Origin of the sequence: Streptomyces sp. NPDC092296, from assembly GCF_044755465.1 — a bacterium.
GTDB lineage: Bacteria > Actinomycetota > Actinomycetes > Streptomycetales > Streptomycetaceae > Peterkaempfera.
Window position 1 is genome coordinate 1 of record NZ_JBIVRB010000005.1, and the last position, 56,935, is coordinate 56,935.

Annotated in this window: 51 protein-coding genes; 31 read left to right on the plus strand and 20 right to left on the minus strand. The window is 72.9% G+C overall.

The features are described from left to right. The first annotated feature begins 9 nt into the window (after positions 1–9). On the plus strand, positions 10–1,806 hold the full coding sequence (locus ACIQGZ_RS14980; RefSeq protein WP_402602367.1) for a coagulation factor 5/8 type domain-containing protein: 1,797 nt from the start codon (positions 10–12) through the stop codon (positions 1,804–1,806). Between the two features lie 112 nt (positions 1,807–1,918). Here ACIQGZ_RS14980 and ACIQGZ_RS14985 read toward each other — a convergent pair whose 3' ends face one another. Further along, positions 1,919–2,185, minus strand: coding sequence for a hypothetical protein (locus ACIQGZ_RS14985; RefSeq protein WP_402602369.1), 267 nt, complete (start codon positions 2,183–2,185; stop codon positions 1,919–1,921). Positions 2,186–2,281: 96 nt separating this feature from the next. Between ACIQGZ_RS14985 and holA the strand changes: the two genes are divergently transcribed. Continuing rightward, positions 2,282–3,274, plus strand: coding sequence for a DNA polymerase III subunit delta (gene holA / locus ACIQGZ_RS14990; protein ID WP_402602002.1), 993 nt, complete (start codon positions 2,282–2,284; stop codon positions 3,272–3,274). Between the two features lie 81 nt (positions 3,275–3,355). On the opposite strand, the gene ACIQGZ_RS14995 is transcribed toward holA, so the two are convergent. Beyond that, complete coding sequence (locus tag ACIQGZ_RS14995; RefSeq protein ID WP_402602003.1) at positions 3,356–4,168, minus strand: hypothetical protein; 813 nt, start codon at positions 4,166–4,168, stop codon at positions 3,356–3,358. Positions 4,169–4,726: 558 nt separating this feature from the next. After that, entirely contained in the window at positions 4,727–4,996 is a 270-nt protein-coding gene (rpsT, locus tag ACIQGZ_RS15000) for a 30S ribosomal protein S20 (protein WP_402602004.1), read from the minus strand. A gap of 182 nt (positions 4,997–5,178) precedes the next feature. Here rpsT and ACIQGZ_RS15005 point away from each other — a divergent pair, with 182 nt between their 5' ends. Together ACIQGZ_RS15005 and lepA are read left to right on the plus strand one after the other, a co-directional pair. After that, a complete protein-coding gene (locus tag ACIQGZ_RS15005; RefSeq protein ID WP_402602005.1) occupies positions 5,179–5,589 on the plus strand; it encodes a hypothetical protein in 411 nt (136 codons plus the stop codon). 149 nt (positions 5,590–5,738) lie between these two features. Beyond that, the gene (gene lepA, locus ACIQGZ_RS15010; RefSeq protein ID WP_402602007.1) at positions 5,739–7,610 is read left to right on the plus strand and encodes a translation elongation factor 4; all 1,872 of its coding nucleotides are present in this window, start codon (positions 5,739–5,741) and stop codon (positions 7,608–7,610) included. A gap of 99 nt (positions 7,611–7,709) precedes the next feature. On the opposite strand, the gene ACIQGZ_RS15015 is transcribed toward lepA, so the two are convergent. Together ACIQGZ_RS15015 and ACIQGZ_RS15020 are read right to left on the minus strand one after the other, a co-directional pair. Beyond that, entirely contained in the window at positions 7,710–9,671 is a 1,962-nt protein-coding gene (locus ACIQGZ_RS15015) for an ABC transporter ATP-binding protein (protein ID WP_402602009.1), read from the minus strand. Then, entirely contained in the window at positions 9,668–11,401 is a 1,734-nt protein-coding gene (locus tag ACIQGZ_RS15020; RefSeq protein ID WP_402602011.1) for an ABC transporter ATP-binding protein, read from the minus strand. The genes ACIQGZ_RS15015 and ACIQGZ_RS15020 overlap by 4 nt, the downstream gene beginning before the upstream one ends. A 332-nt stretch (positions 11,402–11,733) precedes the next feature. Between ACIQGZ_RS15020 and ACIQGZ_RS15025 the strand changes: the two genes are divergently transcribed. Both ACIQGZ_RS15025 and hemW read left to right on the plus strand, forming a co-directional pair. Then, on the plus strand, positions 11,734–13,686 hold the full coding sequence (locus ACIQGZ_RS15025; RefSeq protein ID WP_402602013.1) for an AMP-dependent synthetase/ligase: 1,953 nt from the start codon (positions 11,734–11,736) through the stop codon (positions 13,684–13,686). 59 nt (positions 13,687–13,745) lie between these two features. Next, a complete protein-coding gene (hemW, locus tag ACIQGZ_RS15030) occupies positions 13,746–14,975 on the plus strand; it encodes a radical SAM family heme chaperone HemW (protein WP_402602014.1) in 1,230 nt (409 codons plus the stop codon). A gap of 10 nt (positions 14,976–14,985) precedes the next feature. Here hemW and ACIQGZ_RS15035 read toward each other — a convergent pair whose 3' ends face one another. Genes ACIQGZ_RS15035 through htpX form a run of 3 tightly spaced genes read right to left on the minus strand, consistent with a single transcriptional unit; the run spans position 14,986 to position 17,336 of the window. Further along, positions 14,986–15,819, minus strand: a complete 834-nt coding sequence (locus ACIQGZ_RS15035; protein WP_402602016.1) for a DUF3097 domain-containing protein — start codon at positions 15,817–15,819, stop codon at positions 14,986–14,988. A gap of 25 nt (positions 15,820–15,844) precedes the next feature. Next, positions 15,845–16,426, minus strand: coding sequence for a hypothetical protein (locus ACIQGZ_RS15040; protein ID WP_402602017.1), 582 nt, complete (start codon positions 16,424–16,426; stop codon positions 15,845–15,847). Between the two features lies 1 nt (position 16,427). Next, entirely contained in the window at positions 16,428–17,336 is a 909-nt protein-coding gene (htpX, locus tag ACIQGZ_RS15045) for a zinc metalloprotease HtpX (protein ID WP_402602018.1), read from the minus strand. Positions 17,337–17,642: 306 nt separating this feature from the next. Between htpX and hrcA the strand changes: the two genes are divergently transcribed. The 13 genes from hrcA (at position 17,643) to era (ending at position 31,573) form a co-directional block, all read left to right on the plus strand. Continuing rightward, positions 17,643–18,659, plus strand: a complete 1,017-nt coding sequence (hrcA, locus tag ACIQGZ_RS15050; RefSeq protein WP_402602019.1) for a heat-inducible transcriptional repressor HrcA — start codon at positions 17,643–17,645, stop codon at positions 18,657–18,659. 28 nt (positions 18,660–18,687) lie between these two features. Next, positions 18,688–19,830, plus strand: coding sequence for a molecular chaperone DnaJ (gene dnaJ / locus ACIQGZ_RS15055; protein WP_402602020.1), 1,143 nt, complete (start codon positions 18,688–18,690; stop codon positions 19,828–19,830). Between the two features lie 75 nt (positions 19,831–19,905). Further along, entirely contained in the window at positions 19,906–20,655 is a 750-nt protein-coding gene (locus ACIQGZ_RS15060) for a 16S rRNA (uracil(1498)-N(3))-methyltransferase (protein ID WP_402602021.1), read from the plus strand. A gap of 103 nt (positions 20,656–20,758) precedes the next feature. Beyond that, positions 20,759–24,031: a PDZ domain-containing protein gene (locus ACIQGZ_RS15065; RefSeq protein WP_402602023.1), complete on the plus strand. Its 3,273-nt coding sequence runs from the start codon at positions 20,759–20,761 to the stop codon at positions 24,029–24,031. 221 nt (positions 24,032–24,252) lie between these two features. Next, the gene (locus ACIQGZ_RS15070) at positions 24,253–24,618 is read left to right on the plus strand and encodes a histidine triad nucleotide-binding protein (protein ID WP_402602024.1); all 366 of its coding nucleotides are present in this window, start codon (positions 24,253–24,255) and stop codon (positions 24,616–24,618) included. 16 nt (positions 24,619–24,634) lie between these two features. Beyond that, on the plus strand, positions 24,635–25,555 hold the full coding sequence (locus tag ACIQGZ_RS15075) for a ribonuclease Z (protein ID WP_402602025.1): 921 nt from the start codon (positions 24,635–24,637) through the stop codon (positions 25,553–25,555). Positions 25,556–25,814: 259 nt separating this feature from the next. Further along, positions 25,815–26,972: a PhoH family protein gene (locus tag ACIQGZ_RS15080; protein WP_402602026.1), complete on the plus strand. Its 1,158-nt coding sequence runs from the start codon at positions 25,815–25,817 to the stop codon at positions 26,970–26,972. A 110-nt stretch (positions 26,973–27,082) separates the two neighbouring features. Next, a complete protein-coding gene (gene ybeY, locus ACIQGZ_RS15085) occupies positions 27,083–27,571 on the plus strand; it encodes an rRNA maturation RNase YbeY (RefSeq protein WP_402602027.1) in 489 nt (162 codons plus the stop codon). 24 nt (positions 27,572–27,595) lie between these two features. Continuing rightward, positions 27,596–28,942 (plus strand): hemolysin family protein, encoded by a 1,347-nt coding sequence (locus ACIQGZ_RS15090; protein WP_402602028.1) that lies wholly within the window; start codon positions 27,596–27,598, stop codon positions 28,940–28,942. A 728-nt stretch (positions 28,943–29,670) separates the two neighbouring features. After that, positions 29,671–30,036, plus strand: coding sequence for a cytidine deaminase (locus tag ACIQGZ_RS15095; RefSeq protein WP_402602371.1), 366 nt, complete (start codon positions 29,671–29,673; stop codon positions 30,034–30,036). Positions 30,037–30,077: 41 nt separating this feature from the next. Then, positions 30,078–30,299: a hypothetical protein gene (locus ACIQGZ_RS15100; protein ID WP_402602029.1), complete on the plus strand. Its 222-nt coding sequence runs from the start codon at positions 30,078–30,080 to the stop codon at positions 30,297–30,299. 77 nt (positions 30,300–30,376) lie between these two features. Beyond that, positions 30,377–30,544, plus strand: a complete 168-nt coding sequence (locus ACIQGZ_RS15105) for a hypothetical protein (RefSeq protein ID WP_402602030.1) — start codon at positions 30,377–30,379, stop codon at positions 30,542–30,544. Between the two features lie 87 nt (positions 30,545–30,631). Continuing rightward, the gene (gene era, locus ACIQGZ_RS15110; RefSeq protein ID WP_402602032.1) at positions 30,632–31,573 is read left to right on the plus strand and encodes a GTPase Era; all 942 of its coding nucleotides are present in this window, start codon (positions 30,632–30,634) and stop codon (positions 31,571–31,573) included. A gap of 15 nt (positions 31,574–31,588) precedes the next feature. Here era and ACIQGZ_RS15115 read toward each other — a convergent pair whose 3' ends face one another. Further along, on the minus strand, positions 31,589–31,855 hold the full coding sequence (locus ACIQGZ_RS15115; protein ID WP_402602034.1) for a protealysin inhibitor emfourin: 267 nt from the start codon (positions 31,853–31,855) through the stop codon (positions 31,589–31,591). Positions 31,856–31,954: 99 nt separating this feature from the next. Continuing rightward, positions 31,955–33,022, minus strand: a complete 1,068-nt coding sequence (locus tag ACIQGZ_RS15120; protein ID WP_402602035.1) for a M4 family metallopeptidase — start codon at positions 33,020–33,022, stop codon at positions 31,955–31,957. Positions 33,023–33,412: 390 nt separating this feature from the next. On the opposite strand from ACIQGZ_RS15120, the gene leuA reads away from it, so the two are divergent. The 4 genes from leuA (at position 33,413) to ACIQGZ_RS15140 (ending at position 38,000) form a co-directional block, all read left to right on the plus strand. After that, positions 33,413–35,188 (plus strand): 2-isopropylmalate synthase, encoded by a 1,776-nt coding sequence (gene leuA / locus ACIQGZ_RS15125; RefSeq protein ID WP_402602036.1) that lies wholly within the window; start codon positions 33,413–33,415, stop codon positions 35,186–35,188. Between the two features lie 232 nt (positions 35,189–35,420). Further along, a complete protein-coding gene (locus tag ACIQGZ_RS15130; RefSeq protein WP_402602038.1) occupies positions 35,421–36,116 on the plus strand; it encodes a TerB family tellurite resistance protein in 696 nt (231 codons plus the stop codon). A gap of 195 nt (positions 36,117–36,311) precedes the next feature. Then, positions 36,312–37,058, plus strand: a complete 747-nt coding sequence (recO, locus tag ACIQGZ_RS15135; protein ID WP_402602040.1) for a DNA repair protein RecO — start codon at positions 36,312–36,314, stop codon at positions 37,056–37,058. Positions 37,059–37,061: 3 nt separating this feature from the next. Continuing rightward, entirely contained in the window at positions 37,062–38,000 is a 939-nt protein-coding gene (locus ACIQGZ_RS15140) for an isoprenyl transferase (RefSeq protein WP_402602041.1), read from the plus strand. Positions 38,001–38,070: 70 nt separating this feature from the next. Here ACIQGZ_RS15140 and ACIQGZ_RS15145 read toward each other — a convergent pair whose 3' ends face one another. From ACIQGZ_RS15145 to ACIQGZ_RS15160, 4 genes are read right to left on the minus strand one after another with little or no spacing between them, the layout of a single operon-like run. Next, positions 38,071–38,481, minus strand: a complete 411-nt coding sequence (locus tag ACIQGZ_RS15145) for a Fur family transcriptional regulator (protein WP_402602043.1) — start codon at positions 38,479–38,481, stop codon at positions 38,071–38,073. Between the two features lie 35 nt (positions 38,482–38,516). Further along, on the minus strand, positions 38,517–39,464 hold the full coding sequence (locus tag ACIQGZ_RS15150) for a metal ABC transporter permease (RefSeq protein WP_402602044.1): 948 nt from the start codon (positions 39,462–39,464) through the stop codon (positions 38,517–38,519). Further along, complete coding sequence (locus tag ACIQGZ_RS15155) at positions 39,461–40,282, minus strand: metal ABC transporter ATP-binding protein (RefSeq protein WP_402602045.1); 822 nt, start codon at positions 40,280–40,282, stop codon at positions 39,461–39,463. The genes ACIQGZ_RS15150 and ACIQGZ_RS15155 overlap by 4 nt, the downstream gene beginning before the upstream one ends. Further along, positions 40,279–41,244 carry a metal ABC transporter substrate-binding protein gene (locus ACIQGZ_RS15160; protein WP_402602046.1) on the minus strand — a complete coding sequence of 322 codons (966 nt, stop codon included), beginning with the start codon at positions 41,242–41,244 and terminating at the stop codon, positions 40,279–40,281. Before ACIQGZ_RS15160 ends, ACIQGZ_RS15155 begins: the two co-directional genes overlap by 4 nt. A gap of 191 nt (positions 41,245–41,435) precedes the next feature. Here ACIQGZ_RS15160 and ACIQGZ_RS15165 point away from each other — a divergent pair, with 191 nt between their 5' ends. Beyond that, the gene (locus tag ACIQGZ_RS15165) at positions 41,436–42,818 is read left to right on the plus strand and encodes a glycine--tRNA ligase (protein WP_402602047.1); all 1,383 of its coding nucleotides are present in this window, start codon (positions 41,436–41,438) and stop codon (positions 42,816–42,818) included. Between the two features lie 55 nt (positions 42,819–42,873). On the opposite strand, the gene ACIQGZ_RS15170 is transcribed toward ACIQGZ_RS15165, so the two are convergent. From ACIQGZ_RS15170 to ACIQGZ_RS15180, 3 genes are read right to left on the minus strand one after another with little or no spacing between them, the layout of a single operon-like run. Continuing rightward, positions 42,874–43,455, minus strand: a complete 582-nt coding sequence (locus ACIQGZ_RS15170; protein WP_402602048.1) for an NADAR family protein — start codon at positions 43,453–43,455, stop codon at positions 42,874–42,876. A 48-nt stretch (positions 43,456–43,503) separates the two neighbouring features. After that, on the minus strand, positions 43,504–43,905 hold the full coding sequence (locus ACIQGZ_RS15175; protein WP_402602049.1) for a type II toxin-antitoxin system VapC family toxin: 402 nt from the start codon (positions 43,903–43,905) through the stop codon (positions 43,504–43,506). Next, a complete protein-coding gene (locus ACIQGZ_RS15180; RefSeq protein ID WP_402602050.1) occupies positions 43,902–44,195 on the minus strand; it encodes a type II toxin-antitoxin system Phd/YefM family antitoxin in 294 nt (97 codons plus the stop codon). Before ACIQGZ_RS15180 ends, ACIQGZ_RS15175 begins: the two co-directional genes overlap by 4 nt. Before the next feature lie 143 nt (positions 44,196–44,338). Between ACIQGZ_RS15180 and dusB the strand changes: the two genes are divergently transcribed. The 3 genes from dusB to ACIQGZ_RS15195 all read left to right on the plus strand — a co-directional run bounded on the left by dusB (position 44,339) and on the right by ACIQGZ_RS15195 (position 49,367). Then, on the plus strand, positions 44,339–45,514 hold the full coding sequence (gene dusB, locus ACIQGZ_RS15185) for a tRNA dihydrouridine synthase DusB (RefSeq protein ID WP_402602052.1): 1,176 nt from the start codon (positions 44,339–44,341) through the stop codon (positions 45,512–45,514). Between the two features lie 437 nt (positions 45,515–45,951). Next, complete coding sequence (gene ppdK / locus ACIQGZ_RS15190) at positions 45,952–48,666, plus strand: pyruvate, phosphate dikinase (RefSeq protein ID WP_402602054.1); 2,715 nt, start codon at positions 45,952–45,954, stop codon at positions 48,664–48,666. Between the two features lie 161 nt (positions 48,667–48,827). After that, on the plus strand, positions 48,828–49,367 hold the full coding sequence (locus ACIQGZ_RS15195) for a ribonuclease domain-containing protein (protein WP_402602056.1): 540 nt from the start codon (positions 48,828–48,830) through the stop codon (positions 49,365–49,367). A 31-nt stretch (positions 49,368–49,398) separates the two neighbouring features. Here the strand turns inward: ACIQGZ_RS15195 and ACIQGZ_RS15200 are convergent, their stop codons facing one another. Further along, complete coding sequence (locus ACIQGZ_RS15200; RefSeq protein ID WP_402602058.1) at positions 49,399–49,875, minus strand: nitroreductase family deazaflavin-dependent oxidoreductase; 477 nt, start codon at positions 49,873–49,875, stop codon at positions 49,399–49,401. Positions 49,876–50,008: 133 nt separating this feature from the next. Here ACIQGZ_RS15200 and ACIQGZ_RS15205 point away from each other — a divergent pair, with 133 nt between their 5' ends. Both ACIQGZ_RS15205 and ACIQGZ_RS15210 read left to right on the plus strand, forming a co-directional pair. Beyond that, positions 50,009–50,734, plus strand: a complete 726-nt coding sequence (locus ACIQGZ_RS15205) for a TetR/AcrR family transcriptional regulator (RefSeq protein WP_402602059.1) — start codon at positions 50,009–50,011, stop codon at positions 50,732–50,734. Positions 50,735–50,744: 10 nt separating this feature from the next. Next, on the plus strand, positions 50,745–51,446 hold the full coding sequence (locus ACIQGZ_RS15210; RefSeq protein WP_402602061.1) for an MOSC domain-containing protein: 702 nt from the start codon (positions 50,745–50,747) through the stop codon (positions 51,444–51,446). Between the two features lie 28 nt (positions 51,447–51,474). Here ACIQGZ_RS15210 and ACIQGZ_RS15215 read toward each other — a convergent pair whose 3' ends face one another. Continuing rightward, positions 51,475–52,167: a GNAT family N-acetyltransferase gene (locus ACIQGZ_RS15215; RefSeq protein WP_402602063.1), complete on the minus strand. Its 693-nt coding sequence runs from the start codon at positions 52,165–52,167 to the stop codon at positions 51,475–51,477. Between the two features lie 564 nt (positions 52,168–52,731). Here ACIQGZ_RS15215 and ACIQGZ_RS15220 point away from each other — a divergent pair. Next, a complete protein-coding gene (locus ACIQGZ_RS15220; protein ID WP_402602065.1) occupies positions 52,732–53,664 on the plus strand; it encodes a PAC2 family protein in 933 nt (310 codons plus the stop codon). Positions 53,665–53,812: 148 nt separating this feature from the next. Further along, complete coding sequence (locus ACIQGZ_RS15225) at positions 53,813–54,799, plus strand: SGNH/GDSL hydrolase family protein (RefSeq protein ID WP_402602067.1); 987 nt, start codon at positions 53,813–53,815, stop codon at positions 54,797–54,799. A 57-nt stretch (positions 54,800–54,856) separates the two neighbouring features. On the opposite strand, the gene ACIQGZ_RS15230 is transcribed toward ACIQGZ_RS15225, so the two are convergent. Continuing rightward, positions 54,857–56,623 (minus strand): ABC transporter ATP-binding protein, encoded by a 1,767-nt coding sequence (locus ACIQGZ_RS15230; protein WP_402602069.1) that lies wholly within the window; start codon positions 56,621–56,623, stop codon positions 54,857–54,859. Positions 56,624–56,935 lie beyond the last annotated feature (312 nt).

Genomic DNA, 56,935 nt, shown 5'->3' on the forward strand with positions numbered 1-56,935 from the left:
CTCTGGGAGATCACCGTCCGCACCGGCACCGGCACCAGCACCGGAGGCGGCACCGGCGGAACCGGCGGCACCACCGGCGGCGACAACGGCGGCGGGGTCACCGTGCCGACCACCGACCCGAAGAACCCCGACCTGGGCCCGAACGTCTACGTGGTCAGCCCGTCGACGTCCCAGGCCGACATGCAGAACCGCCTCAACACCATCTTCAACCAGCAGCACACCAACCAGTTCGGCGACCAGCGCTACGCGGTGCTGTTCAAGCCGGGCAGCTACAACGCCGACGTCAACCTCGGCTTCTACACCCAGGTCGCCGGCCTGGGCATGTCCCCGGACGACGTCAACATCAACGGGCACGTCCGGGTCGAGGCCGACTGGCTCCAGCAGGGCGACACCCCGGGCAACAACGGCAACGCCACCCAGAACTTCTGGCGCGAGGCCGAGAACCTCTCGGTGACCCTCCAGGGCAACCAGGTCGAGCGCTGGGCCGTGGCCCAGGCCGCCCCGTACCGGCGGATGCACCTCAAGGGCGCCGGCGCCCAGATCCAGCTGTGGAACGGCGGCGACGGCTGGGCCAGCGGCGGTCTGCTGGCCGACAGCAAGATCGACGGCCAGGTCGTCTCCGGTGCGCAGCAGCAGTGGTTCACCCGCAACAGCGAGATCGGCAGCTGGAACGGCGGCGTGTGGAACATGGTCTTCGTCGGCACCAAGGGTGCGCCGCCGGCCAGCTTCCCCAACCCGCCCGAGACGGTCGTCAACCAGACGCCCGTGGAGCGTGAGAAGCCCTTCCTGTACGTGGACGGCTCCGGCAGCTACAACGTCTTCGTGCCGGGCGTGCGGCAGAACTCCACCGGAACCGACTGGTCCAGCGGCTCCCCGGTCGGCACCTCGCTCTCGCTCAGCCAGTTCTACGTGGCCAAGCCGGGCGACTCCACCGCGCTGCTGAACGCCGCGCTGGCCCAGGGCAAGAACCTGCTGCTCACCCCGGGTGTGTACCACCTGAGCGACAGCCTGCGGATCACCCGCCCGGACACCGTGGTGCTGGGCCTCGGCCTCGCCACCCTGACGCCCGACACCGGTCTCGCCGCGATCAGCGCCGATGACGTCAACGGCGTCAACCTGGCCGGTCTGCTGATCGACGCCGGCCCGGTGAACTCGCCGGTGCTGGTCCAGATCGGCCAGCCGGGCTCCAACGCCGACCACTCCGCCGACCCCAGCGCCCTGCACGACGTGTTCTTCCGCATCGGCGGTGCGCACACCGGCAAGGCCACGGTCAGCCTCCAGATCAACAGCAACAACGTGATCGGTGACCACATGTGGCTGTGGCGCGCCGACCACGGCAACTCCGGTGTCGGCTGGGACGTCAACACCGCCGCCAACGGCCTGGTGGTCAACGGCAACAACGTCACCATGTACGGCCTCTTCGTCGAGCACTACCAGCAGTACAACACCCTCTGGAACGGCAACGGCGGGCGGACGTACTTCTACCAGAACGAGATGCCGTACGACGTGCCCAACCAGGCGGCCTGGAGCAGCGGCAACGGGAACCAGGGCTGGGCCTCCTACAAGGTCGCCGACTCGGTGACCAGCCACGAGGCGTGGGGTGTCGGCAGCTACTCCTTCTTCAACACCAACCCGTCCATCGTGGCGAGCCACGCCTTCGAGGTGCCCAACACCCCGGGGGTCAAGTTCCACAACCTGGTGACGGTCTCGCTCGGTGGCGTGGGCACCATCAGCCACGTGATCAACAACGCCGGGGCCGCCGCCAACCTGGCGAACCAGCAGTCGTACCTGGTCAGCTACCCGTGATGATCCGCACGGACCAGGGCTGAACAGCCGACGGGCGGGGGCCGCGCATCGCGGCCCCCGCTCGGTGCTTCCTCCGCCGGGTCACGCCCCCGTCGCGCTCCGTCGCGACCCTTCACGCCTCCTCGCGCCAGCCGTCGTGGCGGGCGGCGAGTGCGTCCAGGGCGGCCAGCAGCTCGGCGGTCCACCGGGCGGCGGGCTGGTCCAGCACCACCAGCCACTGGGCGTCCTCGGCGTCGTCCTCCCCGGCCAGCGCCTCGCGGACCAGCTCGGGTTCGCCGAGCGCGGGCCAGCGGCGGACGGCCTCGGCGGCGGCCTCCTCGGCGGTGTCCCGGTCGGGCAGCACCAGCAGCTGGCGGGCGGCCGGGGTGGGGTGCCGCATGTCGTCCTGCGTGTTCTCCTGCGCGTTCTCCTGCACCGGCCCATTGTCGCCGCCGGGCCGGCCGGGCTGTCGGTGGGGCGTGGGATGCTGGGGGCGATGGCCAGGAAGAGCTCACCCGACGACCTGCTCGCCCCGCTGACCCTCGCGGTCGGCCAGGAGGAGCTGCTGCTGGACCGTGCCGTCGCCCAGGTGGTGGCGGCCGCCCGTGCGGCCGACCCGGACACCGACGTACGCGACCTCGCCCCCGGCGCCCTCCAGCCCGGCGGCCTGGCGGAGATCACCTCGCCCTCGCTCTTCGCCGAGCGCAAGGTGGTGGTGGTCCGCGCCGCCCAGGATCTGGCCGCCGACACGGTCAAGGACGTCAAGGCGTACCTGGAGGCCCCGGCGGATGAGGTGATCATGGTCCTGGTGCACGCCGGCGGCCCCAAGGGCAAGGCGCTGCTGGACGCGGCGCGCAAGGCCGGCGCCCGCGAGGTGCCGTGCGCCAAGCTCGGCAAGGCGGGGGAGCGGCTGGCGTTCGTCAAGGCGGAGGTCCGGGCCACCGGCCGGTCGGCCACCGAGGAGGCGTGCCGGGCCCTGCTGGACGCGATCGGCAGCGACCTGCGTGAGCTGGCCGCCGCCGTCAGCCAGCTCGCCGCCGACACCGACGGCTCCATCGACGAGACCGTGGTCGCCCGATACTACAGCGGCCGGGCGGAGGCCACCGGCTTCGAGGTGGCCGACCTCGCGGTGACCGGCCGCACGGCGGAGGCACTGGAGCGGCTGCGCTGGGCACTGGCGGTGGGCCAGCCGCCGACCGGCATCACCTACGCCCTGGCGTCGGGGGTGCGCAGCATCGGCCGGCTGGCCACCGTCGGGCGCGGCATGCGCCCGGCCGACCTGGCCCGCGAACTGGGCATGCCGCCGTGGAAGGTGGACCGGGTGCGCCAGCAGATGCGCGGCTGGACGGGCGACGGGGTGGCCGCGGCCCTCACCGCCATCGCCCTGGCGGACGCCGAGGTCAAGGGCGGCTCCGACGACCCCGCGTACGCTCTGGAGCGCGCCGTGGTCTCGGTCTCCCGGGCGGCGCGCTCCGGGCGGGGTGGCTGACGGTCGATCAGGTGAAGCCGGTCGGCTGGCGGTCGGTCGGCTGGCGGCCAGTCGGCTGTTGGCTGGTCAGCTGGTGGCTGGTCAGCTGGTGGCGCCGCTGGCCAGCTTGGCCAGGGTGGCCTTGCTGTCGGCGATCAGCCGCTCCCTGATGTCGTCGCGGGTGGGCGGGGTGTCGGTGGACGAGGACGAGAAGCCCTGGCTCCACCCCAGCTGGTAGGTGACCCCGCCGTCCCGGACGTAGATGTACTGGCTGATGTAGCGGAAGCTGCTGTCGCTGTCGTCGTCCTTGTAGGAGAGGTACGCCTCGTCGCCGAGCCCCGGCACCTCGGTGATCTGGTAGTCCTGCTGCTGGTCGAAGTCGCGCTGGGCATCGAACTCCGGCGTCGCGTCCACCGCCTTGTGCAGCTGGACGTACATGGACAGCGAGGCACTGCCGACGTCCGAGCTGGACTTCTTCAGGTCCATGGTGCAGTACATATAGTCCAGCGCCGAGCTGCGTGCGGCCCGCTGGCTGGGCTTGCTGTCCGGCTCGGGGTAGAGCTGCTGGAGCCGGGTCAGGACGGCGGAGCTGCACAGCTTGTCGATGACCTGGTACTTGCCGACGCCCGGCCGGCCGTCGGAGTCGCCGGTCAGCAGCGGCAGGCCGAACACCCCGGCCGCCCAGAGCACCGACGATGCCGCCACCCCGATCAGCAGCCCGGTCAGCAGCCGCCTGCCCCCGCCACCCCCGCCCACGGCCGGGACGGGCGGCTGCGGCGGACCGTAGTAGGGCTGCTGGGTGGCGTAAGGATTGCTCTGCGGCGGCAGCGATCCGTAGTAGGGCGCGGTCGGCTGCTGCTGGGGTGGCGGTGGCTGCTGCTGCGGGAAAGCCGCCTGGGTCGGCTGGTACTCCACCGGCGGCGGTATCGGCGGCTGCCCTGCCTGGCCGGGCTGCGGCGGCGGCTGCCCCGGACCGGATGGTGGCGGCGGGATCGACATTGGCCCTCACTGTTCGTGGCGGTAGCGGTGCACGACGTGTTGCGGCTGCGGTCGATCGACCATAGCGGCCCCCGCTGACACCGGGGGAGTACCCGGCCGGATTGCCTGACTGTTAGTCACTTCCCGCTGTCGCCATGCCAGTGGCCGATCGTGAGGCGCGGCGCGTCGAGCACGGGTGCCAGGGCGTCCCGGGCCCGCCGGGCGCGTACACCGGTGCGGCCAGCTCGCCGGGGCCGTGTCGCCGGGGCCGGACAGACGCGTACTGCCCGCCAGGGCATCCCCCGGCGGGCAGTAGTCATTCGCTTTGGTGAAGCAGCACCGCACCCGCGTGGCGAACGCAGGCCGCGTGCGGTGCGAGTCGAGCTGCCGCGGTGGGACCGGGTAGAGGGCCGGTCCGGACCGGGCGGGGTGGTCGGAGGCGGGGGCGGTTGAGAGGGACCGCCGGCTCCGCGCCGACCGGCCTCGGCGCCTGGGTCAGGCGGCCTTGGCGGTGTTCACGCGCTGGGTCAGAGCCGACTTCTTGTTGGCGGCCTGGTTCTTGTGGATGACGCCCTTGCTGACAGCCTTGTCGAGCTTCTTGGACGCCTCGCGGGCCAGCAGGGTGGCCTTCTCGAAGTCGCCGGCCTCGGCGGCCTCGCGGGCCTTGCGGACAGCGGTCTTCAGCGAGGACTTGACGGCCTTGTTGCGCAGGCGCGCCTTCTCGTTGGTCTTGTTCCGCTTGATCTGGGACTTGATGTTCGCCACGAAGGAGCCTCAGTCTGGTTCGTCGGTCTGAAAGTGGGCACCCGCGACCGTGCGCAGGCGCAGCAGGCCACGTTACCAGGGCCGCCCGGGGCCACCCAAACCGGCTGGGCGGGTGATGTGATCCCCGCTTCATCGCGAGCCGACCGCCGCGCCGCCCGGCGGGCTGTGCCAGGGTGAGCGGCATGACCCTCAGCGCCGTCTCCCGCCTGCGCGGCGCCGCGTCCGGCCGCCGCTCCGCGTTGCTGCTCTCCGGCCTGCTGGCCGGCGCGGGTGTGCTGCACCTCGTCCGCCCCGAGCCGTTCGACGCCATCGTCCCCAGCGCCCTGCCGGGCGCTCCCCGGCTGTACACGCAGCTCAGCGGGGTGGCCGAGCTGGCCTGCGCCGCCGCCGTGGCGGTGCCGCGCACCCGGCGGCTGGGCGCGCTGGCCACGGCCGGGCTGTTCACCGCCGTCTTCCCGGCCAATGTGCAGATGGCGTACGACTGGCGGCGGGCGGCCCCGGCCAAGCGGGCCGTCGCCTATGCCCGGCTGCCGCTCCAGGCGCCGCTGATCGGCTGGGCGCTGGCGGTGCGGCGGGGCAGCCGGGCGGCGTGAGTGGTACGGGCTGAGCAGGTCCGCCCGTACTCGTGGGACTATGGGAGCGACGTATCGATCGGATGACACCGTCCGGCCCCGGGAAGCCCCCTCCGTACGGCGGGGAGTGCCGCCGGACCGCCGGACCGACTGAGAATCTGGACCCCTAGGTGCCCGCGACCCCCAACACCGTGCCGGAGCCCAGCCGCACCGACCCTGCGCTGATCCGGAACTTCTGCATCATCGCCCACATCGACCACGGCAAGTCGACGCTCGCCGACCGGATGCTGCAGCTCACCGGTGTGGTCGACCAGCGGCAGATGCGTGCCCAGTACCTCGACCGGATGGACATCGAGCGCGAGCGCGGTATCACCATCAAGTCGCAGGCCGTCCGGCTGCCCTGGGCGCCGACGACCGGCGACGGCGCGGGGCGTACCCATGTGCTCAACATGATCGACACGCCCGGCCACGTGGACTTCACCTACGAGGTCTCCCGGTCGCTGGCGGCCTGCGAGGGCACCATCCTGCTGGTGGACGCCGCGCAGGGCATCGAGGCGCAGACCCTCGCCAACCTCTACCTGGCGCTGGAGAACGACCTCACCATCATCCCGGTGCTGAACAAGATCGACCTGCCGGCCGCCCAGCCGGAGAAGTACGCCGCCGAGCTGGCGCACATCATCGGCTGCGACCCGGCGGACGTCCTCAAGGTCAGCGCCAAGACCGGGATGGGCGTCGAGGCGCTGTTGGACGAGGTCGTGGCCAAGGTCCCGGCGCCGGTCGGCCAGGCGGACGCACCCGCCCGCGCGATGATCTTCGACTCGGTGTACGACTCCTACCGCGGCGTGGTCACCTACGTCCGGGTGATCGACGGCAACCTCAGCAAGCGCGAGCGCATCGCGATGATGTCCACCGGCGCCACCCATGAGCTGCTGGAGATCGGCGTCATCTCGCCGGAGCCCAAGTCCGCCGACGGCCTGGGCGTCGGTGAGGTGGGTTATCTGATCACCGGGGTGAAGGACGTCCGGCAGTCCAAGGTCGGTGACACCATCACCTCGATGCACAAGGGTGCGACCGAGGCGCTGGGCGGCTACAAGGACCCCCGGCCGATGGTGTTCTCCGGGCTCTACCCGCTGGACGGCTCGGACTACCCGCTGCTGCGCGACGCGCTGGACAAGCTGCGGCTCAACGACGCGGCCCTGGTCTACGAGCCGGAGACGTCGGTGGCGCTGGGCTTCGGCTACCGCTGCGGCTTCCTGGGCCTGCTGCACCTGGAGATCATCCGGGAGCGGCTGGAGCGCGAGTTCAACCTCGACCTGATCGCCACCGCGCCCAACGTGGTCTACCGGGTGGTGATGGAGGACGGTACCGAGCACATCGTCACCAACCCCAGCGAGTTCCCCACCGGCAAGATCGCCGAGGTGCACGAGCCGGTGGTGCGCGGCACCATCCTGGCGCCCAATGACTTCGTCGGCGCGATCATGGAGCTGTGCCAGACCCGCCGGGGCAACCTCCAGGGCATGGACTACCTCTCCGAGGACCGGGTGGAGCTGCGCTACACCCTTCCGCTGGCGGAGATCGTCTTCGACTTCTTCGACCAGCTGAAGTCCAAGACCCGGGGCTACGCCTCGCTGGACTACGAGCCGATCGGTGAGCAGCAGGCCGAGCTGGTCAAGGTCGACATCCTGCTGCACGGCGACAAGGTGGACGCCTTCTCGGCCATCGTGCACAAGGACAAGGCGTACAACTACGGCGTGCAGATGGCCGGCAAGCTGCGCGAGCTGATCCCGCGTCAGCAGTTCGAGGTGCCGATCCAGGCCGCGATCGGCTCGCGGGTGATCGCCCGCGAGACGGTGCGCGCGATCCGCAAGGACGTCCTCTCCAAGTGCTACGGCGGCGACATCTCGCGCAAGCGGAAGCTGCTGGAGAAGCAGAAGGAGGGCAAGAAGCGGATGAAGATGGTCGGCCGGGTGGAGGTCCCCCAGGAGGCGTTCATCGCCGCGCTGTCCACCGACTCCGACGGCCCGTCCGAGAAGAAGAAGTAGCAGCGCCGAGCAGCGGAAGGGCGCCCCGGGAGATCCCGGGGCGCCCTTCCGCCGTTCGCGGCGCGGCGGCCGGCCGACCTCGGACCGGCCGCCCTTGGATCAGTCGACCTCGGCGACGGCGGCCGAGAACTGCGCCGCGTACAGCCGGGCGTAGGCGCCCCCGGCGGCCAGCAGCTCGGCGTGCGAGCCCTGCTCCACGATGGCGCCGGACTCCATCACCAGGATCACGTCCGCGTCCCGGATGGTGGAGAGCCGGTGCGCGATGACGAAGCTGGTCCGCCCGGAGCGCAGGGTGGCCATGGCGCGCTGGATCAGCACCTCGGTACGGGTGTCCACCGAGCTGGTCGCCTCGTCCAGCACCAGGATCACCGGCTCGGCCAGGAACGCTCGGGCTATGGTGATCAGCTGCTTCTCGCCGGCGCTGACGCCCGAGCCCTCCTCGTCGATCACGGTGTCATAGCCGTCGGGCAGGGTGCGCACAAAGCGGTCGACGTGCGCGGCCCGCGCCGCCTCGACGATCCGCTCCCGGGTGGCGTCCTCGGCGCCGTACGCGATGTTCTCCGCGATGGTGCCGCCGAACAGCCAGGTGTCCTGGAGCACCATGCCGATCCCGGACCGCAGCTCCTCGCGGGACATCGCGGCGATGTCCACCCCGTCCAGGGTGATCCGGCCGCCGGTCACCTCGTAGAAGCGCATCAGCAGGTTGACCAGGGTGGTCTTGCCCGCGCCGGTCGGGCCGACGATGGCCACCGTCTGGCCGGGCTCGACCCGCAGCGACAGGTCCTCGATCAGCGGCTTGTCCGGCGCGTAGCGGAAGGAGACGTCCTCGAAGGCGACCCGGCCGAGCAGCCGCTCGGGGCGGGCCGGGGTCTTGGGCTCCGGGGACTGCTCCTCGGCGTCCAGCAGCTCGAAGACCCGCTCGGCGGAGGCGACGCCGGACTGCACCAGGTTGGCCATGCTCGCCACCTGGGTGAGCGGCTGGCTGAACTGCCGCGAGTACTGGATGAACGCCTGCACCTCGCCGATCGACAGCGCGCCGGAGGCGACCCGCAGACCGCCGACCACCGCCACCAGCACATAGTTGAGGTTGCCGATGAACATCATGGCCGGCTGGATGATGCCGGAGATGAACTGCGCCCGGAAGCTGGACGCGAACAGCTCCTCGTTGTGCTGCCGGAAGGTTTCGGCGGACTCGTCCTGACGGCCGAAGACCTTCACCAGGGCGTGCCCGGTGTACATCTCCTCGATGTGCCCGTTGAGCTTGCCGGTGGTCCGCCACTGGGCGACGAACTGCGGCTGGGCGCGCTTGCCGACGGCCGTCGCGACGACCACCGAGAGCGGCACGGTGACCAGGGCGATCACCGCCAGCAGCGGGGAGATCCAGAGCATCATCGCCAGCACGCCGACGATGGCGAGCAGCGAGTTCACGATCTGCCCCAGCGTCTGCTGGAAGGTCTGCGCGATGTTGTCGATGTCATTGGTCGCCCGGCTCAGCACCTCGCCGCGCGGCTGCTGGTCGAAGTAGCCGAGCGGCAGCCGGGAGAGCTTGGCCTCCACCTGCTCGCGCAGCCGGAACACGGTGCGCTGGATGGCGCGCGTGGCCAGCCGGCCCTGGAGGATGCCGAAGAGCCCGGCCCCGACGTAGACCGCCAGCACGATGAGCAGCACATGGCCCACCGCGCCGAAGTCGATGCCCCGCCCGGGGGTGAAGTGCATCGAGGAGAGCATGTCGGCCTGGGTGCCGTGGCCCTGCTCCCGCAGGTGCGCCACCGCCTCGGCCTTGGTGCTGCCGGCCGGCAGCTGGCGGCCGATCACCCCGGCGAAGATCAGGTCGGTGGCGTGGCCCAGGATGCGCGGGCCGAGTACGGAGAGCGCGGTGCTGGCCACGCCGAGGGCCAGCACGGAGCCGATCAGTACCCGCTCCGGGCGCAGCGTGCCCAGCAGCCGCTTGCCGGAGCCCTTGAAGTCCATGGACTTCTCGACCGGCCCGCCGCCCATGAAGCGCGCCGGGCCGCCCATCGGGGCCGGCCCGCGGCGCGGGGCCGTCTTGGCGAGGCTCATGCGGCCTCCTCCTCGGTGAGCTGGGAGAGCACGATCTCCCGGTAGGTGGCGTTGCCGTCCATCAGCTCGGCATGGGTGCCGGTGCCGACGACCTGCCCCTCGTCCAGTACGACGATCCGGTCGGCGTCCCGGATGGTGCTGACCCGCTGCGCGACGATCACCACGGTGGCGTCGGCGGTCTCCCGGGTCAGTGCGGCCCGCAGCGCGGCGTCGGTGGCGTAGTCCAGCGCGGAGAAGGAGTCGTCGAAGAGGTAGATCTCCGGGCGCCGCACCAGCGTACGGGCGATGGCCAGCCGCTGCCGCTGCCCGCCGGAGAGGTTGCCGCCGCCCTGGGCGACCGGTGACTCCAGGCCCTCCGCCAGCCGCTCCACGAAGTCGCGGGCCTGCGCCACCTCCAGCGCGTGCCACAGCTCCTCGTCGGTGGCGTCCGGGTTGCCGTAGCGCAGGTTGCTGGCGACGGTGCCGGAGAACAGGTACGGCTTCTGCGGCACCAGGCCGACGGTGCGGGCCAGCAGCGCCGGCTCCAGCTCCCGTACGTCGACGCCGTCCACCAGGACCGTGCCGCCGGTGGCGTCGAACAGCCGGGGGATCAGGCCCAGCAGGGTGCTCTTGCCGCTGCCGGTGGAGCCGATCACGGCGGTGGTCTCGCCGGGTCGTGCGACCAGGTCGATGTCGCGCAGCACCGGCGCCTCGGCGCCCGGGTAGCGGAACTCGGCGCCGCGCAGCTCCAGCTGGCCGCTGCGGGCCAGGGTGAGCACCGGGGCGGTGGGCGGGACGACGCTGGAGTCGGTGCCCAGCACCTCCTGGATGCGCTCGGCGCAGACCTCGGCGCGCGGGATCATCATGAACATGAAGGTGGCCATCATCACCGACATCAGGATCTGCATCAGATAGCTGAGGAAGGCCGTCAGCGCCCCGACCTGCATCCCGCCGCTGTCGATCCGGTGGCCGCCGAACCAGAGCACGGCGACGCTGGAGACGTTCACCACCAGCATCACGGTGGGGAACATCAGCGCCATCAGCCGGCCGGTCCGCAGCGAGACGTCCATCAGTTCGCCGTTGGCCCCGGCGAAGCGCTGCTGCTCGTACGGGTCGCGGACGAAGGCCCGGATCACCCGCAGCCCGGTGATCTGCTCGCGCAGCACCCGGTTGACGTTGTCCAGCCGCCCCTGCATGGTGCGGAACAGCGGGCGCATCCGGCGGACGATCAGGCTCACCAGGATGCCCAGCACCGGCACGATCACCACCAGCAGCGCGGAGAGCGGCACGTCCTGGTTGAGGGCCATCAGGATGCCGCCGACGCACATGATCGGCGCCGAGACCATCAGCGTGAACGACATCAGCACCAGCATCTGCACCTGCTGGACGTCGTTGGTGGTGCGGGTGATCAGCGAGGGCGCCCCGAAGCGGCCGACCTCGCGGGCCGAGAAGCTCTGCACCCGGTCGAAGACGCCGGCCCGCACATCGCGGCCGACCGACATCGCGGTACGGGCGCCGAAGTAGACCGCGCCGATGGCGCAGATGATCTGTAGCACGGTGACGGCGATCATCAGGCCGCCGGTGGTCAGGATGTAGCCGGTGTCACCCTTCACCACGCCCTGGTCGATGATGTCGGCGTTCAGGGTCGGCAGGTAGAGCGCGGCCAGGGTCTGCACCAGTTGGAGCAGTACGAGCAGCACGATCGGCCGGGTGTACGGCCGCAGATAGGAACGCAGGAGTCTTATCAGCACGCGGGTTCTCTCGAATACGGGTTCGGATGGCGGAGCGGCGGACGGGCGGGGGTGTGGGCGGGCCGAGCCGGGGGGCGGGGTCCATCATCGGTCATCCGCAGTGCCGCGCGTATCGGATATCGGTCCTCGGTCTGCCGCCCGAGGGCGGCTGCGCCCGCCGGGGCCGGCGGGGCGGCCTCCGGACCGGGGCCGCGCGCACCGGCCCAGGGCGGCGGCTCGGCGATGCCCGGTCCCTCTTCCCGCAGCGGCGGGTTTCCGCCTACGCTGACCGTTGCTTGCGAGTTACCCGCCAGTTAACAACATCGTTGATCGGCGCTCCCCCGGAGGTAGCCGTGAATTCCGCGCAGTCACTGATCGAGAACCGCCCGGCCTCCGTGGCGCACCTCTTCTTCTCCCGGGTCGCGGCTACTCCGGAGCGCGAGGCGTACCGCTATCCCGGGCCGGTCGACGAGCTGTCCGCCGACAGCTCCCCCGGGGCCGAGCAGTGGCGCGGGATGACCTGGCGGCAGGCGGCCGAGCGGGTCAGCGCCATCGCCGCCGGGCTGATGTCGCTCGGTGTGCTGCCCGAGGAGCGGGTGGCGATCTCCGCCTCCACCCGGATCGAGTGGATTCTCGCGGACCTGGGCGTGATGTGCGCGGGCGCCGCCACCACCACCGTCTACCCCAGCACCAACGCCGACGAGACCGCCTTCATCCTCTCCGACTCCGGCAGCCGGGCGGTCTTCGCCGAGGACGCCGCCCAGCTGGCCAAGGTGCTCGCCGAGGTGGAGCATCTGCCGGAGCTGGGCCATGTGATCCTCTTCGACGCCCCGGCCGAACCGCCCGCCACCGGCGGCACCGGGGACGTCAGGGGCACCGGGGACGTCAGGGGCGCCGAGGACGTCGAGGGTGTCGAGGTGCTGTCGCTGGCCGAGCTGGAGCAGCGCGGCCGGCGCTACCTGGAGGAGCACCCGGACGCGGTCGACAAGACCGTCCAGGCCATCGACCGGGAGCAACTGGCCACCCTCATCTACACCTCCGGCACCACCGGCCGGCCCAAGGGCGTACGGCTGGCGCACGACTGCTGGGCGTACGAGGCCGCCGCGCAGGTCGCCTCCGGGCTGCTCAGCGAGGACGACGTGCAGTTCCTCTGGCTGCCGCTCTCGCATGTCTTCGGCAAGACCCTCACCTCCGGCGCCATGCAGCTCGGCGCGGTGATCGCGGTGGACGGCCGGGTGGACCGCATCATCCACAACCTGCCGCTGGTGCGCCCCACCTACATGGCGGCCGCGCCCCGGATCTTCGAGAAGGTCTACAACGGCATCGCCGCCAAGGCCCGAGCCGAGGGCAGCGCCAAGTACCGGATCTTCCAGTGGGCCGCCGGGGTGGCCCGCGAGTACGCCAAGGCGTGCGAGCGGAGCATGGCCCGGACCGGCACCCGCACCGCGCCGCGCGGCCTCACCCTCCAGCACGCCATCGCGGACAAGCTGGTCTACGCCAAGATCAGGGCGGCCTTCGGCGGCCGGATGCGGGCCTGTATCTCCGGCAGCGCCGCACTGGCCCCCGACATCGGCTACTTCTTCGCCGGCGCGGGCGTGCACATCCTGGAGGGCTACGGCCTCACCGAGACCAGCGCCGGGTCCACGGTCAACCCCGGCGAGGGCTTCCGGATCGGCACCGTCGGCCCGCCGCTGCCCGGCACCGAGATCCGCATCGCGGAGGACGGCGAGATCCTGGTGCGCGGCCCCGGCGTGATGCGCGGCTACCACAACCAGCCGGAGCTGACCGCCGAGGTGCTGGAGAGCGACGGCTGGTTCCACACCGGCGACATCGGTGAGCTGGACGGTGACGGCTTTGTGCGGATCACCGACCGCAAGAAGGACATGTTCAAGACCTCCGGCGGCAAGTACGTGGCGCCCAGCGAGGTCGAGGGCCGCTTCAAGGCGCTCTGCCCGTTCGTCGGCAACATCCTGGTGATCGGCAGCGGCCGCAACTACTGCACCGCGCTGATCACCCTGGACGAGACCGCGATCATGCCCTGGGCCAAGGGGCAGGGCCTCGCGGACCGGTCGTACGCCGAGGTGTGCGCCTCGCCGCAGGTCCGGGAGCTGATCGACGGCTTCGTCCGCAAGGTCAACGCCGACCTCCAGCGCTGGCAGACGGTCAAGCGCTTCGCGGTGCTGCCGCGCGACCTGGACGTGGAGCACGGCGAGCTGACCCCGAGCCTCAAGGTCAAGCGCCCGGTGGTGGAGCGGGAGTACGCCGACGTCATCGAGTCGATGTACGAGGGCGCCCGGGAGGCCTGACCGGCCCGGGGCCGCCCGGCTCGGGCGGGGCAGGGCGGCCGATGCCGGACAATGGAGCCATGCCCTCCACCCTCCCCGACGGCGAACCCGTGCCGTCCGACGGCGCCCTGCCCGACCACGCCCTCGCCGGGGTGGGCGAGCGGCCCTTCGGCTTCTACGTCCATGTGCCCTACTGCGCCACCCGCTGCGGCTACTGCGACTTCAACACCTACACCGCCACCGAGCTGCGCGCCGCGGGCACGGTCGCCTCGCAGGAGACGTACGCGGCCAACCTGGTCGCGGAGGTCCGGCTCGCCCGCAAGGTGCTCGGCGCCGCCGAGGTGCCCGTCTCCACCGTCTTCGTCGGCGGCGGCACCCCCACCCTGCTGCCCGCCGCCGACCTGGTGGCGATGGTCACCGCGATCTGCGAGGAGTTCGGGCTGGCCGAGGGCGCCGAGGTCAGCACCGAGGCCAACCCGGAGTCGGTCGGCCCGGCCTACCTGGCCGAACTGCGGGCGGGCGGCTTCAACCGGATCTCCTTCGGCATGCAGAGCGCCCGCCCCCATGTGCTGCGGCTGCTGGAGCGGCAGCACACCCCAGGCCGGCCCGAGGCATGCGTGGCCGAGGCCAGGGCGGCGGGCTTCGACCACGTCAACCTGGACCTGATCTACGGCACCCCCGGCGAGTCCGACGACGACTGGCGGGCCTCGCTGGACGCGGCCCTGTCGGCCGGGCCCGACCACATCTCCGCGTACTCGCTGATCGTCGAGGAGGGCACCCGGTTCGCCGCCCGGGTCCGCCGGGGCGAGATCCCGATGACCGACGACGACGTACACGCCGACCGCTACCTGATCGCCGAGGAGCGGCTCACCGCGGCCGGCTTCCACTGGTACGAGGTCTCCAACTGGGCCGCCTCCGAGGCCGGCCGCTGCCGCCACAACGAGCTGTACTGGACCGGCGCCGACTGGTGGGGCGCGGGCCCCGGCGCGCACAGCCACGTCGGCGGCGTGCGCTGGTGGAACGCCAAGCACCCCGCCGCGTACGCCCACGCGCTGGCCGAGGGCCGCTCACCCGGCCAGGGCCGCGAACTGCTCTCCACCGAGGACCGCCGCGTCGAGCGCATCCTGCTGGAACTGCGCCTGGCCGACGGCTGCCCGCTCGACCTGCTCGCCCCGGCCGGCCGCCGCGCCGCCGACCGGGCCCTCGCCGACGGCCTGCTGCGCCCCGAGCCGTACGCGGCGGGCCGCGCCGCCCTCACCCTGCCCGGTCGGCTGCTGGCCGACGCCCTGGTCCGCGACCTGGTCGACTGAGCGGCGCCGGTCAGCCCGGTTCGGTGACGAAGTCGATCAGCTGCTCGACCCGGCCGAGCAGCTCGGGCTCCAGATCCCGGTAGGAGTCGACCGAGGCCAGGATGCGGCGCCAGGCGGCGGGGGTGTCCACCGGCCAGCCGAGCCGGCGGCAGACGCCCTCCTTCCACTCCTCGCCGCGCGGCACCCGCGGCCAGCCGGGCACCCCGACGCTGGACGGCTTCACCGCCTGCCAGACGTCGATGTACGGATGGCCGACCACCAGGACGTCCCGGCCGGTGACCCGGGCCGCGATCCGCTGCTCCTTGGAACCGGGCACCAGGTGGTCCACCAGCACCCCGAGCCGCCGCCCCGGGCCGGGCGCGAAGGCGGCCACGATGGCGGGCAGGTCGTCCACGCCCGCCAGGTACTCCACCACCACGCCCTCGATCCGCAGGTCGTCGCCCCAGACCCGCTCCACCAGCTCGGCGTCGTGCCGGCCCTCCACATAGATCCGCGACTCCCGGGCCACCCGGGCCCGCGCACCGGGCACGGCGACCGACCCGGACGCGGTCAGGCCCGGCCGGCGGGCGGCCGCCGATGTCGGCGCGGCCGGCCGGACCAGGGTGACCACCCGGCCCTCCAGCAGGAAGCCGCGCGGCACCAGCGGGAAGACCCGGTGCTTGCCGAAGCGGTCCTCCAGGGTGACGGTGAACCCCTCGGCCGTCCGCTCGCAGCGCACCACCGCGCCGCAGAAGCCGGTCGCCGCCTCCTCCACCACCAGGTCCGGCTCCGCCGGGACCTCCGGGGCCGGCTGCTGCCGCTTCCACGGCGGGGTCAGATCGGGGCCGTACTCCCTGCTGCGCACAACGCAAGAGTGTAGGCGCGGCCGGTCACAGCCCGGGGGCGCCCCACACCGGGAACCAGCGGGTCAGGTCCTGCTCCACCCGCAGGTCGTCCCCGATCAGCGCCTTCATCTGAAGCTCCAGCGCGCTGTCTCGCTTCTCGCCGCCCCCGGCGGGGGCGAACGGATAGAAGGTGCCGCGCTTGTAGAGGTACACCAGCGCCAGCGAGCGCCCCTCGGCGTCCCGGAAGCCGACCAGCGAGCAGAGCAGCTGCGGGCCGAAGCCGTTGGCCTCCAGCTCGCTGTTGACCGCGTGCAGGTCGTTGACCAGGCCCGGCAGGTCGTCGGGGGAGTGCCGGGCCAGCAGCCAGGAGTAGCCGTACCCGTCCCGGCTGGCCTCCACCGGCGCGTCGCCCCGCTCGGTGTCCGCATCGAGCAGCGCCCGCACCTGCCGCTGCACCTCGGCGAAGGCGCCGCCCTCGACCGCGGCGAAGCAGACCGACCCCAGGCCGGTCGGCCGGAAGCCGCCCGCCGCCTCCAGGGTCACCGCCGCCGAGGGCAGCCCGAACAGCTGGTCGAGGTCCGGCCGGACCGGCTTGCGCCGGCCCAGCAGGACGTCCAGCAGGCCCACCTCAGCGGCCCAGCTCGGTGGAGATCCGGCCCAGCTGCGCCAGCCGCTGCTCCAGCGTCGGGTGGGTGGAGAGCAACTGGGAGGCGGTCTCCTTGGCGTTCAGCGCCGGGGCGAAGTAGAAGGCGTTGTACGGCTGCGACCGCCGCAGGTCCTCACTGGGGATGCGGGCGATCTGGCCGGTGACCTTGGTGAGCGCCGAGGCCAGCTCGGAGGGCCGACCGGTGAGCAGCGCCGCCGAGCGGTCGGCGGCCAGCTCGCGGTAGCGGGAGAGCAGCCGGGTCAGCAGGAAGCCGAGCGCCCACACCACCATGCTGGCCAGCGGGATCACGATCGCCGCGATGGCCATGTTGCTGTCCCGGCTGCCCCGGAAGCCGCCCCACAGGCCGATCCGGGCGATCGCCCCGGCCAGCACGGCGAGGAAGCCGGCGATGGTCATCACGGCCACATCGCGGTGCGCGACATGGGACAGCTCATGGGCGAGGACGCCCTCCAGCTCCTCCGGCTCCAGCCGCCGCAGCAGCCCGGTGGTCACGCAGACCACCGCCCGGTCCGGATTGCGCCCGGTGGCGAAGGCGTTGGGCATGTCGTTGACGGCGACCGCCACCCGGGGCTTGGGCATGTCGGCCAGGGCACAGAGCCGGTCGACGGTGCCGTGCAGCTGCGGGTACTGCTCGGGGCTGACCTGGCGGGCGCCCATGGCCCGCTCGGCGATCTTGTCGCTGAACCAGAACTGGGCGACGAACAGCCCGGCGGAAATCACCACCACGATGGGCCACGCCTTGCCCAGCAGGGCGATCAGCAGGCCGGTGAAGCCCACATAGACCAGCCCGATGAGGAACATCGTGGTCACCATCCGCCGGGTGAGCCCGCGATCGGGTGCGAAGCGGGTGCGGTGCCCGGACTCAGCCATGGCTCCTCCTCCACGTGTGCCGCCATGCGGCGGCCGGGCGGCTGCTCCTCCGCCCTCTGCCTTCGATGCTCCCACCCTCGCAGTCGAAGGGGCAGCACTCCCGGAGGTGATCCGCACCTTCGGCAGGTGTTCCGTACGGCTTCCCGCGACGGCCCGTTCCGAGCGCGGTGGCCGGGCCGTACACTGGCTGGGGCGGCTTTGGCACTCGCCCGCGCAGAGTGCCAGACCCCCGGGGGCGACGAGGCCCCAGGGGGACGGGAGCCGTCCCTCACGACAGGACAACGTGCGACGCCGGAGGTGCGTGCCATGCTCGACGAGCGAAAACTCGCGGTGTTGCGCGCCATCGTGCAGGACTACGTCGGGACCGAGGAGCCGGTCGGCTCCAAGGCCCTGGTGGAGCGGCACAACCTGGGCGTCTCCCCGGCCACCGTGCGCAACGACATGGCGACGCTGGAGGAGGACGGCTACATCCACCAGCCGCACACCAGCGCCGGCCGGGTGCCCACCGACAAGGGGTACCGGCTCTTCGTGGACCGGCTGGCCGAGGTCAAGCCGCTCTCCTCGCCCGAGCGGCGCGCCATCCGGCACTTCCTGGACAGCGCGGTCGACCTCGACGACGTGGTGACCCGCACCGTACGGCTGCTGGCGCAGCTCACCCGGCAGGTCGCCGTGGTGCAGTACCCCTCGCTCTCCCGGTCCACCGTGCGGCACGTGGAGCTGCTGGCGCTCGCCCCCACCAAGATCATGCTGGTGCTGATCACCAACACCGGCCGGGTCGAGCAGCGCATCGTGGACGCCCCGGCCCCGGTCGGCGAGACCGTGCTGGCCGACCTGCGGGCCCGGCTGAACGCCCAGGCCGGCGGGGTGCGCTTCCCGGACGTCCCGGCGCTGCTCCAGGACCTGCCCGAGGGCTTCGAGCCGGACGACCGGCCGGTGGTCGCGGCGGTCCTCTCCACGCTCTTCGAGACGCTGGTGGAGCGGACCGAGGAGCGGATCATGCTCGGCGGGACGGCCAACCTCACCCGGTTCGGCCATGACTTCCCGCTGACCATCCGCCCGGTGCTGGAGGCACTGGAGGAGCAGGTGGTGCTGCTGCGACTGCTGGGAGAGACGGCGGACGCCGGCATGACCGTCCGAATCGGTCACGAGAACGACTACGAGGGCCTTAATTCCACGTCGGTCGTCTCGGTGGGCTACGGTTCGGGCGACGAGTCCGTCGCGAAGCTGGGTGTCATCGGCCCGACGCGGATGGACTACCCGGGCACGATGGGAGCAGTACGCGCGGTGGCACGGTACGTCGGTCAGATCCTGGCTGAGTCTTAGTCGATAGGCGGAGCAAGCGGAGTCATTGGTGGCCACGGACTACTACGCGGTACTGGGCGTCCGACGGGACGCGGGGCAGGACGAGATCAAGAAGGCGTTCCGGCGCCTGGCTCGTGAACTGCACCCGGACGTCAACCCCGATCCCAAGACGCAGGAGCGTTTCAAGGAGATCAACGCCGCCTACGAGGTGCTCTCCGACCCGGGCAAGCGGCAGGTCTACGACCTGGGCGGCGACCCGCTGTCGCCCAACGGCGGCGGGGGCGGCGCGGGCGGCTTCGGCACCGGCGCGGGCTTCGGCTTCTCCGACATCATGGACGCCTTCTTCGGCGCCGCGGCCGGGTCGCGGGGGCCGCGGTCGCGCACCCGGCGCGGCCAGGACGCCATGATCCGGATCGAGATCACCCTGGAGGAGGCGGCGTTCGGCACGACCAAGGAGATCCAGGTCGACACCGCCGTCACCTGCACCACCTGCAGCGGTGAGGGCGCCGCCCCGGGCACCTCCGCGCAGACCTGCGACATGTGCCGCGGCCGTGGCGAGGTCTCCCAGGTCACCCGCTCCTTCCTCGGCCAGGTCATGACCTCCCGGCCCTGCCCGCAGTGCCAGGGCTTCGGCACCGTCGTCCCCACCCCCTGCCCCGAGTGCGCCGGCGACGGCCGGGTGCGCGCCCGCCGTACGCTCACCGTGAAGATCCCGGCGGGCGTGGACAACGGCACCCGCATCCAGCTGGCCGGCGAGGGCGAGGTCGGCCCCGGCGGCGGCCCGGCCGGCGACCTGTACGTGGAGATCGGCGAGGCCGCGCACCGGGTCTTCCAGCGGCGCGGCGACGACCTGCACTGCACGGTCACCATCCCGATGACCGCCGCCTCGCTCGGCACCAAGGTGCCGCTGGAGACGCTGGACGGGGTGGAGGACGTCGACATCCGGCCCGGCACCCAGTCCGGGCAGTCGATCCCGATGACCGGGCGCGGCATCACCCATCTGCGCGGCGGCGGCCGGGGCGACCTGATCGTGCACGTCGAGGTGCAGACGCCCACCAAGCTCGAACCCGAGCAGGAGGAGCTGATCCGCCGGCTGGCCAAGCTGCGCGGCGAGGAGCGCCCCTCGGGCACCTTCGCCCCCGGCCAGCAGGGGCTGTTCTCCCGGCTGAAGGACGCGTTCAACGGGCGCTGAGCCGTCGTCGCCCGGCCGCCGCCCGGCGGCCGGGCACCCGCGCCGCCGCCGCAGCACAGCAGTGAGGAACCGGTCATGACCGCCCCCGTCTTCGTCGTCGACGACGACCGACTCCAGGGCACCGGCCAGGGCGACCTGGTCCGCCTCGACGGCGCCGAGGGGCGGCACGCCGCCGCCGTGAAGCGGCTCGCGGTCGGTGAGGCCGTGGTGCTCACCGACGGGCGCGGCACCGGCGCGTACGGGACCGTGGCGCAGCTGCACGGCAAGGACGCCCTGGACGTGGCGGTGGCCGAGCTGCGCCGCGAACCGGAGGCCCGGCCGAGGATCACCGTGGTCCAGGCGCTGCCCAAGGGCGACCGGGGCGAGCTGGCCGTGGAGACCATGACCGAGGTCGGGGTGGACGCGGTGGTGCCCTGGGCCGCCTCCCGCTGCATCACCCAGTGGAAGGGCGAGCGCGGCCAGAAGGCGCTGGCCAAGTGGCGGGCCACCGCCCGCGAGGCCGGCAAGCAGTCCCGGCGGCTGCGCTTCCCCGAGGTGCACGACCTGATGACGACCCGTCAGGTGGCCGCGCTGCTGGCGGACGCCGCGCTGCCCGCCGTGCTGCACGAGGAGGGCGCCGCGCCGCTGGCGGCGGCCCCGCTGCCGGACGGCGGCCCGATCGTGCTGGTCGTCGGCCCGGAGGGCGGGGTCTCCCCGGAGGAGCTGGCCGCCTTCGCGGCGGTCGGCGCCGGACCGTACCGGCTGGGCGCCTCGGTGCTGCGCACCTCCACCGCCGGGGTCGCGGCGGCGGCGCTGCTGCTGGGCCGCACCGGCCGCTGGGGCTGAGCAGGGGCCGATCCGGCCGCCACCGGCCCAAACCTGGGACGGCGGAGTTCGCTGACCGGGAAAACCATCGCCGCTGTCCGACCACCTGGTTAGGGTGGCGCCCGTGACCCAAGTTGAACCCGGCACCACCGCGAGCCCTAACGGCGCCTACCTCCGCTTCCCGCACATCCACGGCGACCTGGTCACCTTCGTCGCCGAGGACGACGTCTGGATCGCCCCGCTGGACGGCGGCAGAGCCTGGCGGATCAGCGCGGACCGGGCCCCGGCCTCCCATCCGCGCTTCTCGCCCGACGGCAGCCGGGTCGCCTGGACCTCGACCCGCGACGGCGCCCCCGAGGTCCACACCGCCCCGGTCGACGGCGGCCCCGCCCAGCGGCTGACCCACTGGGGCAGCGGCCGGACCGCCGTGCGCGGCTGGACGCCCGCAGGCGAGCCGATCGCCATCACCACGGCGGGCCAGGCCACCCTCCGCCGCAGCTGGGCCTTTGCCGTCCCGCTGGACGGCGGCGAGCCGCGCCGGCTGCCGTACGGCCCGATCGCCGGGCTGGCCTTCGAGCCCGCCGAGGACGGCCGGGTGCTGCTGCTCTCCGCCGGGCCGGTCGGCCCGGGGAAGGAGCCCGCCCACTGGAAGCGCTACCGGGGCGGCACGGCGGGCAAGCTGTGGATCGGCCGCACCGGCGGTACGTTCGAGCGCGTCCACCAGGAGCTGGACGGCCAGCTCGACTCCCCGATGTGGGTCGGTGACCGGATAGCCTTCCTCTCCGACCACGACGGTGTCGCCCGGCTGTACTCCAGCCTCCCCGACGGCAGCGACCTGCGGCAGCACAGCAGCGGCGAGTTCTACGCCCGCAACGCCAGCACCGACGGCACCCGGGTGGTCTGGCACGAGGCCGGTGAGCTGTGGCTGCTGGACGACCTGGCCGGCGGCGAGCCGCGCCGCCTGGAGACCGTCCTCGGCGGCCCCCGCACCGGCCGGCAGCCCTTCCCGGTGGCCGCCGGGCGCCACCTGGGCGTGCCCGCCCCCGACCGTACGGGCCGGGCCAGCGCCGTCACCGTGCGCGGCACCGTGCACTGGCTCACCCACCGGGACGGCCCCGCCCGCGCGCTGGCCGCCGAGCCCGGCGTCCGGGCGCGGCTGGCCGAGGTCGTCCCCGGCGAGTCCGGCCAGAGCGTGGTCTGGGTCACCGACGCGGACGGCGACGACGCCCTGGAGTTCGCCCCCGCCACCGGGGCCGTGGGCGGCACCCCGCGCCGGGTCGCGGCCGGCCGGCTGGGCCGGGTGCTGGAGCTGGTCGCCGCCCCGGACGGCCGTCGGGTCGCGGTGGCCTCCCACGACGGCCGGGTGCTGCTGGTCGAGGTGGAGACCGGCGAGGTACGGGAGGTCACCCGCAGCGAGGACGGCGACGTCTCCGACCTGGCCTTCTCGCCCGACTCCGGCTGGCTGGCCTGGTCCCACCCCGGCCCCTGGCCGCTGCGGCACCTCAAGCTGGCCAACACCACCGACCTCTCGGTGGTCGACGCCACCCCGCTGCGCTTCAACGACAGCTCTCCCGCCTTCACCGCCGACGGCAAGCACCTGGCCTTCCTGTCGGTCCGCAACTTCGACCCGGTCTACGACGCCCATGTCTTCGACCTGTCCTTCCCGACCGGCTGCCGGCCGTACCTGATCACGCTGGCCGCCGACACCCCCTCGCCGTTCGGCCCGCAGCGGCACGGCCGGTCCTTCGGCGGCGGGGACGGCGAAGGCAAGCCCGGCGGCAAGGACGCGGCCAAGCCGGACGCCGACGAGGACACCGCGAAGGCGCCCACCACCCGGGTCGACATCCCGGGACTGGCCGACCGGATCGTGCCCTTCCCGGTCGCGGGCGGCCGGTTCGGCACCCTGCGGGCGGCCAAGGACGGCGTGCTGTGGACCAGGCTGCCGGTCGTCGGCGTGCTCGGCGACGACCTGGCCTCCCCGGACGACGACGAGCCCCGCCCGGTCCTGGAGCGCTACGACCTGAAGAACCTCAGCGACCAGGAGCTGGTCGACGGGCTGGACGGCTTCGCCGTCTCCGGCGACGGCAGCCGGATCACGGTGCTCGACCACGGGCGGCTGCGGGTGCTGCCCGCCGACCGCAAGGCCTCCGGCGGCGACTCGGGTGACGAGCTCACCGTCGACCTCGCCCGGCTGCGGCTCACCGTCGACCCGGGCGCCGAGTGGCGGCAGATGTACGACGAGAACGGCCGCCTGATGCGCGACAACTTCTGGCGCGCCGACATGAACGGCGTCGACTGGGACGGCGTGCTGGCCCGCTACCGCCCGCTGGTGGAGCGGCTGGGCAGCCATGACGACCTGGTCGACCTGCTGTGGGAGGTGCACGGCGAGCTGGGCACCTCGCACGCCTATGTCTCCCCGCCCGGTCGCGGCACCGAGGAGGCCCGCAGGCAGGGCCTGCTCGGCGCCGACCTGGTCCGGGACGGCGACGCCTGGCGGATCGCCCGGGTGCTGCCCGGCGAGTCCTCCGACCCGCGCGCCCGCTCCCCGCTGGCCGCACCCGGCGTCGCGGTGCGGCCCGGCGACGCGCTGACCGCCGTCGACGGCCGCCCGGTGGACCCGGTGACCGGCCCGATGCCGCTGCTGGCCGGCACCGCCGGCCGCCCGGTGGAGCTGACCGTGGCCCCGGCGGGCGGCGGCGAGCCCCGGCACGTGGTGGTGGTGCCGCTGGCCGACGAGAAGCCGCTGCGCTACCACGACTGGGTGGCCGGGCGCCGGGCGGCGGTCCGCGAGCTGTCCGGCGGCCGGCTGGGCTATCTGCACGTACCGGACATGGTCGGCGCCGGCTGGGCGCAGCTCCACCGCGACCTGCGGGTGGAGATGGCCCAGGAGGGCGTGGTGGTCGACCTGCGGGAGAACCGCGGCGGCCACACCTCCCAGCTGGTGGTGGAGAAGCTCAACCGCCGGGTGATCAGCTGGGGCCTGACCCGCGACGTCCGCACCGCCGAGCCGTACCCGTCGGACGCCCCGCGCGGCCCGGTGGTGGCACTGGCCAACGAGTTCTCCGGCTCGGACGGCGACATCGTCAACGCCGCGATCCAGGCGCTGGGCATCGGCCCGGTGGTCGGCGTCCGCACCTGGGGCGGGGTGATCGGCATCGACGGCCGCTACTCCCTGGTGGACGGCACCGGCGTCACCCAGCCCAAGTACTCGTCCTGGTTCGAGAACTACGGCTGGGGCCTGGAGAACCACGGCGTCGACCCGGACGTCGAGGTCGTCATGGCGCCGCACCACTGGGCCGCCGACCAGGACCCGCAGTTGGAGGAGGGGGTGCGCCTCGCCCTGGCGGCGCTCGCCGAGCACCCGGCCAAGCAGCCGCCCGCCCTGCCGGAGCTGTAGCGGCCGCGGCCGGTGCGGTGCGCCCGACCGGCGGCGCACCGCACCGGCCGCCCTGGCGGCGGCCGGTCGCGCGGTAGTGTCCTGCCTGCGGTCCCGGCCTCGCCCGCTCCGGCCGCAGGGCACCGGGAGAGGCCGCCCCCGGACCTCCGTGTCCGGACCAACCCCTCTCTACCGGACCAACCCCCCTCTGCCGGACCAACCCCCCTCTGAAGGAGAAGCCGATGTCGGACGGGAACGCCGTGCCGGACTGCCTGTTCTGCAAGATCGTGGCGCGGGAGATCCCCGCCGAGGTGGTCCGCGAGACCGAGACCACCCTGGCGTTCCGCGACATCCACCCGCAGGCGCCCACCCATGTGCTGGTGATCCCCAAGGCCCACTACCCGAACGCGGCGGCACTGGCCGTCGCGGACCCGGCCGCGGCCGGCGCGGTGCTGGCCGAGGCGGGCGAGGTGGCGGCACAGGAGAAGATCGCGGACGCCGGCTACCGGCTGATCTTCAACACCGGGGAGGGCGCCGGGCAGGCCGTCTTCCACGTCCATGTGCATGTGCTCGGCGGCGAGGGCAGCCTGACCAACCGCCTGGTCTGAGCGGAGGCCCGCCACCGTGTCCCACCGCGAACTGGTCGTGCTCGGCACCGCCAGCCAGGTACCCACCCGGCACCGCAACCACAACGGCTACCTGCTGCGCTGGGACGGCGAGGGCCTGCTCTTCGACCCGGGGGAGGGCACCCAGCGGCAGATGCTGCACGCCGGGGTGTCCGCCACCGCCGTCACCCGGATCTGCGTCACCCACTTCCACGGCGACCACTGCCTGGGCCTGGCGGGCGTGGTGCAGCGGCTCAACCTGGACCGGGTGCCGCACCCGGTGGACTGCTACTTCCCCGCCTCCGGGTCGCACTTCTTCGACCGGCTGCGGCACGCCAGCGCCTTCCACGAGACGGTGGAGCTGCGGCCCCGGCCGATCGCGGAGCCGGGACCGCTGGCGGCGCCGGGCAGCCCGTTCACCCTGGAGGCCGCCCGGCTGTCGCACCCGGTGGAGTCGTTCGGCTACCGGCTGGTGGAGCCGGACGGGCGGCGGATGCTGCCCGAGCGGCTGGCGGCACTGGGCATCGCCGGGCCGGACGTGGGCCGGTTGCAGCGCGAGGGCCGGCTGACCCTGCCGGACGGACGCACGGTGGGCCTGCCGGAGGTCAGCGAGGCCCGGCCGGGGCAGCGGTTCGCCTTTGTGATGGACACCCGGCGCTGCGAGGGGGTGGCGGCGCTCGCCGACGGGGCGGACCTGCTGGTGATCGAGGCGACCTTCCTGACGGCCGACGCGGCGCTCGCGGAGGAGTACGGGCACCTCACGGCGGCACAGGCGGCCCGCGCCGCCGCCGAGGCCGGCGTGCGGACCCTGGTCCTCACCCACTTCTCCCAGCGCTACCCCGACCTGGACGCCCACCTCACCGAGGCCCGCGCCCACTTCGACGGCGAGATCGTCCTCGCCACCGACCTCGCCCACATCCCAGCCCCGCCCCGGTCTTGAGGCTCGGCTCGCCTCCGGGCGCCCTGTTGCCGATGCCGACACTCCTCCCTCCGGCACTCGCTCCTTCGTCGCTCGCTTGTCGCTCGTCGCTTTCGGCATCGGCGGCGCCCTTCGGCTCGCTCGCCCTGGGCCGTCCACACCGGCGGCTCCCAAAAATAGTGAAGCCTGCTGTCGGCGGTGCGGCGTACGCTTGTGGTGCTCGGCCGCACGCGGCGACCCGGATCTACGGATGGGATGAGGCAGGCCCCAGCGCCGACCCATGACTGCGACACCAGACAGCGGCACCTCGCACGCCCGCACCCCCGCCCAGCAGCGTCAGAACGGCCGGCGCCCCTCCGGCGACGGCGCGGCGGCCCATGGGGACGACGTGGCCCGAGCCCGCATCGTGATTCCCGAGAAGCACCCCATGGTGACGGTCCTGGGCTCCACGGACTCCCTGCTGAGGGTCATCGAGAGCGCTTTCCCGGGTGCCGACATCCACGTACGCGGCAACGAGGTGACCGCCGCCGGCGACCCCGCCGAGATAGCCCTCGTCCAGCGTCTGTTCACCGAGATGATGCTGGTGCTGCGCACCGGCCAGCCCCTGACGGAGGACTCAGTGGAGCGCTCCATCGCCATGCTCAAGAGCGCCGCCGCCGACCCCTCCCACCCGGAGGCGTCGGACAACCCCTCCCAGGTGCTCACCGCCAACATCCTGTCCAACCGCGGCCGCACCATCCGCCCCAAGACGCTCAACCAGAAGCGCTATGTCGACGCCATCGACAAGCACACGATCGTCTTCGGCATCGGCCCGGCGGGCACCGGCAAGACCTACCTGGCGATGGCCAAGGCCGTGCAGGCCCTCCAGGCCAAGGAGGTCAACCGGATCATCCTCACCCGTCCGGCGGTGGAGGCCGGCGAGCGGCTGGGCTTCCTGCCCGGCACGCTCTACGAGAAGATCGACCCCTATCTGCGCCCGCTGTACGACGCGCTGCACGACATGATGGACCCCGACTCCATCCCGCGCCTGATGGCCGCCGGGACGATCGAGGTCGCCCCGCTGGCGTACATGCGCGGCCGTACCCTGAACGACGCCTTCATCCTGTTGGACGAGGCCCAGAACACCAATCCCGAGCAGATGAAGATGTTCCTCACCCGGCTCGGCTTCAACTCCAAGATCGTCATCACCGGTGACGTCACCCAGATCGACCTTCCCGGCGGTACGAAGAGCGGCCTCAAGGTCGTCCAGGAGATCCTGGACGGCGTGCCGGACGTGCACTTCTCCCAGCTGACCAGCACCGACGTCGTCCGCCACAAGCTGGTGAGCCGGATCGTCGACGCCTATGCCCGCTGGGACGCCGAGAACGACGACGACGGGGCCGACCGGCCCGGCCGTCGCTCCCGCGCCCCCCGCCAGCCCCGCCGCACCGACAGCTGAGAGCCGAGGCTGCACCGAAGGCCGAGGCTGCCCCGAACGCCGAGGCTGCACCGATGACCGAGGCTGCGCCGCACACCGAGGCTGCGCTGAACACAGAGATTGGCCCGACCATGTCGATCGACATCAACAACGAGTCCGGCTGGGAGGTCGACGAGCAGTCCGTGCTCGACGTCGCCCGCCATGCCCTGGACCGGATGCGCATCCATCCGCTCTCCGAGCTCTCGGTGATCCTGGTGGACGCCGAGGCGATGGAGCAGCTGCACATCCAGTGGATGGACGAGCCCGGCCCCACCGATGTGATGTCCTTCCCGATGGACGAGCTGCGCCCCGGCAAGGAGGGCGAGGACCTGCCGCAGGGCCTGCTCGGCGACATCGTGCTCTGCCCCGAGGTCGCCCTGAAGCAGGGCAAGGCGGCCGGCCACTCGATGGACGAGGAACTGCACCTGCTCACCGTCCACGGTGTGCTGCACGTCCTCGGCTACGACCACGAGGACCCCGACGAGGAGCAGGAGATGTTCGGGCTGCAGAAGCGCATCCTGGACGATTGGCGCGCCGCCCGTGGCCTGGAGGGCCCCTCCCCGGCCCCCACCACCCGCTGAGCCGGGCGGGGCTGACACACGCACATGGGCGGCAACAGTACGTCGTTCCTGATCGGCGCGGTGCTGCTGGTCATCGTCGGATGGCTGGCGGCCTGCGCCGAGGCGGGCATCTCCCGGGTGTCCCGGTTCCGGGCCGAGGAGGCCGTCCGGGCCGGGCGGCGCGGCTCCGACCGGCTGCTCGCCATGGCCACCGACCCCATCCGCTACCTCAATCTGGCCACCCTGATCCGGGTCGGCTCCGAGATGGCCGCCTCGGTGCTGGTCACCGTGGTCTGCGTCCGGGGCTTCGCCCAGACCTGGGTGGCGGTGCTGGTCGCCATCGGGGTGATGGTGCTGGTCTCCTTTGTGATGGTCGGCGTCTCACCGCGCACCATCGGCCGGCAGCACCCGCTGAACGTCGCCACCGCCGCCTCGGTGGTGCTGCTGCCGCTGGCCCGGGTGCTCGGCCCGATCCCCAAGCTGCTGATCCTGCTCGGCAACGCCCTCACCCCGGGCAAGGGGTTCCGCGAGGGCCCGTTCGCCTCCGAGGCCGAACTGCGCGCCCTGGTCGACCTGGCGGAGAAGGACTCGCTGATCGAGGACGAGGAGCGCCGGATGGTGCACTCGGTCTTCGAGCTGGGCGACACCATCGTGCGGGAGGTGATGGTCCCGCGTACCGACCTGGTGCTGATCGAGCGGCACAAGACGGTACGTCAGACCCTCACCCTGGCGCTGCGCAGCGGCTTCTCCCGCATCCCGGTGGTCGGTGACAACGAGGACGACGTCGTCGGCATCGTCTACCTCAAGGACCTGGTGCGCCGCACCCACGTCAACCGCGACGCGGAGTCCGAGCCGGTCTCCTCGGTGATGCGCCCGGCGGTCTTCGTCCCGGACAGCAAGCCGGCCGGCGACCTGCTGCGCGAGATGCAGCAGATGCGCTCGCACGTGGCGATCGTGATCGACGAGTACGGCGGCACGGCGGGCCTGGTCACCATCGAGGACGTCCTGGAGGAGATCGTCGGGGAGATCACCGACGAGTACGACCGGGAGGCCCCGCCGGTGGAGGAGCTGGGCGACGGCAGCTACCGGGTCACCGCGCGGCTGCCGGTGGAGGACCTCGGGGAGCTGTACGGCGTGGAGCTGGTCGACGAGGACGTGGAGACCGTCGGCGGGCTGCTCGCCAAGCACCTGGGCCGGGTGCCGATCCCCGGCGCCTCCTGTGAGGTGCCGCTGCCGGAGGACGACGCGCGGCCGGTCACCGCGCTGCGGCTCACCGCGGAGTCCTCCGCCGGGCGCCGCAACCGGATCGGCACCGTGCTCACCGAGCCGGTCCACCGCCCGGCCGCCGACGCGGGCCGCGGCGAGCAGGACCACGCCGACACCACGGGCTGACGGCCGCCCCGGCCCCGGGCGCCCTGTGTCGGGAAGCCGGGTGGGGCGGGCCCGGTCAGCCGATCACGTCGGACCCGCCGCCCCAGGACAGGTGGCAGGTGCCATCCGGGGTGACGCGGGCGAGGGCGAACAGCGCGGCGAGCGCAGGCGGGTAGTCGGCGCTTGCTGCTGTACGTCCTGACGATGGAGAACCGCTCCTTCCGCTTCTACGCGGAGTCCGCGCAGCGGGGCCGGCTGGAACGGGAAACCACTTCCGTAGTTCCCCTGTTGACCGCCCACCATCAGTTACAGGGCCCAGGGCCGGACCGCTCGGGTTTTTGGAGTCGCGGACGGGAACCTTTCCCGCCGGCTCGTTCGCCTCCTTTGTGGCGGGCGTCAAGGCAGGCGAGTTCGGCACCGTCTGACTCCGCGACGGCGAAGCGCATCGCTCAGCGCCGCCTGGCCCACTCAAAGGATTTTGGAGGATCCGCTGTATGAGCGATATCGGGTTTTCGTTGCGGCCGGCCGTGAGCGGCGACGCTGGCTTCCTTGCGGACATGGTCGTGGCCGCAGTGGACTGGGACCCCGCCGTGTCGCACGCCACCCCGGAGAAGGTGCTGGCAGACCGCCGGAACGCACACTACGTCGAGGGCTGGCCCCTGGCGGACGATCTCGGAGTCGTCGCGGTCGACGCCGAGGGGGAGCCGGCGCCTCCTTCGGGGCGGGCGCCCGCTCGTCGGATGATCAGTATGCTCAGCGGCATGAGTGACGCCGTGGCCGAGCTGGACCCCGAAGACAAGAAGATCATCACCCTGGCCCGCTCCGCGCGGGCCCGCAATGGCGTCCCGGAGGGTGCGGCCGTCCGGGACGAGACCGGCCGTACCTATGTCGCCGGTACCGTCGCCCTGGAGTCGCTGCGGCTCAGCGCGTTGCAGACGGCCGTCGCGATGGCGGTGGCCGGCGGCGCCAAGGGGCTGGAGGCCGCCGCCGTGGTCACCGCGGCCGGGGCCCCGGCCGCGGCCGATGTGGCGGCCGTGCGCGATCTCGGCGGGCCGGGTACGCCGGTGCTGCTGGCGGGGCCGGACGGGGTGCTGCGATCCACGGCACTCGCCTGATGGTGCCCGGTGCCCGGTTCCGTCGGTGGACCGGGCGCGAAGTGGTCCAGACGGTGATCGCCGTCTATGCGCTCCTGCGGATGGTGGCATCGAGCCACCGGTTGTGGACCCGGGGCGTCCACAACCGGTGGGACGTGCTGGTCGCGGTCGGGCTGTCGGTCGGCTTCGCGGCCATGCTGCTGGTGGCCGGCCGGGATGCCCGGGGGTGGCTGCGCCGCCGCCGTGAGCGGCGGAGTCCCGGGTCTGTCCCCGAGTCCTCCTGAACAGCCCTGACCCGGGGCCACTGCCAGGCCGATTATAATCTCGGCGGAGCAGCGGGCGGGCGCGGAGGAGGGACGGCATGCTGGGGGGCTGCGCGTTCTTCGCCGCCGTGCTGGTGGTGATCTGGGGGATGGGCCTCTGGTACGAGTCCGGCTCGCCCTACTGGCTCGGCGTCTCGATCGGCGTCGCCGTGCTCGCGCTGGCCGGCGCCATCCACTCCCTGATCGGCGGCGGCGGGAAGAAGTGACCCCACCGGGCCGGCGGTCCAGGCCGAGGGCGCAGGTCGGCGGCACTGCGGTCGGGGACACCTCCGGGGTCAGGGACAATGGACCCCATGAGCCTCACTCCCCCTTCCGGCGGCGCCCCCTTCCGCGCCGGCTTCGCCTGCTTCGTCGGGCGGCCGAACGCGGGCAAGTCGACCCTGACCAACGCCCTGGTGGGGACGAAGGTCGCCATCACCTCCAACCGTCCGCAGACCACCCGGCACACCGTGCGCGGCATCGTGCACCGCCCGGAGGCCCAGCTGGTGCTGGTGGACACCCCCGGCCTGCACAAGCCGCGCACCCTGCTCGGTGAGCGGCTCAACGACGTGGTCCGGGCCACCTGGGCCGAGGTCGACGTCATCGGCTTCTGCCTGCCCGCCGACCAGAAGCTCGGCCCCGGCGACCGCTACATCGCCAAGGAGCTGTCCGAGGTCAAGCGCACCCCCAAGGTCGCCATCGTCACCAAGACCGACCTGGTGGACTCCCAGCGGCTGGCCGAGCAGCTGATCGCCATCGACCAGCTGGGCAAGGAGCTGGGCATCGAGTGGGCGGAGATCGTCCCGGTGTCCGCCGTCGGCGACAAGCAGGTGGGCCTGCTGGCCGACCTGCTGGTCCCGCTGCTGCCCGAGAGCCCCCCGCTCTACCCGGACGGCGACCTCACCGACGAGCCCGAGCAGGTCATGGTCGCGGAGCTGATCCGCGAGGCCGCGCTGGAGGGCGTCCGCGACGAGCTGCCGCACTCGCTGGCCGTGGTGGTCGAGGAGATGCTGCCCCGCGAGGACCGCCCCGCCGACCGGCCGCTGCTCGACATCCACGCCTACCTCTACATCGAGCGGCAGAGCCAGAAGGCGATCGTCATCGGCGCCAAGGGTGCCCGCCTCAAGCACGTGGGCACCACCGCCCGCAAGCACATCGAGGCGCTGCTCGGCACACCGGTCTTCCTCGACCTGCACGTCAAGGTCGCCAAGGACTGGCAGCGCGACCCCAAGCAGCTGCGCAAGCTGGGCTTCTGACGGCCGCTCGGCCGGTCAGGCGCCCTCGCGCAGCACCAGCGCGACCAGCTCCCGCTGCGACTCGGTGAGCCGTGGATCGGCGCAGTGCACCGTGCGGTTGTCCACCGTGATCTCGTAGTGGAAGCCGTCGGGCACGCCGAAGCCCGGCGTCCGCAGGCCGGAGGCCATCGCCTCCCGGGCCAGGGCGTGGACGTGCGGCGCGTCGGTCCGCGCCGAGGTGTCCAGCTCGGCGCGGCGTGTGAGTCCGACGAGGCCGCCGGTGCGGGTCACCCGGATACGCATGGTCGCCAGTGTGCTACGTAACGGCGCCGTCTGGCGAGTGGATACCGCCGGGGCGGTCCGCAGCGGGGTCCGCCGGGCGCGGACCCCGCCCGGCGGCGGTCAGCCGGTGACACCGACCTGGGTCCAGCCCTTGGCCACCGCGTCCGCCTCCTTCCCGTCCCCGAAGCGGCTGCGGGCGGCGGCCAGGGTCGCCGCCGCGAAGGCGGCGAAGTCCGCGTTCGGCCGCAGGGTGCCGGAGGTGAGGGCGTCGTACCAGATCCGGCCGGCCTTCTCCCAGGCGTGGCCGCCCAGCGCGGTCGCCGTCAGGTAGAAGGCGTGGTTGGGGATGCCGGAGTTGATGTGCACCCCGCCGTTGTCCCGGCTGGTGCGCAGATAGCCGTCCATGGTGGCCGGCTGCGGGTCCTTGCCGAGTACGTCGTCGTCGTACGCCGTGCCGGGCTCGCGCAGCGAGCGCAGCGCCACCCCGTGCACCCCGGAGGCCAGCAGCCCGGCGCCGATCAGCCAGTCGGCCTGGTCGGCGGTCTGCTGGAGGGCGTACTGCTTGACCAGCGAACCGAACACGTCGGAGACCGACTCGTTGAGGGCGCCGGACTGGCCCTGGTAGTCCAGGTTGGCGGTGTGCTGGGTGACGCCGTGGGTGAGTTCGTGCCCGATGACGTCGACGGAGACGGTGAAGTCGTTGAAGACCTGGCCGTCGCCGTCGCCGAAGACCATCCGCTGGCCGTTCCAGAAGGCGTTGTCGTAGTCGCGGCCGTAGTGCACGCTGGCGTCCAGCGGCAGCCCGGCGTCGTCGATCGAGCGGCGGCCGTACGCCTCGCGGTAGAAGGTGAAGGTGGCGCCCAGCGCGTCGTACGCGCGGTTGACCGAACCGTCCGCCACCGCCGCGCCGCCCTCGCGCCGGACCACGACGCCGGGGAGGGTCTCGGTGTGGTGGGCGTCGGAGACCGTGCGCCGGGGGTGGTCGCCGCCGGACGGGTCGGGTGCCACCGCGCGCGGCGGCAGCAGCCGGTTCTCCCGGTGGCCGCTGTCCAGGGCCAGCGCGCGCCGGGCGGCGTCGCGCACGGCGGCGTCGGCGGCCTCGGCCAGCCGGTCCAGGACGTGCGGTGGCACGATGGTGCAGAAGCAGGCGGTGCTGCCGGGCTCGGTGCTGCGAGGTGTGGAGTCCATGCACCGAGCGTGTCCGCCCTCTGGTCCCTTGCCACCTCATGGGGTACGGATTCCCCCGCGCCGGTGACGAGGGAACGTTTCGGCGCGTGTCGGAGGTGTACCGGATCACGTCCCCTGCACCGGATCACGTCCCTGCGCCCGATCACGTCCCTGCGCCCGATCACGTCTCAAGGGGCGGAAACCCCTGCGGGCACCGGAGCACTGGGTTACGCTGGTTCGCATCATGCGTTACGGGCTGCTTCTTCTTAGCTGCCGCGGCGAGGGCCTGTAGATCACAGAGGCCGGCTCCCTCGCCGCGGGGACTGGTGCTGTGCGCGTACTGCCGCAGTAGTCGGCCGTCGGGTGTCCCCAACCCCGACCAGCCACCGCCCTGAGGAGCAGAGAACCCCCATGACCGACTCCGTCGCCCGCCCCTTCGTCGAGCGCCCCACGCCGATCACCGCCGCCTCGGTACGGCAGCAGCCGTCCCCGATGCCGTACCACCGCTACTCCCCGTTCGAGACCGTCGACCTGCCGGACCGCAGCTGGCCGGGCAAGGTCATCACGCAGGCGCCGCGCTGGCTCTCCACCGACCTGCGGGACGGCAACCAGGCGCTGATCGACCCGATGTCCCCGGCGCGCAAGCGCAAGATGTTCGACCTGCTGGTCGGCATGGGCTACAAGGAGATCGAGGTCGGCTTCCCGGCCTCCGGCCAGACCGACTTCGACTTCGTCCGCTCGCTGATCGAGGAGGGGGCCGTCCCCGAGGACGTCACCATCTCGGTGCTGACCCAGGCCCGCGAGGCGCTGATCGAGCGCACCGTGGAGTCGCTGGTCGGCGCGCCCCGGGCGACCGTGCACCTGTACAGCGCCACCGCGCCGATGTTCCGCCGGGTGGTCTTCCGGGCCGGCCGGGAGGAGGTCAAGGCCATCGCGGTGGACGGCACCCGGCTGGTGATGGAGTACGCGGAGAAGATCCTGGGCGAGGACACCGTCTTCGGCTACGAGTACTCCCCGGAGATCTTCATCGACACCGAGCTGGACTACGCGCTGGAGGTCTGCGAGGCGGTGATGGACGTCTGGCAGCCCGGCGAGGGCCGCGAGATCATCCTCAACCTGCCCACCACCGTCGAGCGGTCCACCCCCAACATCTACGCCGACCGCATCGAGTGGATGTCGCGCAACCTGACCCGCCGCGAGTACATCTGCCTCTCCTCGCACCCGCACAACGACCGGGGCACCGGCGTGGCCTCCGCCGAGCTGGCGATCATGGCCGGCGCCGACCGGGTCGAGGGCTGCCTGTTCGGCCAGGGCGAGCGCACCGGCAACCTGGACCTGGTCAACGTCGGCCTGAACCTGTTCTCCCAGGGCGTCGACCCGCAGATCGACTTCTCCGACATCGACGAGATCCGCCGCACCGCCGAGTACTGCAACCAGATGCCGGTGCCCGAGCGCCACCCCTATGCCGGCGACCTGGTCTACACCTCCTTCTCCGGCTCCCACCAGGACGCCATCAAGAAGGGCCTCGAGGCGCTGGAGGTCGACGCGGCCGCCGCCGGCCACAGCGTGGACCAGCACCCGTGGGGCGTGCCCTACCTGCCGATCGACCCCAAGGACGTCGGCCGCTCCTACGAGGCGGTCATCCGGGTCAACAGCCAGTCCGGCAAGGGCGGCATCGCCTATGTGCTGAAGAACGACCACCGGATGGACCTGCCGCGCCGGATGCAGATCGAGTTCTCCCGGATCATCCAGGCCAAGACCGACGCCGAGGGCGGCGAGGTCACCCCGGACGCGATCTGGGCGATCTTCGAGGACGAGTACCTGCCCACCCCCGACGCGCCGTGGGGCCGGATCGCCCTGCGCAGCGCCCAGCAGCTGTCCACCAGCGACGGCCGCGACGCGCTGACCGTCGAGGCGGTCGTCGGCGGTGTCGAGACCACCCTGACCGGCTCCGGCAACGGCCCGGTGTCCGCCTTCGTCAACGCCCTGGCCGAGGCCGGCGTGGACGTACGGGTGCTGGACTACGCCGAGCACGCCATGAGCGAGGGCGGCGACGCCCAGGCCGCCGCGTACGTCGAGTGCGCCGTGGGCGGCCGGGTGCTGTGGGGCGTCGGCGTGGACGGCAACACCGTCCGTGCTTCGCTCAAGGCCGTGATCAGCGCCGTCAACCGGGCCGGCCGCGACTGACGGACCACCGCACATGGGCGCCGCCGGGCTCTGACCGGCGGCGCCCATGTGTCCTGCGCCACAGTTTTTCGCCACGACCATCGTCCGGGGTACTGACAGGACATCACTCGCGTGGCAGCATCGATCCTTACCGACACCGGGGTCGGTGGGACGGCCCTGACATGTGCTCGGTTGCGTGTACCTCGCCCGTGGGGTCGGGCAGGGCCGCCGGCAGTGACAGGGGAGTGCGCCTGTGACCCGACTGTGGGGAGTCCGTCCTTCGTGGCGGACGGAGGTGCTGGGCGAGTTCTTCTGCTCGGGTTGCGGCGGGGACCGCAACTACCGCAGGCAGCGGGGCCGCCGCTGGCTCCGGCTGCTCGGCGCGCCGGTGCTGCCGCTGGGCCCGGTCGGCACCAGCGTCCAGTGCACCGCCTGCCGCGCCCGCTACGGGGTCTCCGCGCTGGAGCGGCCCACCTGCACCCGGCTCTCCGGGATGCTGCGCGACGCGCAGTACACCATCGCGCTGGCCGTGCTCGCCGCCGGCGGCACCGGCAGCCGCCCGGCCCGCGAGGCCGCCTGCACGGTGATCCGCGAGGCGGGCTTCGAGGACTGCGGCGAGGCCCAGGTGCTGGCCTCGCTGGCGGCGCTCTCCGGCCTCGGCTCGGCCGGCCCGGCGCTGGGCGAGGAGAGCCCGCTGGACAGCGCGTACGGCGGGATCGGCAGCGGCCTGGCCATCGAGCTGCACGCCGCCCTGGAGCCGCTCGCCGCGCACCTGGCCCAGCAGGGCCTGGAGCGGCTGCTGCTCCAGGGCGCCTGGATCGCGCTGGCCGACGGCCCGTACCGACCCGCCGAGCGGGACGCCCTGGCCGCCGCCGGGCACTGCCTCCAGCTCAGCGGGGAGCACATCACCGAACTGCTGGAGGCCGCCGCCCGTACCCCGCACTCCTGACCGGCCCCGGCCGCCCCCGGTCACCCGGACGGGCCCGCGCCCCCCTCCCGGGCCTGCCCCGTCCCGCACCGGCGCGGGCGCCGCCCGTCAGGGCCGGCAGCCCCCGGTGCGGGACGCCGCGGCGCCGGGCGTGCGGGACAATGGGCGGATGCACCCAGTGCCCGCCTCCGCCGCCGCACCCGTCCGGGCCGCCGGATGAGCCTCTACCGCGACGACGGCATCGTGCTGCGCACCCAGAAGCTGGGCGAGGCCGACCGCATCATCACCCTGCTCACCCGCCAGCACGGCCGGGTGCGGGCGGTGGCCCGGGGCGTGCGCCGCACCAAGTCCAAGTTCGGCGCCCGGCTGGAGCCGTTCTCCCATGTGGACGTGCAGTTCTTCGCCCGGGGCAGCGAACTGCTCGGGCGCGGCCTGCCGCTCTGCACCCAGGTGGAGACCATCGCCCCGTACGGCGGTCCGATCGTCTCCGACTACGGCCGCTACACCGCCGGCACCGCGATGCTGGAGACGGCCGAGCGGTTCGCGGAGCACGAGGGCGAGCCGGCCGTCCAGCAGTACCTGCTGCTGGTCGGCGCGCTGCGCACCCTGGCCGCCGGCAGCCATGAGCCGCACCTGGTGCTGGACGCCTTCCTGCTGCGGTCGCTCGCCGTCAACGGCTACGGCGCGACCTTCGACGACTGCGCCAAGTGCGGCCTGGAGGGGCCCAATCGTTTCTTCTCGCTCCAGGCGGGCGGCGTGCTCTGCGGCGACTGCCGAGTGCCCGGCAGTGCCGTACCCTCCCCTGAGACACTGGAACTGCTCGGCGCGCTGCTCTCCGGTGACTGGGAGGCGGCGGACGCCTGCGAGCCGCGGTACTGCCGTGAGGGCAGCGGCCTGGTCGCCGCCTATCTGCAGTGGCACCTTGAGCGGGGTCTCCGCTCCTTGAGATATGTGGAGAAGTAGGCGATGGCAGCACGACGACTCTTCCGCGGCGACGGCAGCTGGGGCTCCCCCCGGTCCAGGACGGGGCGAGAGTACCTGCCGCCGAGCCCGCACCCCAGCGGTGCCCAGCCGCCGAAGATCCCCGGCGAGCTGGTGCCGGAGCACGTCGCCATCGTGATGGACGGCAACGGCCGCTGGGCCAAGGAGCGCGGTCTGCCGCGCACCGAGGGCCACAAGGTCGGTGAGGGCGTGGTGCTGGACGTCCTCAAGGGCTGCATCGAGCTGGGCGTACGCAATCTCTCGCTGTACGCCTTCTCCACCGAGAACTGGAAGCGCTCCCCCGAGGAGGTGCGCTTCCTGATGAACTTCAACCGGGACGTCATCCACCGCCGCCGCGACGAGATGGACGCCATGGGCGTGCGGGTGCGCTGGGCCGGGCGGATGCCCAAGCTGTGGAAGAGCGTGGTGCAGGAGCTCCAGGTCGCGGAGGAGCAGACCAAGGACAACGACCTGGTCACCCTGTACATGTGCGTCAACTACGGCGGCCGGGCCGAGATCGCGGACGCCGCCGCCGCCATCGCCGCCGATGCGGCGGCCGGGCTGCTCGACCCGGCGAAGGTCAATGAGAAGACCGTCGCCCGCTACCTCTACCACCGCGACATGCCGGACGTGGACCTCTTCCTGCGGCCCAGCGGGGAGCAGCGGACCTCCAACTTCCTGCTCTGGCAGTCCGCCTACGCCGAGTTCGTCTTCCAGGACGTGCTCTGGCCGGACTTCGACCGCCGCGACCTGTGGCGGGCCTGCGAGCAGTACGCGCGGCGCGACCGCCGCTTCGGCGGCGCCCAGCCCAACCTGACCGGGCCCGACCTGACCGGGCCCAACCTGACCGGGCCCGACCTCGCAGGGCCCGAGCAGGCGTCCGCGTCGGACGGCGAGCAGCTGCCCGAGCCGTCGCAGCACTGACGGCGCCCGCAACCAGCGCGAGGGGCCCGGGAGCACTGCTCCCGGGCCCCTGGGCCGTCAGCGGCCGGTGCTACCGCCCGGCGGCGCACTCGGTGCAGGTGCCGAAGATCTCCAGCGTGTGCGCGATGTCCACAAAGCCGTACTCGGCGGCCACCGCGTCCGCCCAGCGCTCCACGGCCGGACCCTCGACCTCCACCGTGCGGCCGCAGGAGCGGCAGACCAGGTGGTGGTGGTGCCCGCTGCTGCACCGCCGGTAGACGGCCTCGCCGTCGGCGGTGCGCAGCACATCCACCTCGCCCGCGTCGGCGAGCGACTGCAGGGTCCGGTAGACGGTGGTCAGGCCGACCGAGTCGCCCTTGTGCTTGAGGAGGTCATGGAGCTCCTGCGCGCTGCGGAAGTCCTGGATCTCGTCAAGGGCAGCGGACACGGCGGCGCGCTGCCGTGTCGACCGGGCACGCGGCGACGGGCTGGCGGTGGTCACCGTGAGTCCTCCTCGGTTGTCGGTGCTGTCGAGCTTCATTGTGCCAGCGTCACGCCCTCCGCAGGGCGTCCGTCGACCGCGCGGTCCCCGCCCGCGCCGCCGTCACCGGTACGCGGCACGGGCAGCACCAGATCGCAGCGAGCCGCGCCGGCGCCCGGTTCGGCGCGGTGCCGCCGCCGGGCGAGCGGCACGGCCAGCAGCCCGATCAGGCCGAAGAGGACCATGGCCAGTACCACGATGGTCGGGCCGGGCGGCAGGTCCTGGTAGTAGGAGGCGGTGGTGCCGCTGAGCGAGACCACCACGCCGATGCCGACCGCCAGCGCCTGGGTGGCGGCGAAGGACCGGGTGACCTGCTGGGCCGCCGCGACCGGGACCACCATCAGCGCGCTGACCAGCAGCAGCCCGACCACCCGCATCGCCACCGTGACGGTGACGGCGGCGGTGACGGCCAGCATCAGGTTGAGCAGCCGCACCGGCAGGCCGGTGACCCGGGCGAACTCCTCGTCCTGGCAGACGGCGAACAGCTGCCTGCGCAGGCCGAAGGTCATCGCGACGACGAAGACCGCGAGCAGGGTGACGGTGACGATGTCGCTCGCGGAGACGGTGAGGATGGAGCCCCAGAGGTAGGTGGTGAGGTTGGCCATGCTGCCGTTGGGCGACAGCTTGATGATCAGCGCGCCGCCGGCCATGCCGCCGTAGAAGAGCATGGCCAGCGCGATGTCGCCCCTGGTCCGGCCGCGCTCGCGGATCAGCTCCATCACGATCGCGCCGACGGCGGCGACGGCGGTGGCCATCCAGACCGGGCTGGTGTTGAGCAGGAAGCCCAGCGAGACGCCGGTGAGGGCGACATGGCCGATTCCGTCGCCCATGATCGCCTGACGGCGCTGCACCAGGTAGAGGCCGACGGCGGGTGCGGTGACCCCGATCAGCACGGCGGCGAGCAGCGCCCGCCGCATGAAGTCGATGGAGAGCATCTCGGTCATGGCAGCAGTCCCGGGGCGGTGGTGCGCGGGCGGTGGTGGTCGTCGGCGGCGTGCGGGTGGACGTGGTCGTGGCCGGGCAGTGCGTGCTGCCCGGTGGCCGGCGGCGGCGGGCCGTCATGGGCGACGCAGCCGTCGCGCAGCACCACCGCGCGGTCGATCAGCGGCTCCAGCGGGCCCAGCTCGTGCAGCACCAGCAGCACGGCGGCGCCGCGCTCGACCTCCCGGTGCAGGGTCTCGGCCAGCACCTGCTGGCTGGCCAGGTCCACCCCGGCCATCGGCTCGTCCATGATCAGCAGATCGGGGGCGCCGACCAGGGCGCGGGCGATCAGCACCCGCTGCTGCTGGCCGCCGGAGAGGTCGCCGACGCCGTCGCCGGCCCGGTCCAGCATGCCGACGGCGGCCAGCGCCCGGTCGGTGGCCTCGCGGTCGCGGCGGCGGAAGGGCAGCAGTCCGTGCCGGGAGAGCCTGCCGGTGGAGACCACCTCCCGGACGCTGGCCGGCACCCCGCTCGCGGCGGTGGTGCGCTGCGGCACGTACCCGATCCGCTGCCAGTCGCGGAACCTGCGGTACGGGGTGCCGAACAGCTCCAGGGTGCCGCGCTGGAGCGGCACCGAGCCGACCACGGTGCGTACGGTGGTGGACTTGCCGGAGCCGTTGGCGCCGAGCAGTGCGACCACCTCGCCGGGGCGCACGGTCAGGTCGACGCCGCGCAGCACCGGTCGGCCGCCGAGCAGGACGGCGGCGTCCCGCAGCGCGACGGCCGGGGTGCGCGGCGTGGTGGCGGCGGGAGCGTGCGGCGTGGCGGTGGGGGCGGTCATCGGGCACCGGCCAGGGCGTCGCGCAGCTGCTGGAGGTTCTGCCGCTGGACGGAGAAGTAGTCGTCGGCGGCCGGGTCCTTGACGCCCTCGATCGGGTCCAGCACGGCGGTCTTCAGGTGCAGGTCGTCGGCGAGGGTCTGCGCCAGCTTGGGGCTGGTGAGGGTCTCGAAGAAGATCGTGGTGACGCCGTGCGCCCTGGCCTGCCGCTGGATCTCGGCCAGCCGGGCGGGGCTGGGCTCGGCCTCCGGGTCGACGCCGTTGATGGCGACCTGGGTGATGCCGTAGCGGTCCGCGAGGTAGCCGAAAGCGGCGTGGCTGGTGATGAACTCCCGGCCCCGGTAGGGGGCGAGCCCGGTGCGGAACTCCTGGTCCAGGGCGGTGAGCCGGCCGACCAGGGCGTCGGTGGCGCGCCGGTAGTCGGCGGCGTGGGCCGGGTCGGCCGCGGCCAGTTCGGCGCCGACACCCTTGGCGACGGCCGCGTACCGGGTGGGGTCAAGCCAGATGTGCGGGTCGCCGGTGGTGCGGGGGGCGCTGCCGGTCTGGTCGCCGTCCTCGCTCTGGTCGCCGTCCTCGTCCAGGTGGTGGTCGACCAGCGGCGAGAGCGCGGACGCCTCGACCACCCGGCGCGGGCCGGCCTCGGCCACCGCGCTGTCCACGGCGGGCTGGAGGCCCTTGAGGTAGAGGACCAGGCCGGCCTGCTGCACCGAGGCCACCTGGCGGGGGGAGAGCTCCAGGTCGTGCGGCTCCACGCCGGGGGAGGTGAGGTCGGTGACCGCGACATGGCTGCCGCCGATCTGCTCGGCCAGGTATTCCAGCGGATAGAAGGCGGCCACGACGCCCAGCCTGCCGCTGCCGTTGCTGCTGTCGGACGAGGTACGGCCGCTGCCGCAGGCGGAGAGGAGCAGGGCGGCGGCAGCGGCGACGGCTATGGTCACGGCTGAGCGGGTCGGTCGGTGGCTCATGACAACCATTCTCATTTAATGTGGAAACGATTGTCAATTCTCAGCTCATCGGACGATCAGCCCGCCGGAACGGGCAACTGATTTGAAACCCTTCGGGCCCAGGCCGGTAACCTGAGGTATTCGGTCGTGCCGCCTCCGCGCGGCACCCCGCCCGAGCCCCTTGACCGCGTCGTCGTACTGAAGAGAGCACTGTGGCCGCCGACAAGATCGACACGATCGTCAGCCTGAGCAAGCGCCGTGGCTTCGTCTACCCCTGCAGCGAGATCTACGGTGGTCAGCGGGCCGCCTGGGACTACGGGCCACTGGGTGTCGAGCTGAAGGAGAACATCAAGCGGCAGTGGTGGCGCTCCATGGTCACCTCCCGCGAGGACGTCGTGGGCCTCGACTCTTCGGTGATCCTGGCCCGCGAGGTCTGGGAGGCGTCCGGCCATGTCGCCACCTTCAACGACCCGCTGACGGAGTGCCTCTCCTGCCACAAGCGGTTCCGCGCGGACCACCTGGAGGAGGCGTACGAGGCCAAGCACGGCCATGTCCCGGCCGGCGGCCTCGCCGACGTCAACTGCCCCAACTGCGGCAACAAGGGCTCCTTCACCGAGCCCAAGCAGTTCTCCGGGATGCTCAAGACCCACCTCGGCGTGACCGAGGACGTCTCGGGCCTGGCCTATCTGCGCCCGGAGACCGCCCAGGGCATCTTCGTCAACTTCAAGGCCGTCCAGCAGACCTCGCGCAAGAAGCCGCCGTTCGGCATCGCCCAGACCGGCAAGTCCTTCCGCAATGAGATCACCCCCGGCAACTTCATCTTCCGCACCCGCGAGTTCGAGCAGATGGAGATGGAGTTCTTCGTCAAGCCGGGCGAGGACGAGCAGTGGCACGAGTACTGGCTCCAGGAGCGCTGGAACTGGTACACCGGCCTCGGCATCAACCCGGACAACATGCGCTTCTTCGAGCACCCGAAGGAGAAGCTGTCCCACTACGCCAAGCGCACCGTGGACATCGAGTACCGCTTCAACTTCGGCGGCCAGGAGTTCTCCGAGCTGGAGGGCGTCGCCAACCGCACCGACTACGACCTCACGGTGCACAGCGAGCACTCCGGCCAGGACCTGAAGTACTTCGACCAGGAGTCCGGCGAGCGCTGGTTCCCGTACGTCATCGAGCCCGCGGCCGGCCTCAACCGCGCCCTGCTGGCCTTCCTGCTCGACGCCTACTTCGAGGACGAGGCGCCCAACGCCAAGGGCGTCATGGAGAAGCGCGTCGGCATGCGCCTCGACCCGCGCCTGGCGCCGGTCAAGGTCGCCGTGCTGCCGCTCTCCCGCAACACCGACCTCTCCCCGAAGGCCCGCGGCCTGGCCGCCGACCTCCGCGAGGCGTGGAACGTCGAGTTCGACGACGCCGGTGCCATCGGCAAGCGCTACCGCCGCCAGGACGAGATCGGCACCCCGTTCTGCGTCACCGTCGACTTCGACACCCTTGAGGACAACGCGGTGACCGTCCGGGAGCGCGACACCATGGCCCAGGAGCGCGTCTCCCTGGACCAGGTCAAGTCCTACCTGGCCGCCCGCCTGATCGGCTGCTGACCAGGCACTGCCCCGAGGGGCGCACCGGCCCCCTGCCGGTGCGCCCCTTGCCGCGTCACCCGCCGCCGAGCCGGGACCGGGCCGCCATCAGCGCGAACCCCAGCAGATTCAGCCCCCGCCAGCGCGCCGGGTCGGCCGCCCGCTCGTCGTCGGCGGCCAGCCCGATGCCCCAGACCCGGTCCTGGGGGCTGGCCTCCACCAGCACCCGCTGCCGCGTCCCCAGCAGATAGGCGGTGAGCGCCGGGTCCTGCCCGAACTTGGCGGTGCTGCCCGCCACCACCAGCTCGAACCGCCGCTGCTCCCACTCCTCCTCCCGGAAGCCCCGCACCAGCCGGCCCAGCTTCTTCGCCTCGGCCGGGGTGCGCGCCGCCAGGATGCGGCCCAGCGCTTCCTCGTCCCCGAACAGCCGGGCCTTCCCGGCCATCATCCAGTGCTCGGCGGTGGCGTACTCCACCCCGTCCACCGTGAACGCGGACGGCCACCACTGGCTGAGGCACCCGGGCCCCGGGCCCCCGTCCCGCTGCGGGCGGTGGCCCCAGAACATCAGATACTTCACGGTCGCCCCGGCGGCGGCGAGCGCGGCCAACTCGGCCCGGCTGCGTGCCCCGGCCGGATCGGCGGTACGAATCCCGGTCATCCCCTGATGCTGGCACCGACCACCGACAGCGCCCACCGGATTTCCTGCTCACACCCTCGGCGCCACCACTGGCAGACCGCACTCCACCGCTGCGGAACCGAGCCGCTTGTCGTAGGTGATGAAGGCCGTGAGCGCGTGCTCCAGGTGCGCCGCGCTCGCCAGGTGGATGGCGTCCAGGGTGCGCAGGTGCCGCATCGGGAACCGGCCCGCCGCGCGCAGGACGGTGTCGGTGACCCGGATGCGCAGCACCCGGTCCAGCAGGTCCTCCGCCGCGTCCAGCAGTTCGCGGTCGGCTCCGACCCGGACCAGGGCCCTGGCGACCTCGGCCTGGGAGAGTGCACTGGTCGCGTGGCCCTCGGAGCCGTGCGCGGAGAGGTAGGTGAGCAGTGCCGCCGTCTCCTCCTCCCGTACCAGCAGCTTGAGCAGCGCACACGAGTCCAGGTAGATCACCGGTCCTCCTCGGCGCGCAGCTCGGCCAGTGCCTCGGAGGGCGTGGGCCGGTCCGCCCGGACGGGGAGGGGCTCCCAGTCGGCAAGCCCCCTGGCACGCTCGGCGTTCGCGGGGTCCACTGCACCGGTGCGCAGCAGATCCTCCATGACGCGCTGCTCCGGGTCCGGGGGAGCCAGCACGGCGATCAGCCGGCCGTTGCGGGTGATCTCGATCCGCTCGCCGGTCGCGACCCGGTCGACGAGCTCGCTCGCGTGCTGCTGCAACTGCCGAATCGGCACTCTGGCGGTCATGCCTCCAACGGTAGGCGCTTGCGTGCGTCGATGGATGGTGGCGTGCGTTGTTTCCCCCGAACGAAGTACGGAGCGGCGCCACCGTGGGGTGGGGGACAATGGGGGTCCCCGGACGACCGTCTCTCCCCTTGAGGACCGCTGGCATGACCACGACCGCCGACACCGCCACTTCCACGCCGCAGGGCGAGTTCGCGCCGCTGCGGGTGGGGCCGATGCAGGTGTGGCCGCCGGTGGTGCTGGCGCCGATGGCGGGGATCACCAACGCCCCGTTCCGGACGCTCTGCCGGGAGCAGAGCATGGGCCGGGGGCTGTACGTCAGCGAGATGATCACCACCAGGGCGCTGGTGGAGCGGGACCGCAAGACGCTGCGGCTGATCCGGTTCGACCCGAGCGAGCAGCCGCGCTCCATCCAGCTGTACGGGGTGGACCCGGTCACCGTCGGCCGGGCGGTGCGGATGATCGCGGACGAGGACCTGGCCGACCACATCGACCTGAACTTCGGCTGCCCGGTGCCCAAGGTGACCCGCAGGGGCGGCGGGTCCGCGCTGCCGTACAAGCGGAACCTGCTGCGCGGCATCCTGCGCGAGGCGGTGGGCAACGCGGGCGCGCTGCCGGTGACGATCAAGATGCGCAAGGGCATCGACGACGACCACCTGACCTATCTGGACGCCGGGCGGATCGCCGCCGAGGAGGGCGTGGCGGCCATCGCCCTGCACGGCCGCACCGCCGTGCAGCACTACGGCGGCACCGCCGACTGGTCGGCGGTCGCCCGGCTGCGCGAGGCGGTGCCCGGCTCCATCCCGGTGCTGGGCAACGGCGACATCTGGTCGGCGGACGACGCGGTGCGGATGATGCGGGAGACCGGCTGCGACGGGGTGGTGGTCGGGCGCGGCTGCCTGGGCCGGCCGTGGCTGTTCCGGGACCTGGTCTCGATCTTCGAGGGCGAGGTGGACTACCAGCGGCCGGACTTCCGCCGGGTCGCCGCCGTGATGCTGCGCCACGCCGAGCTGCTGGGGGAGTGGATCGGGGACGAGGCGCGCGGCGTGATCGACTTCCGCAAGCACGTCGCCTGGTACACCAAGGGCTTCTCGGTCGGCTCCGAGCTGCGGGTGCGGCTGGCGAACGCCTCCTCGCTGGCCGAGCTGGCCGAGCTGCTGGGCTCGCTCGACCTGGACCAGCCGTGGCCGGCCGGCGCCGACGGCCCGCGCGGGCGGACCACCGGGGAGCGCCGGGTGGTCCTGCCCGACCGCTGGCTGGACGACCCGTACGACTGCGCGGTGCCCGGCGCCGACGCGGAGCTGGACACCTCCGGCGGCTGAGCCCCGGAGTCCCGGCGGCGGTGTCGCGTGGTGAGACGGCGCGCCGTGACGCTCGACACAGGGTGGGGCGGTTGACGCGTACCGGGGGCGCGCGGGGGCGGTCGGGCGCGGTGGATCGCTTTCCGAAGGGGAGGGCGCGGCGAACGGGCGGTTGCCTCCAGGTAATCAAGCCCCGGTGGCACCGAGTGCCAACCCGGATGGCGGCAGGCACCGATATCCGGCCATGTCCCACCGCTGCCTTCGACCTCTGAACGCGGGCTAGCGTCAACCGGACGATTTCACAAACGCAGGCAGCAGGGCCCCGATGGCATCGATCCATCTGGTGGAGGCCGGTGTGGGGCCTCTGACGGCCTATCGGTGGCGCTGGGCTGCCTTCGAAATGGGTATGTTCTCCGCCGTCAGGGCAACCGTGCGACCCGTGCGCGAGGAGATCACCCGTGCCGAAATTCGTCTACTCCTTCACCGAGGGAAACAAGGACCTCAAAGACCTTCTCGGCGGCAAGGGAGCGAACCTCGCCGAGATGACCAACCTCGGACTGCCCGTCCCTCCGGGCTTCACCCTCACCACCGAGGCGTGCAAGGTCTACCTGGAGACCGGGAGCGAACCCGCCGGTCTGCGCGACGAGGTGAGTGCGCACCTCGATGCGCTGGAGCAGACCATGGGCAAGCGGCTGGGCCAGGCCGACGACCCGCTGCTGGTCTCCGTCCGCTCCGGGGCCAAGTTCTCCATGCCGGGCATGATGGACACCGTCCTCAACATCGGCCTCTCCGACGCCTCGGTGGCCGGGCTCGCCGCCCAGTCCGGCAATGAGCGCTTCGCCTGGGACTCCTACCGCCGCCTGGTCCAGATGTTCGGCAAGACGGTGCTGGGCGTGCCCGGCGACCGCTTCGAGGACGCGCTGGAGGACGCCAAGCACGCCAAGGGCAGCGCCGACGACCTCGACCTGGACGCGGAGGACCTGCGGCAGCTGGTCGACCGGTTCCAGGGCATCGTCCGGGAACAGACCGGCCGCGACTTCCCGCAGGACCCGCGCGAGCAGCTGGACCTCGCCGTCCGCGCCGTCTTCGAGTCCTGGAACAGCGACCGGGCCCGGCTCTACCGCCGCCAGGAGCGCATCCCCAACGACCTGGCCACCGCCGTCAACATCTGCACCATGGTCTTCGGCAACCTCGGCTCCGACTCGGGCACCGGGGTCGCCTTCACCCGCGACCCCTCCACCGGCGCCCAGGGCGTCTACGGCGACTACCTCCAGAACGCCCAGGGCGAGGACGTGGTGGCCGGCATCCGCAACACCGTGCCGCTGGCTGAGCTGGAGACGCTGGACAAGGCGTCGTACGACCAGCTGATGACCATCATGGAGACCCTGGAGAACCACTACCGGGACCTGTGCGACATCGAGTTCACCATCGAGCGCGGCAAGCTGTGGATGCTGCAGACCCGGGTCGGCAAGCGCACCGCCGCCGCCGCGTTCCGGATCGCCGTCCAACTGCTGGACCAGGGCCTGATCGACCAGGACGAGGCACTGCACCGGGTCAACGGCGCCCAGCTGGCCCAGCTGATGTTCCCGCGCTTCGCCGAGACCGCGACCGCCAAGGACGGCAAGGCCGAGCGGATCGCCTGGGGCATCGCCGCCTCGCCCGGCGCCGCCGTCGGCAAGGCCGTCTTCGACTCGTACACCGCCGTCAAGTGGTCCCGCTCCGGGGAGAAGGTCATCCTGGTCCGCCGGGAGACCAACCCGGACGACCTGGACGGCATGATCGCCGCCGAGGGCATCCTCACCTCCCGGGGCGGCAAGACCTCGCACGCCGCCGTGGTCGCCCGGGGCATGGGCAAGACCTGCGTCTGCGGCGCCGAGGAGCTGGAGGTCGACACCAAGAAGCGCCGCTTCGCCACCGCCGACGGGCGGATCGTGGAGGAGGGCGACCTGATCTCCATCGACGGCTCCACCGGCCGGGTCTACCTGGGCGAGGTCCCGGTGGTGCCGTCCCCGGTGGTGGAGTACTTCGAGGGGACCCTGCACGCCGGCGCCGACGTGCAGGGCGGCCTGGTGCAGGCGGTGCACCGGATCATGGCCCATGCCGACGTACGCCGCCGACTGCGGGTGCGCGCCAACGCGGACAACGCCGACGACGCCTCGCGCGCCCGCCGCTACGGCGCCCAGGGCATCGGGCTCTGCCGCACCGAGCACATGTTCCTCGGCGAGGGGCGCCGCAAGGAGGTCGAGCGGCTGATCCTGGCCGACACCGACGAGGAGCGCGAGACCGCGCTGCGCACCCTGCTGCCCTTGCAGCGCGCCGACTTCGTGGAGCTGTTCCAGGCCATGGACGGGCTGCCGGTCACCGTACGGCTGCTGGACCCGCCGCTGCACGAGTTCCTGCCCGACATCACCGAGCTGTCGGTGCGGGTCGCCCTGGCCGAGGCCCGCAAGGACCACAACGAGAACGACCTGCGGCTGCTCCAGGCCGTCCACCGGCTGCACGAGCAGAACCCGATGCTGGGCCTGCGCGGCGTACGGCTCGGCCTGGTGGTGCCCGGACTGTTCTCCATGCAGGTGCGGGCCATCGCGGAGGCGGCGGCGGAGCGCCGCCGGGCGGGCGGCGACCCCCGGCCGGAGATCATGATCCCGCTGGTGGGCACCGTCCAGGAGCTGGAGATCGTCCGGGAGGACGCGCTGCGGGTGCTGGCCGAGGTCGCCGCCGCCACCGGCGTCCAGTCGGACATCAAGCTCGGCACCATGATCGAGCTGCCCCGCGCCGCCATCACCGCCGGGCAGATCGCCGAGGCGGCGGAGTTCTTCTCCTTCGGCACCAACGACCTGACCCAGACGGTGTGGGGCTTCAGCCGGGACGACGTCGAGGCCAGCTTCTTCACCGCGTACCTGGAGAAGGGCATCTTCGGCGTCAGCCCGTTCGAGACCATCGACCGCGACGGCGTCGGCTCACTGGTCCAGCAGGCCGTGGCGGCGGGCCGGGCCACCCGGCCCGACCTCAAGCTCGGCGTCTGCGGCGAGCACGGCGGCGACCCGGAGTCGGTGCACTTCTTCCACCAGGTGGGGCTGGACTACGTCTCCTGCTCCCCGTTCCGCATCCCGGTGGCCCGGCTGGAGGCCGGCCGCGCCGCCGTCGAGACGGCGGGCAGCGACTCACGCTGACCCGCGCGGAACGTGCGGCGGAGCTCGGCGCAGGAGATGCCGCCGCACGGCAGCCCCGGGGCGGGACCGGACAATGGCGTCCGGTGCCGCCCCGGTGGCGTACCCCCGGAGTTGCACCCCCCGGGGTTGAGGCCGGGCGGCCGCTGCGCCATCCTGCTCCGGTGGACCTCGCCCCCGCCGCCCGCCGCACCATCGCCTGGCATGCCGTCGCCTGGCATGCCGTCACCTGGCATGTCGTCACTCGGCACGCCGTCACCTGGCACCGTGCCGCCGCTGCCGCCCTGCTCGCCGCCGTCGCCACCGGCTGCGCCGCCGACCCGGCGACGACCCACGCCGGGCCGGGCTCTCCCCGGCCGACCGGTGCGGTCCGGGCCTCGGGGGCCCCGGTGGCCACCGGGTGGCTGCCCGCCGACCCGGCGATGCCGGACGTCTGCCAGGCCCGGCTGCCCGCCCAGGCGCATGACACCCTGCTGCTGATCGGGGCCGGCGGCCCCTACCCGTACCGCGCCGACGACACGGTGTTCCAGAACCGCGAGCGGCGGTTGCCCCGTCGGAGCGGCGGCTACTACCACGAGTTCACGGTCCGCACCCCGGGCTCGGGCGACCGGGGCGCCCGGCGGATCATCGTCGGCCGGGGCGGCGAGGAGTACTGGACCGCTGACCACTACGGCAGCTTCAAGGAGATCGACTCCCGCTGCTGACCCACTCCGCCTGCTGATCGGCCCGCCCGGCTCAGGCGGGCAGCACCCGGAAGACCGGGTAGCCGGGCGCGATCCGCAGCAGCTCGGCGTCGGAGGCGTCGGGCCCGACGCCGTCGAAGAAGACCCCCACCTCCATCTTCCAGCGCTTGAGGTAGGCCCGCAGCACCGCCGGCTTGTCGGCGTCGGCCAGCTCCACCGCGCGGAACGCCTCGCTGCGGCGGCCGAGCCGCAGTTCGCCGCCGCCGGCCACCCGGATGTTGCGCACCCACTGGGTGTGGCCGCGCGGTGCGACCAGGTAGCGCTCGCCGTCGTGGCTGAGCAGATTGACCGGGGTGGTGCGCCACTCGCCGCTCTTGCGGCCGCGCACCGCCAGCACCCGGGAGCCCCAGACGCTGAGCCCGGTCCTGGTCACCGCCGCCACCAGCCGGTTGGTCAGTCCGTTGGCGAGGCGGCCGGCGGCGCTGGTGGGCGTGATGTAGCGGCGGACGGGCTGGGCGGTGTCGGCCATCTCGGGCTCCTCGGTCGATTGCGAGAGCGGTGCTCTCGCCTCCTGGTGACGACTGTTCCAGAGGTCACCGCTCCGAGTCAAGAGCACTGCTCTCCAACGTGTGCGGTGCTCCGCTCTCTGGCAGACTGACCGCATGGCCGCAACCCGTACCGCCCGCCAGCGGGCCCGTGAGGAGCTGACCCACGAGATCACCGAGGAGGCCCGCCGGCAGCTCGCGGCCGAGGGAGCGCAGCGGCTCTCGCTGCGCGCCGTGGCGCGCGAGCTGGGCATGGTCTCCTCGGCGCTCTACCGGTACTTCCCCAGCCGCGACGACCTGCTGACCGCGCTGATCATCGACGCGTACAACGCCCTGGGCGAGCGCGCCGAACAGGCCGCCGCCTCGGTGGCCGACCCGCGCGGCCAGTGGCTGGCGCTCTGCCACGCCGTACGCGACTGGGCACGTGAGCACCCCCATGAGTACGCCCTCGTCTACGGCACCCCGGTGCCCGGCTACCAGGCCCCCGAGAGCACGATCGCCCCCGCCGCCCGGGTCGCCGTCGTCCTGGTCGGGCTGCTCCGCGCCGCCCCCCTGACCCCCCGGCCCGCCCCCCGGCCACTGCCCCCCGTGCTCGCCGCGCAGCTCGGCGGCCTGGCCGAGCTGCTCGCACCCGGACTCGACCCGGCGCTGCTGGCCCGGGGGCTGACCGCCTGGACCCAGCTGTTCGGCATGGTCAGCTTTGAACTCTTCGGCCACCTGGTCGGCTCCGCCGACCCCGCCGACGCCTTCTTCACCCACACCGTCGAGGAGATGGCCGACTTCCTCGGGTTGCCGGCGCGCCCGTCCGGAAAACCCGGTGCGGGCCGCCCGCCCGGCTCCTAGGCTGCGCCGCATGGCCCACGTACGCTCCGTCAACCTGGCCCGTCCCCGCCCCAACCCGGCCAAGCCCGCCCTCGGCAGCACCGGCATCGACAAGCGCCCGGTGGCCCACCCGGTCGAGGTGCGGGCGCCCGGCCCCAAGCAGGGCGGCCTCGGCAGCGGGCTGGTCGGGGACCTGATCTGCGACACCCGCAACCACGGCGGCGACGACCAGGCCGTCTACGCGTACGCCCGCGAGACGCTGGACCGCTGGCAGCAGGAGCTGGGCCGCGAGCTGCCGGACGGCTGCTTCGGCGAGAACCTGACGACCACCGGCCTGGAGGTGGACGGCGCCCTGATCGGTGAGCGGTGGCGGATCGGCAGCCGGGTGCTGCTGGAGGTCGCGGTGCCGCGCATCCCCTGCTCCACCTTCGCCCACTGGCTGGACGAGCGGCGCTGGCTGCGCCGGTTCACCCTGGCGGCACTGCCCGGCGCCTATCTGCGGGTGGTCGAACCGGGCGAGATCCGGGCCGGCGACCCGGTGGTGGTGGAGTACCGGCCCGACCACGGGGTCACCGTGGCCGGGTGCTTCCGTGCCGTCACCACCGAGCCCGAGCTGCTGCCGGGGCTGCTGGCCGCCGAGCAGCTGCCGGAGGACGTCAAGGCGGTCGCCCGGCGGCGGACCGGCGTGGCGCCGTTCCCGCCGCCGGACGACAAGCAGGACGCGGCGGTCTGACCGCCGACCCGGCGGACCCGGGCCCGGCCTAGGCCGGGATCAGCGGCCGGGGGTGCTCGGGCGCGCTCGGCGCCGACGCGGCGGCGATCCGCAGCTCGATGATGTCCCGCACCGCCGGCCACTCCTCGGCCAGGATCGAGTAGAACGCCGTCCCCCGGACCTCGCCGTCCAGCCCCCGGGTGTGTGCCCGGCGCACACCCTCGCAGACCGCGCCCAGCCGCTCGATCGCGGCCCGGGAGCGCAGATTGCGGGCGTCGGCGCGCAGCGAGATCCGCCGCACCCCCCAGGTCTCGAAGGCGTGCCGCAGCATCAGCAGCTTGGCCTCCGTGTTGATACCGGTGCCCTGGGCGTGGGCGGCGAGCCAGGTCCCGCCGACCTCGGCGGCGTCGGGCACGGCGGTGGCCGGGTCGCCCAGCGGCCCGCGCGGGACGGGCGGCCAGACCACCGGGCCCTGCCAGTAGTCCAGCTCGGCGAACCGGGTGGCGCCGACCACCAGCCCGTCGCAGGCCCGGACGGTGGCGAACGGCAGCGCGCGGCCGGCCGCCTGGTCGGCCAGCGCCGCCGCGACATAGGCCCGGGTCGCGTCCAGCCCCTGCGGCACGGGCGTGAAGGCATAGGACGTACGGTCCGCGGCCGCGGCGGCGGCGAGGGCCGGGGCGTGCTGCTCGGTGAGCGGCTCCAGCCGCACGGTGCGGCCGGTGAGGGTGACGGGGACGGGCACGGGCCTTCGGTCCTTCGGCGCGATGAGGGCCCCTCCCGTGGCCGGGGAGGGGTGGGGCGGACGGGACGCCGCGCCGCTCGGGCCCGGTCCGGCACCGGCCTGGTGGACCGGAGCGGCGGGGCCCTGCGGAGTACGGCGCATGCCGGGGACGGGCGACGGATCGCAGGGTCCGGCCCGGCGGGGGAGGAGCACGGGGGACAGCGTGTGTCCACGAAATGGCCGAGGCGGGAGCGGGTGCGCGAAGGGAAGCAGGCGGCCAGGTGAAGGCAAGGTGCGAAGAGGGCTGTCCCCGGCCGACGATGCCGGGCAGCGAGAGGACGATACCTGGCGGCGGCCGTCGCGTCATCCCTCGGCGCGCCGACGGTGGCGCGCCGGATTGCGGCGGCTGCTCCCACGCTGCCATCCCCCGCGCCGACCAGCGGGTTTGCCGGAATCCTGTCCTCCGCCCACCGGGCGGCGGGGAGCGGGAATGCGGCGGCCTCCCGGCGCGCTGACAGACCCGAGAGGGGGTTCCCGCGCGCAGGCGCCGGGCACCCGGCCGGGACGGAAGGAATTGGGTGCGCGGTGCTTGATCCGGAGGCTCTGTACGACCTGGAGCGGGACGGCATGGAGGCGGTGGCGGCCGTGGCGGGCCGGACGCCCGGTCTCGTCCTGCTGTACCACCTGGAGGGCTTCATGGACGCCGGCGAGGTCGGCGGCCAGGTGGTGGCGGACCTGCTGGAGGACGGCGAGCCGCAGGTCGTGGCGCGGTTCGACCACGACCGGCTGGTGGACTACCGGGCCCGCCGCCCCACGATGACCTTCCGGCGCGACCACTGGTCGGCCTACCAGACGCCCGAGCTGCTGCTCCGTCTGCTGCGCGACGCGGCCGGCGCGCCGTTCCTGCTGCTCAGCGGCCCGGAGCCGGATGTCGAGTGGGAGCGCTTCGCGGCGGCGGTGCGCGGGCTGGCCGCCCGGTTCGGGGTGCGCCTCGCGGTGGACTTCCACGGCATCCCGATGGGCGTCCCGCACACCCGCCCGGTCGGGCTGACCCCGCACGGCAACCGGCTGGACCTGGCGGCCGAGCAGCCGCAGTGGCTCGACGAGGCGCAGGTGCCGGGCAGCGCCCAGGGGCTGCTGGAGTACCGGCTGGCCGAGGCCGGGTACGACGTGCTCGGCCTCGCGGCGCACGTCCCGCACTACGTCGCCCGGTCGGCCTACCCGGAGGCGGCGGTGGCGGTGCTGGAGGCGGTGCAGTCCGCGACCGGCCTGGTGCTGCCGGGGCGGCGGCTGCGCGAGCAGGTCGCGGAGGTCCGCGCCGACATCGACGCGCAGCTGGCCCAGGGCGACGGCGAGCTGCCGACGGTCATCCGGGGCCTGGAGAGCCAGTACGACGCCGTGGCGGGCGCGGACAGCCGGGAGAGCCTGCTCGCGGAGCAGACCGACCTGCCGTCCGCCGACGAGCTGGGGCGGCGTTTCGAGGAGTTCCTGGCCGAGCAGGAGCGCGGCGCCGACTGAGCCCGCGCCGTCGCCGTACGGCGCCCGCCGGGGAGTCCTCCGGCGGGCGCCGGCCGTTGTGCGGTCGTACGGTTCGGGGGACGGGCCGTGCCCGCAGCCCGCATCGGTCCCGGCCCTGGCCCCGGCCGGACGAACCCTGGGGAGAGCCTTGCCGACGAAGGACGCCCGCACCGGCGCCGCCGCCGTGCTCGCGGCCGCCGCGCTGCTGCTGACCGCCGCCTGCTCCGGCGGCGGGGCCGGTGGCGCCACCCCGGCGGCCGGCACGGCCGCGCCCGCCGCCGCGGCCGGCCCGTCGCCCCGGCCGCCGGCCGGCCCGTACGCGGCACTCGGTGACTCGTACACCTCCGGGCCGGACATCCCCCGGCAGCACGGCACCCCGGTCGGCTGCCGGCGCTCCAGCCGCGACTACCCGGCGCTGGTCGCCGCCGGTCTCGGCCTGGCGGCGGCCGACTTCCGCGATGTCAGCTGCACCGGCGCGACCATCGCCGACCTCGGCAAGGCGCAGTCCACCACGCAGGGCGTCAACCCCGCCCAGCTCTCCGCGCTGACCGCGCGGACCAGGCTGGTGACCCTGGGGATCGGCGGCAATGACGTGGGCTTCACCTCGGTGCTCACCCGCTGCGTCCAGGACGGCGTGCTGCTCAGCCTGGGGCTCGGTGACCAGCAGGGCGCCGCCGCGGGCGACGCGCCCTGCCAGGCGTACTGGACGTCCGGCGGGCGGGATGTGCTCCAGGAGCGGGTGGCGGCGACCGGGCGGCGGCTGGCGGCGGCGCTCACCGAGGTACGGCGGCGGGCGCCCCGGGCCAGGGTGTTCGTGGTGGGCTATCCGGCGCTGGTACCGGCCGGCGGCCCGAGCTGCACCGCCGCCCTGGGGCTGGCCGCCGGGGACGTCGCCTTTCTGCACCGTGCGGAGCAGCGGCTCAACGCCGAGCTGCGGCGGCGGGCCGAGGCGGCCGGAGCGCACTATGTCGACACCTGGTCCCCGTCGCTGAGCCATGACGCCTGCGCCGCCGCCACGGTGCGCTGGATCGAGCCACTGATGCCGACCGCCGCCGCCGCGCCCCTGCATCCCAATGAGCGCGGCGAGCGCGGCATGGCCGACGCGGTGCTGCGAGCGGTGCGCGCCCCGGCCTGACCCGGGGTCCGACCGCGTCGGCGGCGGGGCACCGTCAGAGCCGGTGGTGAGGGTGCGTCAGGCGCTCTGAGCGGCTTGCAGACCCGCGTAGGCGCCGCCGGTGCGCAGCAGCTGCTCATGGGTGCCGATCTCCGATATCCGCCCGTCGTGCATCACCACGATCCGGTCGGCGCTGCGGATGGTGGAGAGCCGGTGCGCCACCACGAAGACCGTCCGGCCGCGCACCAGCCGGGCCAGCGCCTGCTGCACCAGCGCCTCGGAGTGGGAGTCCAGCGCGGAGGTGGCCTCGTCCAGGATCAGCACCCGGGGGTCGCGGATCAGCGCGCGGGCGATGGCCAGCCGCTGCTTCTGCCCGCCCGACAGCCGGGCGCCGCGCTCGCCGCAGATGGTGCCGAGCCCGGCCGGCAGCCGCTCGATGAACTCCATCGCGTTGGCGTCCCGCAGGGCCCGCAACACCCGCTCCTCGGGGACGTCCGTCATGCCGTAGGTGACGTTCTCCCGGATGGTGCCCTCGAAGAGGATCGACTCCTGGGGCACCACCGACAGGAACCGCCGGTAGCTGCGCAGGTCCAGCTGCTCCATGTCGGAGCCGTCCAGCAGGATGCGGCCCTCGGTGGGCCGCAGGAAGCCGGTGACCAGGTTGAGCGCGGTGGACTTGCCGGCCCCCGACGCGCCGACCAGGGCGATGGTCTCGCCGGGCCGTACCGAGAGGGTGAAGTCCCGCACCGAGTGGCTGTCGGCCTCCTCGTAGGTGTAGCCGACGCTCTGGAAGTCGATCCGGCCGTGGACGGCGGTGACCTCGGTCTTGCCGGCGTTCAGCTCCAGGTCGGGGGCCTGGAGCACCTCGCCCGCCGAGCGGACCGACTCCAGGCCCTTGCTGATCACCGGGGTGAGCCCCATCAGGGTGGTGACGGCGGCGGTGAGCGAGGAGAAGTACGCGCTCAGCATCACCACATCGCCGGGGGTCACATTCAGCCAGCCGTAGTACGCGGCCAGCGCCGACCCGGCCAGGCAGCCCACGCCCAGCGCGTTGAGCATGATCCAGGCGAGCGCGCCGAACCGCCCGTTGAGCCGGTCCAGCCGCAGACCCGCCGTCAGCACCTGCCGCAGCGTGCCGTCCACCCGGCGCAGCGCGGTGTGCTCCAGGCCGTGTGCCCGGGTGATGGGGATCAGGGTGGTCATCTCGCTCACCCGGGAGGAGAGCTGCTCCACCTCCTGGCGGAACGACTCGTTGTACGCCCGCAGCCGGCCGCGCAGCCAGACCACCAGCATCGAGGCGGCGGGCACCACCACCAGGAACACCGGCAGGAAGGCGGGCGCCCGGACGGCGATCACCACCAGCGCGCCCAGCAGCGTCGCCAGCGCCGACAGGCCCAGGTCACCGGTCTGCTGGAAGGCCTGCTCGATGCTCTCCACATCGCGGACGACCTTGGTCTGCAGCACTCCGGCGCTGACCCGCGAGTGGTAGCCGATGGAGAGCTGCTGCATCTGGTGGCAGAGCGCCGAGCGCATCCGGGTGCCCATCCGGCGGGCGCTGCCGTACCAGCAGCGGATGTAGACCAGGTGGAACGGGTAGTTGAGCACCAGCAGCACCAGCAGCAGACCGGCGCTCAGCCACAGGCTGCTGATCGGCCGGTGCTGGACCACCACGTCGATGACATTGGCGGTGATCAGCGGGGTGAGCCAGGTCGGGCTGTGCTTCACCAGGAACGCGAGCGCGGCCAGCGCCAGCCGGCCGCGGTCCTCGTGGAAGAGGTAGGCGAGGGTGCGGACGGGGTGCTCGCCGCGATAGCGGTGGTCCAGAGGTCCCTGAGGCAGCGCCATGTCGGGAGGTCTCCTGTGGGGGTGCGGTCGGGCGGCGGTGGCGCCGTGCGGGGTCTCCCTATCTTCGCAGAGTCGAACTGCTGATCGCAGCCGGGTTTCCGCCCGTCAACGGCCCGCGTCACCCGGCGTATGCGCTGCCCAGCCGTGATTCACCGGATCGGGTGAACCGGCGCCGATCGGCGGCCCCGGTCGGCGCAGCGCCGTACTGTCACCGGCAACAACCCGGCGCCGGCCGTGTCCAGACGGACGCGGGCGGCCGACTCCGGCCGCTCTCGGCCGGGCGCCGGACGGACGGGCCCTGGCGGGCCGTGA

Coding starts and splice junctions, on each gene's coding strand:
- ACIQGZ_RS14985 (WP_402602369.1), bottom strand. CDS start 2,185: ATGCGGCACCCCACCCCGGCCGCCCGCCAGCTGCTGGTGCTGCCCGAC.
- holA (WP_402602002.1), top strand. CDS start 2,282: ATGGCCAGGAAGAGCTCACCCGACGACCTGCTCGCCCCGCTGACCCTC.
- ACIQGZ_RS15005 (WP_402602005.1), top strand. CDS start 5,179: ATGACCCTCAGCGCCGTCTCCCGCCTGCGCGGCGCCGCGTCCGGCCGC.
- ACIQGZ_RS15015 (WP_402602009.1), bottom strand. CDS start 9,671: ATGAGCCTCGCCAAGACGGCCCCGCGCCGCGGGCCGGCCCCGATGGGC.
- hemW (WP_402602014.1), top strand. CDS start 13,746: ATGCCCTCCACCCTCCCCGACGGCGAACCCGTGCCGTCCGACGGCGCC.
- htpX (WP_402602018.1), bottom strand. CDS start 17,336: ATGGCTGAGTCCGGGCACCGCACCCGCTTCGCACCCGATCGCGGGCTC.
- hrcA (WP_402602019.1), top strand. CDS start 17,643: ATGCTCGACGAGCGAAAACTCGCGGTGTTGCGCGCCATCGTGCAGGAC.
- ACIQGZ_RS15060 (WP_402602021.1), top strand. CDS start 19,906: ATGACCGCCCCCGTCTTCGTCGTCGACGACGACCGACTCCAGGGCACC.
- ACIQGZ_RS15070 (WP_402602024.1), top strand. CDS start 24,253: ATGTCGGACGGGAACGCCGTGCCGGACTGCCTGTTCTGCAAGATCGTG.
- ACIQGZ_RS15080 (WP_402602026.1), top strand. CDS start 25,815: ATGACTGCGACACCAGACAGCGGCACCTCGCACGCCCGCACCCCCGCC.
- ybeY (WP_402602027.1), top strand. CDS start 27,083: ATGTCGATCGACATCAACAACGAGTCCGGCTGGGAGGTCGACGAGCAG.
- ACIQGZ_RS15090 (WP_402602028.1), top strand. CDS start 27,596: ATGGGCGGCAACAGTACGTCGTTCCTGATCGGCGCGGTGCTGCTGGTC.
- ACIQGZ_RS15095 (WP_402602371.1), top strand. CDS start 29,671: ATGCTCAGCGGCATGAGTGACGCCGTGGCCGAGCTGGACCCCGAAGAC.
- ACIQGZ_RS15105 (WP_402602030.1), top strand. CDS start 30,377: ATGCTGGGGGGCTGCGCGTTCTTCGCCGCCGTGCTGGTGGTGATCTGG.
- era (WP_402602032.1), top strand. CDS start 30,632: ATGAGCCTCACTCCCCCTTCCGGCGGCGCCCCCTTCCGCGCCGGCTTC.
- ACIQGZ_RS15115 (WP_402602034.1), bottom strand. CDS start 31,855: ATGCGTATCCGGGTGACCCGCACCGGCGGCCTCGTCGGACTCACACGC.
- ACIQGZ_RS15120 (WP_402602035.1), bottom strand. CDS start 33,022: ATGGACTCCACACCTCGCAGCACCGAGCCCGGCAGCACCGCCTGCTTC.
- leuA (WP_402602036.1), top strand. CDS start 33,413: ATGACCGACTCCGTCGCCCGCCCCTTCGTCGAGCGCCCCACGCCGATC.
- recO (WP_402602040.1), top strand. CDS start 36,312: ATGAGCCTCTACCGCGACGACGGCATCGTGCTGCGCACCCAGAAGCTG.
- ACIQGZ_RS15140 (WP_402602041.1), top strand. CDS start 37,062: ATGGCAGCACGACGACTCTTCCGCGGCGACGGCAGCTGGGGCTCCCCC.
- ACIQGZ_RS15150 (WP_402602044.1), bottom strand. CDS start 39,464: ATGACCGAGATGCTCTCCATCGACTTCATGCGGCGGGCGCTGCTCGCC.
- ACIQGZ_RS15155 (WP_402602045.1), bottom strand. CDS start 40,282: ATGACCGCCCCCACCGCCACGCCGCACGCTCCCGCCGCCACCACGCCG.
- ACIQGZ_RS15160 (WP_402602046.1), bottom strand. CDS start 41,244: ATGAGCCACCGACCGACCCGCTCAGCCGTGACCATAGCCGTCGCCGCT.
- ACIQGZ_RS15170 (WP_402602048.1), bottom strand. CDS start 43,455: ATGACCGGGATTCGTACCGCCGATCCGGCCGGGGCACGCAGCCGGGCC.
- ACIQGZ_RS15180 (WP_402602050.1), bottom strand. CDS start 44,195: ATGACCGCCAGAGTGCCGATTCGGCAGTTGCAGCAGCACGCGAGCGAG.
- dusB (WP_402602052.1), top strand. CDS start 44,339: ATGACCACGACCGCCGACACCGCCACTTCCACGCCGCAGGGCGAGTTC.
- ACIQGZ_RS15200 (WP_402602058.1), bottom strand. CDS start 49,875: ATGGCCGACACCGCCCAGCCCGTCCGCCGCTACATCACGCCCACCAGC.
- ACIQGZ_RS15205 (WP_402602059.1), top strand. CDS start 50,009: ATGGCCGCAACCCGTACCGCCCGCCAGCGGGCCCGTGAGGAGCTGACC.
- ACIQGZ_RS15210 (WP_402602061.1), top strand. CDS start 50,745: ATGGCCCACGTACGCTCCGTCAACCTGGCCCGTCCCCGCCCCAACCCG.
- ACIQGZ_RS15230 (WP_402602069.1), bottom strand. CDS start 56,623: ATGGCGCTGCCTCAGGGACCTCTGGACCACCGCTATCGCGGCGAGCAC.